Below are 52,028 nucleotides of genomic sequence, written 5' to 3'. Positions count from 1 at the left end.
CAGACCAGGTCTTCGGGGCCGACATGGGCCGCGGACACCGGCTCGGCCTGCACCAGCCGCCCATCGACCCAGGTCCTGATGAGCACCTCGTCTCAATCCTCGGGGTTTTGGGCAGTTTTGCGTCTGCTCGCGCGTTAACGGTTGTCACGGTGCGGCGTGCTGCGCGGCATGGCGCGCCTCGCGCTCCTCGTGGATGCGCACCAGTTCCCGAAATCCCAGCCGGTGATACTTCGGCACCGGCTGAATGCCCCACTCGTCCTGTGCGGTGTCCTTGCCCTCGGCGCCCTCGGGCGGGCCCAACGGCGGGTAGGGCACCTTGCACTCCAGGGTGTCGTCGGAGTACCGCACTTTGAGCAGTTCACTGCAGATCTCGGTCAGGCTGAGCGTCGGATAGCCGTAGTACACCGCCATGAACGGCAGCGTGAACGCGCCCTCGATGACGAGCGCGACCAGACACACCAACACGGCCCGCTTGATGTAGCGGTGCATCCGCGAGTAGTACGGCGTCGTGCCTGGCGGGAGATCCTCGGCCTTCGTTTCCTCTGTGGTTGTCACGGTTCTCCTTCAGTCCGAGAAGATTTCGCGGTTGACGGTGTGTAGGTAGGGGATGGCGAGGAAGGGGGTGATGTAGAAGATGTCGTAGAGCCACCAGCCGATGACGGGGAAGATGACGCCGGCGTAGCGGACGTCGGCGAACATGGTCATGTTGAAGACGTAGACGCACCAGATGAGCACGCCCATCCAGCAGGTGATGATCATCCATTGGTGGCCCCAGCGTTTCATCTGCAGGAACCCGATGCCCGCGGCGATGCGCATGGTGAAGACGGTGAGGATCATCCCGACTTCCATCGCCTTCTCGCCCGGGCCCGCGGCGCCGCCGATCCACAGCTCGTTGTAGTGCCAGAAGTAGCCCGCGTCGAACATTGCTCCCCAGCCGTTCAACAGGATCCGGGCCAGGATGGTGTGGCTGGCGAACAGGTCCAATGCCCAGCCGACGGTGTTGATCGCGGCGTCGATGATGACCAGATAGCCGAGCAGGGTGACCAGCATCGGGCGCACGGTCAGGCCGTTCCGTTGGGCCTTGCGCAGGAGCCAGACGCCGCGCAGGAACAGTGGCAGGCCGAAGATCCCGAGCGCGGCAGTACCGATCAGCAGGCCGCCCGAGATCAGCCATTTGTCGGCCTGGCGTTGCGCGCGCTGCGAGGCCTCCATGTGCTCGTCGAGCCCACTCGCCGATGCTCGCGGCGGCACACTCCTGCTGCCCGAACTGGTCATCCGCAGGTTCATGGACACTGACTATAGTCAGTGATACTCAGTAGTCAATCGGCAACGAAGAACTCTGTAAAGGAAGAGTGACGATGCACAACAGCATATTTCAGGAAGAATGCTCCGATATCTTGCAATAGTTCGTTGATGTAAGTCAGAGTGGGCTATGGCGTTGGAACAGTTCGACCTCACCGGGCAGGTCGCGATCGTGACCGGAGCCGGCAAGGGGGTCGGTCAGGGCATCGCGCGGGTGCTGGCGGAGGCCGGTGCGACCGTAGTCGGCACGGCCCGTACGGAATCCGACATCGTGAACACCATCGAGGGCATCGAACAGTCCGGCGGGAAGGGGATGGCGGTCGTCGCCGACGCGATGAGCCGGTCCGACGGCGAACGTGTGGTGGCCACGGCCATGGAGAACTACGGCCGCATCGACATCCTGGTCAATAATGTCGGTGGCTCGACGTACGCGCGGTTTCTCGACATCACCGAGGAGGACTTCCGGCACACCTTCGACTGGTGCGTCACCTCCGCGTTCACCATGAGTCAGCTCGCCGCGCGACACATGCTCGACGCCGGCCGGGGTTCGATCATCAACATCTCATCGGGGTCGGCCCGGTTCGGCATCCGGGCCCTGACCGCCTACTGCACCGCCAAGGGCGGACTGGAAGCGCTCACTCGCGCGATGGCCCAGGAGTTGGCTCCCAAGATCCGGGTGAATGCGATCGCACTGGGGTCGTTCGCCACCGACGGTCTGCAGGGCAGCCTGGACATGATGCCGGGATCGCTGGAGAAGATGAACGAGGCGACGCCGTTGCACCGGCTCGGCGATGTCGAGGACCTCGGCCGACTCTGCATCTACCTGTCCACCCGAGATTGCTATGCCACCAACGCTGTCTTCCACGTGGACGGTGGTATCGACTCGAACAACTCGCCGCTGCCGATTCCCGATTACTGAGGAGCGCAACGATGCGCAGAGTGGTCCAGTTCTCCACCGGAAATGTCGGCAGGCACTCGCTGGCGGCGATCATCGGCAGGCCCGATCTCGAACTGGTCGGTGTGCACGCCGCGGGCCCGGACAAGATCGGTCGGGACGCGGCGGAGTTGTGCGGGCTCGGCGACCCCACCGGCGTCGTCGCGACCGATGACATCGAGGCATTGATCGCGTTGCGACCGGATTGCGTGGTGTACACCGCACTCGGGGAGACGCGCCCGATGGAGGCGATCGAGCAGATGTCGCGCTTCCTGTCGGCCGGGATCAACGTCGTCGGTACGTCGATGGTCTGGCTGGTGACACCCCGTCAGGCCGAGGACTGGTTGCGGGTGCCGCTGGAACAGGCCTGTGCGGCGGGAAACTCCTCGCTGTATGTGAACGGCATCGACCCGGGCTATTCGGGCGACACCGCGGTACACGCCGCGCTGAGCCTGGTGACTCGGGCGGAGTCGGTCACCGTGCAGGAGATCTTCGACTACGGCAACTATGACGATTACGAATATACCGGAACGGCAATGGGTTTCGGCGCCGCTCCCGGTGACGAGCTGCCGATGGCCTTCCAGCCCGGAGTCATCACGTCGATATTCGGCGGGCTGGTGCGCAATCTCGCTGGCCACCTCGGGGTGGAACTCGACGAGGTCCGGCAACGCTACGAACCGTGGTACGCCACCGACCGCATCGAATGCACCATGATGACCGTGGAGGCCGGACAGCTGGCGGGGGTACGGTTCGCGGCCGAGGGGGTGCGGGGCGGGGTTCCGGTCATCACCGTCGAGCACACCACCCGCCTCACCGCTGCCGCGGCCCCGGACTGGGAATATCCGCCCGACGGCCAGACCGGTGTGCACAAGGTCATCGTGGAGGGCGAGCCGCGCATCGAGGTGAGCACCCAACTGTCGCATCCGGCGCTCGATGTCACCGACGCCGGGTGTCTGTCCACCGCGGCCAGGGCGGTCAACGCCATCGACTGGGTGTGCCGGGCGCCTGCGGGATTGGTCGCGGTCGAGGACATTCCGCCGACGGCGATGATCCGCGGGCTGATGTGGTGACCCTTTCCCTCGGCGAGCAGACGTGCCGGTACCCGTAAACGCGCATTCTCGGGTACCCGCGCGTCTGCTCGCGTTAGGGAGTCAACCCCTCGCGTAACTCCCGTTTCAACACCTTGCCGTAACTGTTCTTCGGCAGCGCGTCGATGAACTCATACCGCTTGGGTCGCTTGAACCGGGCGATGCGTTGCAGCAGATGAGCATCCAGGTCGGCGGGGGACACCTCGCCGGCTCCGTCGGTCACGATGAACGCCACCACGATCTCACCCCACTCATCGTCGGGCGCACCCACCACCCCGGCCTCGACCACGCCCGGATGTTCGAGCAGCACTTCCTCCACCTCGCGCGGATAGATGTTGCTGCCGCCACTGATCACCACATCCTTGGACCGGTCGCGCAGGGTGAGGTAGCCGCACGCATCGAACGACCCCATATCGCCGGTGTGCAGCCAACCGTCCTTGAGCGTTGCGGCCGTGGCCGCCGGGTTGTTCCAGTACCCGGACATGACGACGTCACCGCGGCAGACGATCTCGCCGATCTCGTCGGTGCCCGCCGGCTCCCCGCTCTCGGTGAGGACCGCCACGTCCACCCCGGAGCGCGCGTACCCGACCGAGCCCAGCACCGCATCGGGGGCGTCCACATGGTCGGCCGGGCGCAGGCCGGTGATGGTCATCGGCGCCTCGCCCTGGCCGTAGAGCTGGGCGAAGACCGGACCGTAGGCGGCCAGCGCCTTCTTGAGGCTTTCGACGTACATCGGCCCGCCGCCGTAGATTACGGTCCGTAGCCCGGACGGGCGGGGTCGGCCGGTCTGGAGTAGCCGCGCCACCATGGTGGGAGCGAGGAACGCGCTGCACCCCGGGTGGTGCTCGCAGAGGTCCAGGAACTCGTCGGGTTCGAACGCCCCCGACGACGGCACGACCTGCCGGGCGCCGCGCAGCACGTAGGGCGCCACGTACAGACCCGACCCGTGTGACATCGGGGCACCGTGGACCAGGCTGCAGTTCTCGTCCGGCGAATCGAAATCGGCCAGGTGGGACACCGTCATCGCCATCAGATTGCGGTGGGAGAGCATGGCGCCCTTGGATTTACCGGTGGTGCCGCTGGTGTAGAACAGCCAGGCCAGGGAGTTCGGATCGGTGACGGGCGGGGCGACGGGTTCGGCATCGAACCGCGCGGCGTAGGTTTCGGAGCCGATCACCTCGAGCGGAACGTCGAGCGTCAGCTCGGCGGCGATCTTTGGTGACGCGAAAACCTGTGCCGCACCGCAATCGGTGACGATATCGGCCATCTCTCGCGGGTGAAGCTTGTAGTTGATCGGGACGAACACGCATTCCGCGGCCCAGATCGCGAACATGAGTTCCACGATCTCCGGGCGGTTCTCGCTGGCGACGGCGATGCGGGCACCCCGGTCACCGAGGGTGCGGATCGAGGATGCCAGCGTGAGCACCCGGTCGCGCAGCTGGGCCCAGGTGTAGAGCTGTCGTTCGCCGTGGAATACCGCGCCGCGATCGGCGAATCGGCCTGCCGCCTGATCCAGCACCGCGAAAAGATTCACCGGGCCACCCATTCCGATGTCAGGGCATGCTCGGACAGGTATTTCGTCGAGCTCCAGCCGCCGTCGACGACGATGGTCTGCCCGTTGATAAAGCTGCCACCCTCCGAGCACAGAAACGCCACCGTCGACGCGATATCGTCCACCCGGCCCAGCCGGGTGTGCGGTGTCATCTCGGTCTGCATCTTGCGGAACCCTTCGTTCTCCAGGCGCTGCTCGACCATCGGCGTCACCGTGACACCAGGGGCCACCGCGTTGCAGCGGATGCCCTGGGCCCCGTACTGGCAGGCGATGTGTGTGGTCAGCGCGGTCAGGCCGCCCTTGGCCGCCGAGTACGCGCCGCCGCGCAAACCGCCGACGACCGCGAACGTGGAGGTGACGTTGATGATCGCCGAACCAGGACCCATATGCGGCAGCACATCCCGGGCCAGCCGGAACGGGGCCCGCAGCACGATGCCCAGGAAATGGTCCAGGGTCTCGTCGTCGGTCTCGTGCAGGGGTTTGGGGCTGCCGATACCGGCGTTGTTGATCAGGAAGTCGATGTGGCCCCAGCGCCGCACGGCGGCCTCGACCACCAGGCCAGGGCCGTCGTCGGCAGTCAGGTCGGCCGCGACGGTCTGCACCCGCTCCGGATCGCCGATGGCGTGTTCCAGCTCCGCGAGGCGCCGCTCGTCCCGCCCGGCGCCCAGCACCGCGATGCCCGCCTCGGTCAGCTTGGTCGCGCATCCGAAGCCGATGCCGCTGCTGGCCCCCGTGACGATCGCTACCCGCATTGCCCCTCCATCAACGTCGCCCGGATCCGGTGTTTGAGCACCTTGCCCGCGTCGTTGCGGGGCAGTGCGTCCCAGATCTCCACCTGCTCGGGTGTTTTGAACTTGGCCACCCCGGCCTTGGCCAGTGCCTCACCCAGCGCCGTCACGTCGGGGCGGGCGCCGTCGGCCGATACGATCACGGCGCAGGCCCGTTCCCCGCTGCGGGCATCGGGCAATCCGACGACGGCGATCTCGGTGATCCCCAGTTGCCCGACCAGGATGTCCTCGACTTCCTTGGGCGAGATGTTCTCGCCGTTTCGGATGATCAGGTCCTTGGCCCGGCCGGTCACCGTGAGGTAGTCACCGTCCACCCAGCGGCCGAGGTCGCCGGTGCGGAAGAACCCCTGTGCGTCGAAGGATTCGGTGTTATCCGCGGGGTGCAGATAGCCGAGCAGCATCTGCGGGCCGCGGGTCCGGATCTCACCGGACACCAGCCGGATCTCGGCGATGCCGGGCCGGCCGTCGGTCTCGGACGCATGGTCGACGTCGCCCAACGCGCCGACGGTGGTGACCGGGACTTCGGTCGATCCGTACACCCGGCTGACCACCGCACGTTCGAAGAATTCGGATGCCCGCCGGATCAGCGTGGGCGGCACCGACGCGCCGCCGCAGATGAACACCTTGAGGTCGGGCAGTCGGGTCCCGGCGTGTTCGGCGGCGTCGAGCAGTTGCTCCAGAAACGGTGTCGCGCCGGCCATGTGGGTGCAGCGGTGTCGGGTCATCAACGCCACGCCATCCTCGGCGTCCCACCGCTGCATCAGGACCGCGGTGGTGCCGAGCAGCAGCGGGCATTCGAAGGCGTAGATGGACCCGCCGATGTGGGCGATGGGGGAGGGCACCAGGAAGGTGTCACCGGGCTCCACCATCCAGTGGTCGCGCAGCTGACAGATCAACGCATGGATCGAGCTATGGCTGTGCAGCACCCCTTTGGGCCGTCCCGTGGTACCGGAGGTGTAGAGGATCATCCGGACGGCCTCGGCGTCCAGGGCAGGTAGGTCGCCGGTGGTCGCGGACGGGAGTGGCGATCCGCCGCGCACCACCACCACATCGGGCGGCGAGGACAGCTGGGCGCAGACCCGGGCCAGCATCGCCGCATAGTCGTGGTTGCCGAACCGCTCCGGAATGAAGATCATCCGGCTGTCGGCATCGCCGAGGATGAACCGCAGTTCGCGGTCGCGCAGCGACGGCAGGATCGGATTGACCACCATGCCGGCCAGGGTCGCCGCGAGGTAGACGGAGGCCGCCTCGTGCCAGTTGGGCAGCATGAACGACACCACGCTGCCCGCGGGCATCCGCCGCGACATGTCGTACGCCAGTGCCGTTGCCTCGCGGTGCAGTTCTCGACACGTCACCCGGGTGTCGCCGTCGATCAGCAGTACCCGGTCCGGGGTGTCGTGGGCGGCCTCGGCCAGGGCGTCGGCCAGCGTGGTCGGCATGTACTCAGCCTTTGACCCGGCGCATCGTCATGGTGTGCCGGTACCGGTCCGCGGGATGGGTGTTGACGGTGACCTGCGCGACCTCTCCGTCGGAGGTGGTGTAGGTGCGCTGCATGCGCAGCGCGGCGCTGCCCGCGCTGACCTGGAGCAGGACAGCCAGCTCGGGGGATACGGTGATAGCCGAGATCTGTTGGTGTACCTCGACGATGCTTACCCCGAACAGGTCCTCGACGAGCGGGAAGATCGGCCCGGTGTGGCGTTGCAGCAACCGGCCCACCGCGGCGAACGACCGGTTGATGTAGTACTCGGTGCGGCAGACCGGCGGCGCCCCGCTCTCGGTCTCCCGGTGGCCCCGCACCGCGAGGCACTGTTCGCCGACCGGCAGCCCGGTGCGCTCGGACAGTTCGTCGTCGATGGTGACCATGGCGTTGGATTCGATGATGAACCGGGCGCCCGCGGCGAACGCCAGCAGGTCGTTGATCGACACGACGTCCTGGGCATAGGAATTGGTCGCGGCCCGCGGGATCACGAGCGTGCCGGCCCTGGGGCGCGAGGCCACCAGATTGTCATCGCGCAACCGGCGCAGCGCCTCACGGACGGTGTAGCGGCTGACCTCGAAGCGTTCGCACAGTTCGTGTTCGGTGGGAAGCTGGGAGCCGACCGGGTAGACCCCGTCGACGATCTCTTTCCTGAGGGTGCGGGCCACCTGCAGGTAGCGGTGCACGGGGGGACTTATCGTCATGCGCGGTCCCGGACCCGGCGCAGCGCCAGTATGCTGCCGTCGCCGTCGGCCGAAATATAGAGCGTCCCATCGCCTCCTGCGGCGATTCCGGCGAACGGGCCCTGCGGTCCTGAGAACGGCGGCATCCCCTTGAGCGGTTTGGGGATGACACCGGGCGGCGGGCCGACCGGAAGTCCGGTGGCGATGGTGCTGCGGGCCCCGGTGTTCAGATCGTGGGCGATGAGCTCCTTGCTGCCGGCATCGACGATGTAGAGCAGCCCGTCGTGCACCAGAATGCCCTGCGGCGTGTGCAATCCGTCGACGAGCACGGTGGCGCCCCGACCGTCCACCCGAATGACGGCCCCGGCCACCGACACCAGCGGGGAGCCGTCGGGGCCGAACGTCACCCCGACCGGGGTGTCGAGTCCGGTGGCCAGCACCTTGACCGCGCCGTCGCGCAGCGCGAGCAGCCGTCCGGCGCCCTGCTCGACGATCACCGGCGTACCGTCCGCCGCGGCCGCTACCCCGTAGGGCTGGTCGATCCGGTCGGCGAGTGCCTCGCTCGCGGCGTCCGCCGGCCGGTACCGCAACACCTGGTCACCGGCCGTCGTCACGAGGAAATCCCCTGGGCCGCAGGCGGTCACACCGCGCAGGAAACCCGGATAGCCCGGCGAGAACAGCATGCCCACGGTGTGCAGGGCACCGTCCGGGCCGACCCGGTAGAAGTAGGTGCCGTCGGCCACATAGAGTTCTCCGTCGGTGCCGACCGTGAGATCCAGCGGCCAGTTCAGCCCGCCGGGCAGCAGGGCGCGGGTATCGGCACTCGAGACCTCGGTGATCTCGCCGGTGAAGTTGGAGACGAACAACCGGTCGCCCACGAAGGTGAGGTTGTCCAGGCCCGGCTTGAGCTGGGCCAGCAGCGTCCGGTCACCGGTGCGCGGGTCGATGCGCAACACCTGGCCGCTGGCCACCTGGGTGGACACGATGAAGCCGTCGGCGTCGAACTTGACCGCATCCGGGACTCCGAGGTCGCCGGCCACCACCTGAGCTTCCCCGCCGTCGGGGTGTATCCGCCAGATCTGGTTGGCTCCCATCACCGGGAAGTAGAGCAGCCCGTCCGGGCCGACCTCCATGGCGTTCGGTGAGGGCACGTTCTCCAGGAGCACCCGCGGTGGCCCGCCGGCCAGGTCGAACTCCAGCAACCGCCCGCCCTCGCGGCACTCCCCGATGAACAGCCTGCCCCGATGGAACGTGATGCCGTTGGCCGAGGGCACGTCGTCGCGCAGAACCCGGGTGGCGCCGCCGGTCTCGCGGACGCTGACCCGGCCGTCCATCACCTCGGTCGCGTACAGGTTGCCGTGCGGGTCGAATGCGACATCGTCGGGCGCGATGATGTCGCCGCCCTTGGCGCTCACCGTCTCCACGCGGCCGGTGTCGACGTCGAGCGCGCTGATCTGGCTGCCGGTCACCTGGGCCACGTAGATCCGCCCGTCCGGTCCGGTCCGCAGGCCGTTCGCGCCGAACAGCCAGCTCGGCCCGGCGACCGGCCGCAACTGCCAGCCCGCGGCCACCGACGGGTTTGCGGCTGATCTCATGACCTCGGACGTTAGCAACCCGTTGTAGTCCAGACAATAGGTTCGGGTCATTGCATACTCGCCCTTGACGGTCGAATAGACGCTGCGGAATAGTGTTCTCCAATATGCAGAGCACCATTTATTGTCCGGACAATTAGGACCGGCATGGAGAATCCCCTGAGCCTGGACGGCCGGGCCGTGGTGGTCTCGGGCGCCGGTGGTGGCGGCATCGGGACGACCGTGACCCGGCTGGCTGCCGAGGCGGGCGCGACGGTGATCGCGGTGAGCCGGTCCAAGGACAACCTCGACAGCCACATCGCGCCGCTGGCAGCCGCCGGACTGTCGGTGGTTCCAGTGGCCGCCGACGCCGCCACCGACGACGGCATCGCGACGGTGCTGGACGCGGCGCGCAGCGCCGAGGGCCGGCTGTACGGGCTGGTGAACGTCGCGGGCGGGGCCGCGCCGTCGACGTGGATGCCCTCGACCCGGGTGTCGCGCGCCGACTGGCGCGCCCTGTTCACCGCGAACCTGGAGACCATGTTCTTCATGAGCCAGGCCGTCGCAAGGGAACTGCGGGGGCAGTCCGCCGGTGGCTCGATCGTCTCGGTGTCCTCGATCAGCGGCATGAACACCGCGCCGTACCACGTCGCGTACGGCACCGCGAAGGCCGCGATCGTGGCCGCGACCCGCACCATGGCGGTCGAACTCGCCGCCGACGGCATCCGGGTGAACGCGGTCGCGCCCGGCGTCACCGAAACCGCCGCCTCGGCAAACTATGTCGACGCCGACCCGGACCGGGACCGGCGGGCCATCGCGATGGGCCGCCGGGGCACCCCGGAGGAGCAGGCCGGGGCGATGCTGTTCCTGCTGTCGGACCTGTCGGGCTACATCACCGGCCAGACCCTGCTCGTCGATGGCGGGCTCGACCTGCGCTGGACCCATCTCGGCGCCGACAACACCTCACTGTTCCTCAAGGACGAAGACTTCCGTGAAGCCATCAGGAGGTTCTAATGGCCCATACCGAAACCGATCTCGACGCCGCGATGGACATCGACGCCGAACCGGACGATTCGACCGGTGAGGTCGCCGAGGATCTGTCGCAACCGACCACGATTCCGGTCGAGGCGTATGTCTCCGCGGACTACGCTCGCGCCGAACGGGATCGACTGTGGCGCAAGGTGTGGCAGCAGGTCGGGCGGGTCGAGGAGATTCCCGAGGTCGGCAACTACCTGACCTACGACATTCTGGACGATTCGATCATCGTGGTGCGGACCGGCGCGCACACGTTTGCCGCCCACCACAACGTGTGCATGCACCGCGGACGCAAGCTGATCGACAAACCCGAGGGCGCCAAGAATGCGACCGGCCGGGCCAGGAAATCCTTCGTGTGCGGATTCCACGGGTGGACCTATGGACTCGACGGAGCCTGCACCCACATCCGGGAACAGGACGACTGGCAGGGCACGCTCACACCGCGCAATACCCATCTGGCGCCCGTGCAGGTGGATACCTGGGGCGGATGGTTGTTCATCAACATGGATCCCGATTGCGAGTCGTTGGCCGATTATCTGATGCCTGCCGCCAAGATTCTCGATCCGTTCGGGTTGGAGAACATGCGCTACAAGTGGCGCAAATGGTTGCACTTCGACTGCAATTGGAAGGTCGCGATGGAGGCCTTCAACGAGACCTACCACGTGTTCACCACGCACCCGGAGTTCAACAAGTTCGGCGAGTTCAAGGGCTGGGCGAAGGCGCAGGGCCGCCACAGCAACATCGGCTACGACGCGCCGAAGGGTATGGACGAGACCAAGTCCAAGATCCGGCTGGGAACCGGTGATCCGCGCATCTCCACCGCTGAGATGCAGATCTACACCATGGAGGAGACCAACGCGACGACGACGAACACCCTGGTGAACGCCGCCAAGCGACTCGTCGATGAACTGCCCGAGGGCACCCCGGCCGACGAGGTGCTGCAGTACTGGCTGGCCTCGGCGCGAAGGGATGACGCGGCGCGGGGTGTTGAATGGCCGACCATCCCGCCCGACATCCTCGGCCAGAGCGGTACGGCCTGGCAGATCTTCCCCAATTTTCAGGTAGGGCAGGGCCTGACCAGCGCGCTGTGCTACGCCGCCCGGCCCGATCCGGGCTACGACCCGGATAAGTGCATCTTCGAAGTCGCCGTGTTCGAGCTGTACCCGAAGGGTGAAGAGCCGGACACCGAATGGGCCTACACGCCCAAGGATTCACCGAACTGGCTGTCGGTGCTGCCGCAGGACTTCTCGAATATGGCCGCGGTGCAACAGGGGATGAAATCGGCCGGCTTCCCGGGAACTCTGCCGAATCCCTATCGCGAACGCAGCACGGTCAACCTGCACTACCAACTTTCCAAGTACATGGGCACCGGAGCGCCCACCGACATCCAGTGATTTCGGTGCATCCAGTAACGCTCAGCGTTACCAGATGCACCCAAATCGCCGAGTAAGGAGACAACATGAAGGTCAATCTGGGTACCGGGGCGCAGAACTCCCATGATTGGGAACGCGTGTTGGCCGGCGACTTCAGCAGTCCGCCCGCCACCCCGGACTACAAATGCGTGCAGGCCGCGCTGGCGCTGGGTGATCTCGCCGAACCGCTCGGTTTCGACGGGATCTGGTTCCCGGAACACCAGGGCACGCCGTACGGCATGACGCCCAACCCGATTCAGGCGCTCACCTATTTCGCGGCCCGCACCGAGCGGGTCAGCCTCGGCACCTTCGTCGCGGTGGCCCCGTGGTGGCATCCGGTGCGGCTGGCCCACCAGATCGCCTATCTCGACATCGTCTCGAACGGTCGCTACACCACCATCGGCCTCGGTCGGGGCGTGTCCAAGGGCGAGTTCGCGGCCGTCGGGGTGCCGCGCGAGGAGAGCAGGCAACGGTTCAACGAGACCCTCGACGTGCTCAAGCTCGCGTTCTCCGGCGAGCGGTTCTCCTACGACGGCGAGATCTACTCCTTCCCGGAGATGTCGCTGCGCCCCGAGCCGCTCAGCTCCGACCTGTTCGACCGGATCTACAGCTCCTCCTCGACGCCCGAATCGCTGGAGATCCTGGCCCGGCGCGGCATGGTGCCGCTGTTCGTCGGCAACAAGCCGATCTGGGACGCCGGCGAGGAGGTCAAGAAGGTCAACACATTCCGCGCCGAAGAGGGCCTCGGGCCGTGTCAGCCGAAGAATGTGATGTTCATGTACTGCGTGCAGGACGAAGACGACCTGCCCAAGACCGAGGAGTGGGTGTACACCGCCAACCGCGACGTCACGGTGCACTACGGGTTCGCCGATGCATCGAACTTCAAGGGCATCAAGGGCTATGAGGCGTACGCCAACCGTCAGGGTTCGGCGACCGCGTTGCTCGCCGAATCGGTGCAGGGCGACGGCACCGGCGGCCCCAAGCCGGGGGACAAGAAGGGGCCCCCCGGATACCACGCGTCGAACCTGCTGATCGGCACACCCGAGGAGATCTTCAAGCGCCTCAAGGCCGCCCAGGAGGCATGCTCGTTCTCCGAGGTCACCATCGTGCCGCAGTTCGGCACCATGCCGTATGAGGACGCGTTCGAGAGTGTCAAGCTGTTCGCCGCCGAGGTGCTGCCCGCGGTGCACGATATGGAAGCACCACTGCACCCGGCCGTGCTGCCGGACGGGGCCCCGGCATGACGGCAGCGAAAGAATGTGGGGCGACCGAGACCCCGGACGACATCGACATCGACGCGCTGCGGGAGAAGTACCGCGCGGAGCGCGAGAAGCGGTTGCGCAAGGAGGGTTCCAAGCAGTACGTGCAGACCGGTGAACGGTTCTCGGAGTTCGGCGAGGTCGACCCGCACACCCCCTATGTCGAACGCGATTCGATCGACGTCGACATCGACGTGGCGGTGCTCGGGGGTGGTTTCGCCGGGCTGCTGACCGGTGCCTACCTGAAGAAGGCCGGAGTCGAGGATGTGCACATCATCGAGATGGGCGGCGACTTCGGCGGCGTCTGGTACTGGAACCGCTACCCCGGAATCCAGTGCGACAACGAATCCTACTGCTATATACCGCTGCTCGAAGAACTCGACTTCATGCCGAGCAAGAAGTTCGCCGACGGGGCCGAGATCTGGCAGCACTGCCGCAACATCGGCAAGCACTACGGGCTCTACGACGGTGCCATCTTCTCCACCCAGGTCAAGGACCTCACCTGGGAGGACGACCTCAACCGCTGGCGGATCAGCACCAACCGTGGTGACGATATCCGGGCCAGGTTCGTGGTGATGGCCTCCGGATCGTTCAATCGGCCCAAGCTTCCCGGGATCGCCGGCATCAAAGATTTCGGCGGGCACATCTTCCACTCCTCGCGCTGGGACTACGACTACACCGGCGGGGACAGTTCCGGTGGCATGCACAAGCTCGCCGACAAGAAGGTGGCGCTGATCGGCACCGGGGCCACCGGGGTCCAGCTGGTGCCCTACCTGGGCCGAGATGCCGGGCACCTGTATGTCTTTCAGCGCACACCGTCCACGGTCGACGAACGCAACAACACCCCGACCGATCCGGAATGGGCCGCGTCGCTGCGGCCGGGCTGGCAGAAGGAGCGGCAGCGCAACTTCCACGCCTGGACGTTCGAGGGCATGGCACTGGGCCAGCCGGACTACGTGTGCGATTTCTGGACCGAACTCGGCCGTAACACCGCCGCCCGGGTGCTGGCGCTGCCCGACCCGGCCGCGATGACTCCCGAACAGTTCATGGGGTTGCGCGAGGAAGAGGACTACAAGGTCATGGAGCGGCTGCGGCGCCGGGTCGGGGCCCTGGTCGACGATCCCGACACCGCCGAATCGCTCAAACCGTACTACCGGTTCTTGTGCAAGCGACCCTGCTCCAACGACGACTACCTGCCCACCTTCAACCGGCCCAACGTCACCCTGGTCGACGTGTCGGAAGCCAAAGGCGTGGAACGGATCACCGCGAAAGGCATCGTCGCCAACGGCCAGGAGTACGAGGTCGACTGCATCATCTTCGCCAGCGGCTTCGAGATCACCACCGAGATCAGCAGGCGCTACTCGATCGACGCCATCAAGGGCCGTGACGGACTGTCGCTGTATGACGCCTGGGCCGACGGCTACAAGACCCTGCACGGGATGACCAGCCGCGGATTCCCCAACCAGTTCTTCACCGGCTTCACCCAGGTCGGAATCTCGGCCAATATCGCGGCCAACTACGAACTGCAGGGCGAACACATCGCCTACGTCGTCGCCGAGGCGCTGAACCGGGGCATCGGTGTGGTCGAGCCCAGCCAGGACGCCCAGGATGCCTGGTGCCGGACCATCAAGGAGACATTCGTCGACACCTCGGCCTTCGACGCCCAGTGCACCCCGGGCTATTACAACAACGAGGGCGGAGGCGCCGGGAAGGAAGCCGGCGAAGGGATTCGCGGCCACCTCGGCGAGCCCTACGGGCCCGGCTTCTACGCATTCGGCGATCTGCTGAGCCAGTGGCGTGAGAAGGGTGACCTGGAGGGTCTGGAGACTTCGTGAGCAGGTTCGACGATCGCGTGGCCGTGATCACCGGTGCGGGACGCGGTCTGGGCCGGGAGTACGCCCGGCTGCTGGCGGCCAAGGGTGCGAAGGTCGTCGTCAACGACCCGGGCGGAAGCCTTACCGGCGACGGCGGTGGCGCTGGCCCCGCGCACGCGGTGGTTGACGAGATTGTTTCGGCCGGGGGAGAAGCGGTCGCCAACACCGATACGGTCGCGACCGCGGACGGCGGCCGGGCCATCGTCGACACCGCCATGACGACCTACGGGCGCATCGACATCCTGATCCACAATGCCGGAACGGTGCGGCGCGGATCGCTCAAAGAGATGAGCTACGAGGACTTCGACGCGGTGCTCGACGTCCATCTGCGCGGCGCGTTCCATGTGGTGCGGCCGGCCTTTCCACTCATGTGCGACGCGGGGTACGGCCGGGTCGTGCTGACCTCGTCGATCGGCGGCCTGTACGGCAACCACGATGTGGCCAACTACGCGGCGGCCAAGGCGGGCATCGTCGGGCTGTGCAATGTGGTAGCCCTGGAAGGCGCCGCCGCCGGCGTGTCCTGCAACGTCATCGTGCCCGGTGCGGTGACCAGGATGGCCGAGGGGCTCGACACCTCGGCGTACCCCCCGATGGGCGCCGATCTGGTGGCTCCGGTCGTGGGTTGGCTTGCGCACGAATCCTGCGGTGTCACCGGCGAACTCTATGCGGCGATCGCGGGGCGGGTGGCCCGGATCGCCCTTGCCGAGTCGCCGGGCGTGTACCGGCCGCAATGGACCATCGAGGAGGTCGGGGAGAATATGAAGGCGATTCGCGATCTGAGCAGGACGGTGGTGTTCCCGGTGGTCCCGGACGGGCACGCCGAGCATATTCGCTACTCGTTTGGAGCAGCTCATGCCTGACGGTCCGCTGCACGGCGTGCGGGTGGTGGACCTGACCGCGATGGTGATGGGTCCGTACTGCACGCAGATCATGGCCGATATGGGTGCGGAGGTGATCAAGGTCGAACCGCCGCAGGGGGATAACACCCGCTACATCTCGGTCGGCCCAGCGCCCGGCCTGAGCGGGGTGTTCGTCAACGTGAACCGTGGCAAGCGCAGCGTGGTGCTGGATCTGCGCAGCGAAGAGGGGAAGGCCGGCCTGCGCGATCTGGTGGCGGGCGCCGATGTGTTCATCCACTCGATGCGCGCCAAGGCGGTCGGCAGGCTCGGCTTCGGCTACGACGATGTCGCCGTCCTCAACCCGTCGATCATCTACACCAACTGCTACGGCTACGGCAGGCGCGGACCCGATGCGGACCGGCCGGCCTATGACGACACCATCCAGGCCGAATGCGGATTGCCGGCCGTACAACAACAATTGACCGGCGAGGCCACCTACGTCGGGACGATCATGGCCGACAAGGTCGCCGGACTGACCGCGCTGTACGCCACCATGATGGCGCTGTTCCACCGTGAACGCACCGGCGAGGGGCAGGAGGTCGAGGTCAGCATGTTCGAGACCATGGCCTCATTCATGCTGGTCGAACATGCCAACGGCGCCATGTTCGACCCCCCGCTGGGGCCCGCGGTATATCCGCGCACCGTCGCACCCAACCGCAGGCCGTATGAGACCAAGGACGGTCACATCGCGGCGTTGATCTACAACGACAAACACTGGGATGCGTTCATCGATCGGGTGCGGCCGGTCTGGAACAAGGCCGAGTTCGCCACCCTGGAACTGCGGGCCAAACAGATCGACACGGTGTACGGCCTGGTGGCCCAGACGCTCAAGGAGCGCACCACCGACGAATGGTTGGAGCTGTTCCGGGAGTTGGAGATTCCGGCCGCGGCGATCCACACCCCCGATGCGCTGTTCGACAATGCGCATCTCGACGCCGTCGGGCTGTTCGAGACCGTCGACTCCCCGTACGGGCCGGTGCGCTTCCCCGGGGTGCCGACCTGGTTCTCCAAGACGCCGGGCCGGGTTGGTGGGTTCGCGCCGGAGTTGGGCGCCGATACCGCCGAGGTGCTCGGCCGGCTTCCCACCACGGACAAGACCGCGTAGAGGGGCGAGGAGTGGACTTCGATTTCGGCGAGGCGGCGCAGCGGCTGCGCGGTGAACTGCGCGGGCTGATCGCCGAGGAGATCCCGGCCGATTTTCTCGGTGCCTTCACCGACGACCCGGCTGATCTCGAAGTGGCCCAGCGGTTCTGCCGCACCCTGGCGCGGCGTCAGCTGCTGTGCCTGTCCTGGCCGGGGGAGTTCGGCGGCGGCGACGCGTCGGTCTGGGAGCAGACCGTGGTGCGCGAGGAGATGTGGGCCCATCACGAACCGCGCGGCGCCCAGTACATGGGGGTGAACTGGGTCGGGCCGATCATCATGCGCCACGGCACGCCCGAACAGCAGCGCGAACATCTGCCGCCGATCGCGGCGGGCGAGGTGATCTGGTGTCAGGGGTTCTCCGAACCCGAGGCCGGTTCGGATCTGGCCTCGCTGCGCACGTCGGCGCGTCGCACCGACGACGGCTGGCGGATCAACGGTCAGAAGATCTGGACCTCCTACGCCACCATGGCACAGTGGTGCTTCCTGCTGGTCCGGACTTCCAAGGGCGAGAAGAAACAGCAGGGTCTGACGATTTTCCTGGTGCCCATGGATGATCCGGCGATCACGGTACGGCCGATCCGCACCATGATGGGGCCGCACCACCTCAACGAGGTGTTCTTCGACGAGCTGAGGGTCACCGAGGCCGACGTGCTGGGCGCGGTGGACCAGGGCTGGTCGATCGTGCAGGACGTGATGTCGTTCGAGCGGGTCGGGATCGCCCGCTACGCCCGCTGCGAGCGGCTGTTGCAGGCCGCCCCCGGCGTGCTCGGTGCGGCCTGGGACGAACTTCCCGGCGAATTGCGCGGGCGCTGGGCCCGGATGCTCACGCATTGCCGGCGGGCCCGGTTGATGGCCTACCGGGTGGTGTCGATGCAGGCCACCGGCCGGGTGAAACCCGGTGACGCCGCGGCCTATCGGATCGCGGTGACCCGCCTCGATCAGGAGAGCGCCGAGGTGCTCATGGAGATCCTCGCCGCGGTGCCCCGCGGCGGCGGCGCGGCGATCGAGTACCTGCGGGCCGAGGTGGAGGATCACTGGCGCTACGCGCAGGCGTCCACGGTATCCTCGGGCAGCATCGAGATGCAGCGGATCCTGCTGTCGCGGTCGATGTCGGGAGCCGCACGGTGATTCTCGACCTCAGCGACGACGCCAAAGAATATGGCCACCAGGCTCTTCGAGCCTTCGAGGCGGCGGGCGGCGATCAGCTGCTGCAACAGGCCGAGGCCAAACCCGAGACCAGGCGGGCCCTGGTCGCCCCGGTTCTCGACGGGCTCGGCGTCGGCGAGTTGGAGCCGCGCACCGATCCCGACGCGTTGGAGGCTGCGGCCGCACTGTGCCGCAGCGCGGGCTACTGGGGGTTGCCCTACCCGGTGGCCGAACGGTTGGCCGGGGTGCTCGTGGTATCGGACGCCGCACCGGAAGCCGCGCTCCGCGGGCTCGACACCGATTGGCTCGCGGTGACATTGGACGGCCGGCGCGGCCGGGTCGAGCGCCTCGGCGCGGCAGGCCCGGCGTTCACCACGGCGTTGGACCTCTCGGCGATCGAGGGCGACGGCACCGCCGACGTGGCGCTCGGACTGGTACTGCCATGCTGGACGCTGCTGGGCATGCTGGACCGGGCCATCGAGCTCACCACCGCCCACGTGGGGCTGCGCAAGCAATTCGGGCAACCCCTTTCGACGTTCCAGGGCGTCCAGTTCCAGCTGACCGATGCCGAGGTGGAACGGAGCGGCGTCGACATCCTCGCCAAGTACACGTTGTGGAGCCTGGGCAGCCCAGACGCCATCGACGATGCCCTGGCGCTGCGGCTGGCCGCGATCGAGGCCGCCGAGGTGGTGTTCCGGGTGTGCCACCAGCTGCACGGTGCGGTCGGCTTCTGCGATGAGACCACCCTGTCCTGGCTGTCGCGGCACAGCCAGCCGTTGCGCCGCTTACCGTTCGGGTTGTCGCAGACCCGCGATACCCTGGCGTCGCGGCTCGGCCGTAACGGACTGACCGGATTGTTCTCGTGACCGAGCTCGACGACTTCCGGGCCACCGTCCGGGATTGGTGTGTTGAGCACATCCCCCGGGACTGGCGGGCGGCCCAAACCGGGGTCGGCGACCGGGAATTCGTGACCTTTCAGAAATCGTGGTTCGCCGAACTGCACCGCGCCGGGTATGCGGTGGGACACTGGCCGGCCGAATGGGGCGGTGGTCTCGGGGTTGCCCAGCAGATCGTGCTGTACCAGGAACTCGCCGCGCACGACGCACCGCGGCTGGTGCTGGCGTTCGTCGGGATCCACCATGCCGCATCGACGCTGCTGGCCGCGGGCACCGACGAGCAGCGGCGGCGGCATCTGCCCGCCATCCTCGACGGCGAGATCTGGGTGCAGGGTTTCTCCGAACCCGAGGCGGGCTCGGACCTGGCGGCGCTGCGCACCAGCGCGAAACGTGACGGCGACCGGTTCGTGGTCAACGGCCAGAAGCTCTGGGCCAGCGGTGCGGTGCACGCCGACTGGTGCCTGTTGCTGGCCCGCACCGACCCGGACGCCCCGAAACGGCACGGCATCTCGTATTTCCTGATGGACATGAACACCCCCGGCATCGACGTCCGGCCGATCCGCAACGCGGTCGGCGAGTCGCATTTCTGCGAGATCTTCCTCAACGATGCCGAGATACCCGCCACCAACTTGATCGGCCCGGTCAACGAGGGCTGGCGGGTCGCGCAGGCCACGCTGGGGGCCGAGCGCGGGATGACGATGCTCGAGTTGGCCGAACGGCTCGGCAACGCCGGATTCGGCTGGCTGGTGCGGGCCTGCTCGCCCGTCGATCCGGTGGCCGCGGATCGGTTGGCGCAGTTCGAGATCGAGCTCACTGGGCTGCGCGGCCTGTGCCGCGACCTCGTTGAGCGCACCGAGGCGGGCCGCGCCGGCCCGGCCGACGCCTCGATCGTCAAGCTGTTCTACAGCGAGCTGCTGCAGCGGATGACCGGGTTCGGCGCCGAGGTCAGCGGACTGGCCGCCCAGACCGTGCTGACCAAACCGGCGTCCAGCGGCTGGGAGTCGGGGGCCTGGATGCTCGACTTCATCGGGTCCTGGGAATGGACGATTCCCGGCGGTGCCAGCGAGATCCAGCGCACCATCATCGGGGAGCGGGGACTGGGGTTGCCGCGATGACGGGGGACTACACCGAACTGCACGACGAGCTCCGCTCGGTGGCACAGGATCTGCTGGACAAGGACGCCGAGTGGCCGGTGCTGGTCCGGGCCGGCTGGGTCGGCCTTGACGTGCCCGAGGATCTCGGCGGGGCCGGAGCGACCTTCGCCGAGGTCGCGGTGATCTGCGAGGAGATCGGCCGCGCGGCGGCGCCCACGGCCTATCTCGGCGGCGCCGTCCTCGGCCTGGGCGCCCTGCTTGCGGTGCCACCCAACGAGTTCCGGGACCGGCTCCTGCGGGATGCGACTGCAGGCGACACCACGGTCGCGCTGTGCGTCGACGATTCCTTCGGTCTCGCCGGCACGCGCCTGCACGGGCGCGCCACCTTCGTGCCGGACGCCGCGGTGGCACAACATGTTCTGGTACCGGCCAGCCATCAGGACGGAACACCGGTGCTCGTCGACGTCGCCGCCGACGCGGTGGGTTTGACCATCGAAGATCAACCGGTACTCGACTGCACCCGCAGCCTGGCCACGGTGACCGCGGCGGGTGTCGAGGTCGGCGAGGCCGCGGTGTGGCGCCTCGACGGGGCCCCGGGCGCCTTGACGGATCGCGCCGCCCTGGCCGTCGCCTGCGACAGCCTCGGCATCGCGCAGGCCATGCTCGACACGACGGTGTCCTACGTCGGGGTGCGGCAGCAGTTCGGCCAACCGATCGGCGCGTTCCAGGCCGTCAAGCACGCCTGCGCCGACATGCTGGTGCGCATCTCGGTGGCCCGGCAACTGGTCGAGGCGGCCGTCGACGACCCGACGCCCACGACGACAGCCATGGCCAAGTCCTATGCCTGCGACACCGCCGTCGAGGTGGCGGGCAAGGCCATGCAGTTGCACGGCGGTATCGGGTACACGTGGGAGAGCGGTGTGCACGTCTACCTGAAACGGGCCGCGCTCAACCGCGCGCTGTTCGGGTCGTCGACCGCGCACCGAGCCCGGCTGGCGCAGCGCTACCAGTAATGTGCCGCTTGTGCGAAAGCGACACCCCGGGTTCGCGTCGAAGGTCACCCGTGAGCTGGCCGACGCCAGCCTGCCGGACATCGACGGACTGATCGATCGGCTGCTCGCGGCGATCTTCACCGACAATCCGGACTGGACCGATTACGGCGGCGTTCCGCGCGACGACCTGCGCGAAGGCTGCAGGCATTACCTCACCCGCGTGCTGGAGCTGCTCAGCGGGCGGGTCGCCGGACCGGATGCGGCCGACGAGGTGGTCGGGGCGATCGCGCGGCACCGGGCCGCGCAGGGGGTGCCGCTGGAGGTCATGTTGCGGACATTCCGCCTGGGCGGGCGGATCGTGTGGGAGGCGTTGCTGGAGCGCGCCGACCGGACCGGCGTGGCCCCCGACGACGTCCTCGATGCGGGCACGGCCACCTGGACGGTGATCGACGGGTTGTCCTCGGCGTTGTCGACGTCCTACCGGGACAGCGAACAGGAGCGCGTCCGCTTCGACGAACAGCGCCGCAACGCGCTGATGGAGGATCTACTCGGCGGCCGGGCTGGCGACGTCGGCTTCGCCGCCCGGGTCTCGCGCGAACTGGAGCTGCCCGCCACCGGTGGCTACCTCGTGGTGGTGGCCGATGTCCGGCCGGACGCAACCCCCACGCTGGCCGGTGCGCGCACGGTGCTGGAGGCGGTGGGCTTCCGGTCGGTGTGGCAGACCAAGGTGGACACGCACGTCGGCGTCGTGGCGTTGGACCAGCACGACGCCGGTGATGTCATCGAACGGCTGCGGCCGCTGGCCCGGGGACGGTCCGCGGCCTCACCCGCGGTGCCGGGCCTCGCCGAGGTCGGCACCGGCTACGCGCTGGCGTTGATCGCGCTGAGCACCGCGCCGGTCACCGCGACCGAACTGGTGTCGCTGGACGACCGCTATCCGCAGGCCCTGCTGGTGCGGTCACCGGACCTGGCGCGGGCGCTCGTCGACCGCAGGCTCGGCGGTGTTCTCCGGCGGCCGGAGCGGGAGCGCGACGTTCTGCTGCAGACACTTCTGGTGTGGCTGGAGGAGGACCGGTCGGCCGCGCATGCGGCGGCCCGGTTGCATTGCCACCGCAACACCGTGCTCAACCGGCTGCAACGGATCAGCGCATTGATCGGCAGATCACTGCACGGCAGGTCGGCCTACGTCGAACTTTCCCTGGCGTTGTCGGCGCTCGATCTGCCTCAGATTGGGCAGACCGCCCAATTGGCGTGACCCAACGCTGGGCCGCCGGGCATGGTGGCGGCCCTCACACCGCAGCAGACTCGAGCCCGTGCGTGAGTTTGACCTTCTGGTGATCGGCGGTGGCCCCGGCGGCTACGTGGCGGCCATCCGAGCGGCCCAACACGGGCTGTCGGTGGGCCTGGTGGAAAAGGAGCGCCCCGGCGGCGTGTGCCTGAACTGGGGGTGCATCCCCACCAAGGCCATGTTGCGGTCGGCCGAGGTGCTGGCGACCGTGCGTGACGCCGCCGACTACGGAATACGGGCCGACAACGTCGGATTCGACTACGCCGCGGTGCGCCGCCGGATGACCGACGTGGTCACCGGCCTGACCGACGGCGTCGCCGGGCTGCTGAAAGCCAACGGGGTCACCGTGATCGACGGTCACGCGCGGTTCACCGGGCCGAGGACGGTCGAGGTCTGCGATGTCGCGGCGCCGAACGACGGCCCGCGCTACGCGGCCGCACCGACCCCCGAGGTCGTCGATGCGGCCACCGCACGCGACGTCATCATCGCCACCGGATCAACCCCCATCCCGCTGCCCATTCCCGGGGCCGACCTGCCCGGCGTGATCACCTCCGACGGTGCGTTCGGGCTGACCGAGGTGCCCGGGCGGATCGTCATCGTCGGCGGTAGCGCGGTCGGCGCCGAATGGGCCAGCCTGTTCGCGGCATTCGGCAGCGCCGTCACCGTCGTGGAGATGCGCGACACGCTGGTGCCCGCCGAGGACGCCGACATCGGTGCGGCGCTGGGCCGCTCCTTCCGGCAACGCGGCATCACCGTGCTGACCGGGTCCACGGTCACCTCGATCGCCGGGACCGAGGCGCTGCGGGTGACGGTGGACGGCCCGAAACCCGACGAAATCGAGGCCGACATCGTGCTTTTCGGTGTCGGTCGCAAACCCAACACCGCCGACCTCGGGCTCGCCGCGGCCGGGGTCGCGGTCGACGAGCGTGGTTTCGTCGCGGTTGACGACCAGCTGCGCACCAACGTCGACCACGTTCACGCGATCGGCGACGTCACCGGTAAGGCACTGCTGGCCCACGTCGCCTCGCATCAGGGCCTGACCGCCGCCGACGTGATCGCCGGTCACGACAAGCGCATCGACTACCGGGTGGTACCCGCGGCCACCTTCACCCATCCCGAGATCGCCAGCGTCGGCCGCACCGAGGGCGACGCCAGGGCCGCCGGCCACGACGTCGTCACCGCCAAGTTCCCGTTCGCCGCGCTGGGCCGGGCCAGGACCTTCGGCGACACCGAAGGATTCGTGAAGGTGGTGGCCGGAAAGCAGTACGGCGAAGTGCTCGGCGTGCACATCATCGGACCGTCCGCGAGCGATCTGATCACCGAGGGCGCACTGGCGATCACGCTCGAGGCCACCCTCGACGAACTCGCCGACACCATCCACGCGCACCCGACGCTGGGCGAGATCGGGATGGAAGCCGCACTGGCCGCCCTCGGTCTGCCAGTACACATCTCGCCACCGAAGCGCTGAGGAGATCATCGATGACCGACACGATCGACCGGACCACCGTCGCCGGCGAGGACGCCGACACGCTGCGCGGCTACTACCGCAGGATGGTGCTGATCCGCCGGTTCGAGGAGCGGGCCGCACAGGGCTACACCCAGGCCAAGGTGGGCGGATACTGCCACCTCAACCTCGGCGAGGAGGCCACCGTGGTCGGCTTGATGGCCGCGCTGCGGCCCACCGACTACCTGTTCACCAACTACCGCGAGCACGGCTACGCGATCGGCAAGGGGATCGATCCCAAACACGTGATGGCCGAACTGTTCGGCCGCAGCACCGGCACCTCCAAGGGCTGGGGCGGATCGATGCACATGTACGACACCGATGCCCGGCTGCTCGGCGGTTACGGCATTGTCGGCGGCCAACTTCCGCTCGCCGTCGGCGCCGCCCTCGCGATCGACTACCGCGGTGACGACGATGTGGTGATGTGCCAGATGGGCGACGGCACCACCAATATCGGCGCCTTCCACGAGTCGCTCAACCTCGCCGCGCTGTGGCGGCTGCCCGTGGTGTTCGTGGTGATCAACAACAACCTCGGCATGGGCACCACGGTCGAGAGGGCGTCGGCCGAACCCGAACTGTACAAACGCGCCGCCGCCTACCGGATGACAGGCGAGCGGGTCGACGGCACCGATGTGCTCGCCGTGCGCGACACCGCCCGCCGCCTGGTCGAGGCCGCCCGCACCGAAGGCAAACCCGCACTGCTGGAAGCGGTCAGCCACCGGCTCAAGGGCCACTCCGTGGTCGACCCCGCGAAATACCGTTCCGAGACCGACGTGGCCGCCGCGCACGAGGCGGATCCGCTGCTGCTGTTCAAGCAGACGCTGCTGGGCGCTGACGTGTTGGACGAGGACGGCGCGGCCGAGTTGGAGAAATCCGCGCAGCAGGAGGCCGATGCGGCCGTCGCCTTCGCCGACGCCAGCCCGCATCCCGACCCGTCCAGCCTGTTCGATTACACCTATGCGACGCCGGTCGCCGGCGAGTCCCGCCGGCTGCCCGCCGATCCGCTGTTCTGATCAGAAGGAAAACCGTTGTCTGTCATCAGTTACCGTGAGGCGCTGCGCGAGACCCTGCGCGAGGAAATGCACCAGGACGATTCGGTCTTCCTGATCGGTGAGGAGATCGGCGTCTTCGAAGGGTCCTACAAGATCACCGCGGGGCTGCTCGCGGAGTTCGGTGAGAAGCGGGTGCGCGACACCCCGATCGCCGAGGAGGGCTTCGTCGGCGCCGCGGTCGGCGCCGCGATGCTCGGCTTGCGGCCCGTCGTGGAGATCATGACGATCAACTTCTCGCTGCTGGCGCTCGATCAGATCGTCAACCACGCCGCCAAGATCTACGGCATGTTCGGCGGCCAGACCAGTGTGCCGATGGTGATCCGGACCCCCGGCGGTGGCGGGCAGCAGCTGGGTGCGACGCATTCGCAGAACATCGAGTTGTACTACTCGTTCGTGCCCGGGCTCAAGGTCGTCGCACCGAGCACCCCGGCCGATGCGCGGGCGCTGCTGCGCGCCGCGATCCGCGACAACGACCCGGTGCTGTTCCTGGAGAACCTCGCGCTCTACAACAGCAAGGGTGAGGTGCCCGCCGAGCTGCCGCCCGTCGAGATCGGCAAGGCCGCGGTCCGCCGCGAGGGCACCGACATCACCCTGATCGGATACTCCCGGATGGCCGCGGTGGCAACCCAAGTCGCCCGCCGCCTGCACGATGAGGACGGGATCGACGCCGAGGTCATCGACCTGCGCAGCCTGCGCCCGCTGGACCGGGACACCGTGATCGCCTCGGTGCGCAAAACCGGATGCGCGGTGGTGGCCGAGGACGATTGGCTCACCTACGGCATCGGCGCCGAGGTCGCCGCCTCGATCTCCGACGGCGCCTTCGACTACCTCGACGCCCCGGTGCGACGGGTCGCGGCGGCCGAAGTTCCCCTGCCGTACGCGAAACCGCTCGAGCAGGCCGCCCTGCCCTCGGCCGAATCGCTCTACACCGCGGCGCGCGAAACACTGGCCGCCGTCGGTCGGCTCTGAACCCGAAGGATACCCGTGCCTGAAATCACCATGCCCCGGCTCTCCGACACCATGGAGGAGGGCGTCATCATCGCGTGGCACAAGAAGATCGGCGATCGGGTCGAGCGCGGCGAGATCCTCGCCGAGATCGAAACCGACAAGGCCATCATGGAACTCGAATCCTACGACGACGGGATCCTCGAGCGGATGCTCGCCGGCGAGGGGGACCGGGTGCCGATCGGCGTCCCGATCGCGATCATCGGCGACGGCAGCGGGGCCTCCACCGCGCCGCCCGCCCCGGCTGCACCCGCGGCGCCGGCCCAACCGGCCCCGCCCCCGGACCGGCCCAAGGCATCACCGCTGGCGCGAAAGGTCGCCGCGGACAACGGCGTCGACCTGGCCACCGTGACCGGCAGCGGGCCGGGCGGGCGGATCATCCGCAAGGACATCGACGGTCGGGCGGCCGTCGAGGCTGTCGAAACACCGGCCCCGGCCGCCGCCGAACCCCGCACCGGGGACTTCGACGAGGTGGCGCTGAGCACCCTGCAGCGGGTCGCGGCCAAGCGGCTCACCGAGAGCAAGCAGAACGCCCCGCACTTCTATCTCACGTCCGCGGTGGACGTCACCGCACTGCTGACGTTCCGCGAGACGGTCAACGACAGCCTGCGGGCCGCCGACGGTCCCAAGGTCAGCGTCAACGACTTCCTGGTCCGCGCGGTCGCCTCGGCGCTGCGCGCCAATCCGGGGGTCAACGTGTCGTTCGGCGGGGACGCGCTGTTACGTCACCACGGAGTGCACATCGGTGTCGCGGTGGCCGTGGACGCCGGGTTGGTGGTGCCGGTGATCCGCGACGCCGACCGGAAGGCGGTATCGCAGATCGCCACCGAAACCAGGGAGAAGGCCGAGCGGGCCCGCAGCGGCAAGCTGCGCGCCGACGAGATGACCGGCGGCACCTTCACCATCTCCAACCTCGGGATGTACGGCATCGAGCAGTTCTCCGCGGTGATCAACCCGCCCGAGGCCGCGATCCTCGCGGTCGGTGCGGCCACCGAGGAGTTGCGCCTGGTCGACGGTGAGGTGGCGGCCCGCAAGATCCTGCGCCTGACCCTTTCGGCCGATCACCGGGCGATCGACGGTGCGACCGGGGCGGTCTTCCTTCGGGATCTGTCGGCGCTCCTGGAGGACCCGCTGCGCATCGTCGCTTAGTCTCTGCCGCTTAGTTTCTCCCGCGAGCAGACGTAAACCTGTCTGTTTCTCCCGCGAAATAGGCAGGTTTGCGTCTGCTGGGCCGGGTTGCGATGAGTTTCTCGGACCGCGGCGGTCGGTATGCATGACCGCCAAACGTGAAGGAGACAGCATCGTGGTTACCCGTCAGAGCGCCCCGCTGGGCGCCCCCATCTGGATCGACCTGACCACCTCCGACGTCGAGCGTGCCAAGCAGTTCTACGGTGCGGTGTTCGGCTGGACGTTCGAGACCGGCGGGCCGGAGTACGGCGGCTATGTCACCGCCTTCCAGGGCGAGCGGGTCGTGGCAGGCCTCATGCACAACGATCCGAAATGGAACGCGCCGGATTTCTGGACCACCTACCTGCACACCGCCGACGCCGACGCGACCGTCGCCGCGGCCACCGCGGCGGGCGGCCAGAGCTGCGTGGCGACGATGGACATCCCGGACAAGGGCCGGATGGCGCTGCTGACCGACCCGACCGGCGCTTTCGTCGGGCTGTGGCAGCCGGGCGGACACTCCGGATTCCAGGTTTTCAACGAGACCGGCGCCCCGCTCTACTTCCAGCTCACCACCAGCGACTACACCGCCGCACTGGACTTCTACCGCCAGGTGTTCGGCTGGACCACCCAGGTGGTGGCCGATACCGACGAGTTTCGCTACAGCACTGCGGTGTTCGACGGCGAGGAGCTGCTCGGCGTGATGGACGGCGGCGTCCTGCCTGAAGGGGTCCAGTCCACCTGGACCTGCTTCATGGGCGCCGAAGACGTCGACAAGACCGTGGCGCTGGTCGTCGAGAACGGCGGCTCGGTGGTGCGGGCGGCCGAGGACACGCCCTACGGTCGGCTGGCCGCGGTGGCCGATCCGACCGGGGCCGCGTTCAATCTGTCGTCGCTGCAGGACTGAGCGCGAAGTCGGCGAAGTCGAAGCCCGGCACCACGACGCAGCTGACCAGGGTCGGTTCGTCGTCGCGGGGCCGGGCCCGCTGCCAGTGCCCGGGCGGCACCAGGATCTGCGGCTGCTGGTGGGCGGCGACGTCCGGGCCCAGCAGGTGTGCTGCCGCCGTGTGCTGCTGGGCCCCGATCTCCAGCACCAGCGGGCTGCCGCGGTGGTGAAACCACAGCTCGGCGCTGCGCACGGTATGCCACGCCGACTGTTGGCCCGGCATGAGCAGGAACAGGATCGCGGTGCCCGCGCTGCGGGGGCCGGTATAGCCGGAGGGCAGCGAGGACTGGGTCACGGTCAGCTCGCTGCGCCAGGTTTCGCGGTACCAGCCGCCTTCGGGATGAGGGGTGAGGTCGAGTCGCCTGGCCCAATCGGGTAGTTCGGTCACACCCGATAGTCTCGTCGGTATGGTTCGTCTGCGTCCAGGCTGGGTGGTGGCGCTGCTGGCCGCCGTCCTGGTGGTGGTCGCCTGGCTGCCGTGGTTGACCACGAGCGCCGACGGCGGAGGCCGGGCCAATGCGATCGGCGGGGTGGTCGGCAGTATCGTGCTTCCGGCCGGATTCGGCGCCGGGCAGCTGATCGTGCTGCTCGGGTCCACCCTGATCGTGGCGGGCGCGATGGCCGGGCAGGGATTGTCCGAACGGCTGGCATCGGCTGTGGGGCTGTTGATTTCGCTGCTGCTGGTGGCGCTGACCGCGTGGTACTACACGCTCAACGTCAAACCGCCGGTGGTGGCCGGGTACGGGCTCTACATCGGCGGGAGCCTGGCGGCGGCCGCCGCGGCCTGCTCGATCTGGGCGCTGGTCTCGACGTTGGGGAGGAGATCGTGACCGAGTTCGTCAAGCCCGTGACATTGACCGGGCAGCGGTGGGTGAGTCTGGAACCGCTGAGCCGTGAGCATATCCCGGAGATCGATGCCGCCGCGGCCGACGGTGAGCTGGGCACGCTCTGGTACACCACGACGCCGCGACTCGGCGCCGCCGAGCAGTGGGTCGAGCGGATGCTCGAGCTGCGTGCGGCCGACCACGGGCTGAGCTTCGTGGCCCGCGACCTGGATGGCGGGCTGATCGGCTCGTCGAGTTATCTGCATGTGGACGGGCCCAACCGCAGGCTGGAGATCGGACACACCTGGTACACCGCCGCGGCGCGCGGCACCGGTGTCAACGCCGAGGCCAAAATCCTGTTGCTCGGCCACGCGTTCGACGAGTTGAATTGTGTGGCAGTCGAATTCCGGACCCATTTCTTCAACTTCGCCAGCCGGGCGGCTATCGAGCGGTTGGGCGCCAAACTGGACGGGGTGCTGCGCAGCCATCAACTCGCCGACGACGGCACTCGGCGCGACACCGTCGTCTACTCAATCCTCGACATCGAGTGGCCCGCGGCCCGCAACAACTTGCGGTTTCGGCTGGACCGCAGAGACCGTGGTGCCCGATAGCGGCCGTTCGCACCGGTCGCAGGCCAGCACCGCCTCGAAGGCGGCACCGCACGGGCGATGGGTCAGCAGCACCGCGGGGCCTTCCGGGGAACGGAACCAGTGCTGTGCCCAGCCCAGCGCGGTGACCAGGATCGGCAGCACGGCGCGGCCCTTGCCGGTGAGCCGGTAACGGCCGTCGGTGCTGTCCAGCACGCCGTTGGCGGTGAAGATCCGCAACCGGTCCGACAGCGTGCCCGGCGGGGCGCCGAGTTGTCCGGCGAAATCGGTGAACCGGTCGGTGCCGACGAACGCCGCGACCAGCACCGCGAACGCCCACCGATTGCCGAGGATGCTCATGGTCTGGGGGAAGAGGTCCGGCCCTCCGGTGGCCCGGTCGGTGTGGGTGCGCCTGCGGGTGGATTGGCCTGCCATGGACCGCGGCCATGACCCACTCGGGCCCCATTGTGCGGTCAGGGTTTTCGCGTCGGCGATCCGGCCGCAGGCGCGGCAGGTGAACGTGGGGGAGAACTCGTTGCCGCACGCGGTGTGGTGCATGGCGGGCAGCGTCGCGGTGTGCTCGGGGACCCAGCGGCGTTCCCATTCCCAGATCGACACCAGCACCGGCCACAGGGCACGGGCCCTGGCGGTGGCCAGGTATTCGTCGCGTGGCGGCTTGTCCTGGTAGCGGAACCGGACCAGCAGGCCGTCATCGGTCATGGCGTTCAGCCGCCGGGTCAGCACCGAATTCGAGATCGGCAGCCGGGCGGCGAATTCGGCGTAACGGGTGGCGCCGAGCAACGCCTGCTGGGTGATCAGCAGGGTCCACTCGTCGCCGAGCAGCCCCAGCATCCGTCCGACCGCGTTGGTACCGCCGGCCTCCAGCGGCGTGCTATCCACCCACGGCCCAGCGCCGAAGTTCCTCGCCGGGCGCCCAGGTGCAGTGCGTGCCGCTGGAAATACGTTCCGGCAGAGCGAGTTTGCACACCGGCCCGTCGGTGATCCTGGCCGCATCGAAAACCAGGCAGTAGGACGCGTCGGCGTTCATATCGGTGGTCAGGGTGATCAGATAGCCGTCGTCCTCGTCGCGAGCGCCCACCCGGGGCGCCATCGCGGTCTCGCTGCCGTAGACCCCCGGTTCGAAGGCGACGCGTTCCTCGGATCCGGTGTGCAGGTCGTGGCGGACCAGACCGTCGAACAGGAACCATCCGGGTTTACCGGTCGCGGCGTAGGCGTAGCGGTATCGGCGGCCGGTGTGGTGCGGGTTGATCATGCCGAACTCGGTCAGGCTGTCCGAGAGTTGCTCCTCGCGGGTCTGCCCGGTGACCAGGTTGAACCGCCAGCGGTGCAACCTGGTCTGCATCCCGTCGATGGACAGGTAGCGGAAGAACCGCTGCCATTTCCGGTCCATGCCGTGGTCGACGCTGTCGTCGACCGGTTCCGGCGAGCCCTGGAAGAAACCGTCGAGCACGATCTCGTCGCCGTCCTCGAACGCGTTGGTGAAGTGCAGCACGTAGGTGGGGTCGGCCTCGAACCACCGGACGTCGCCGGGTGCACCGCGGCGGGGCAGCACCGCGAACCGCGACGGCAACTCGCGGTGCAACCGCGGGACGTGCGCGTTGCGTTTGAGTAGGTCGGCGTCCCAGAACAGCGGGAAGTCGTTGAGGATCGCATAGTTCTCGGTGAAGGCCATATCGTGGGGCAGTCTCGGGCCCGGCAGTTCGACGTCGATGTAGTGCACCAGGCGATCGTCTTCGTCCACCACGCCGTAGTGCAGGTACGGCGCCTGCTTGGCGTAGTTGAAGAACAGCATCTCGCCAGTCCTGGCGTCGACCTTGGGGTGCGCCGACACCCCCCAATCCCGCGGGAACTCGCCGTCCCACTCGGCCTTGCCCAGGGTGTCACCGGTGCACGGGTCGATGCGGTACAGATCCCCGCACTGGTAGAAGCTGCTGAGCGCGACGCCGCGGTGCACGGTGATATCGGTGCTCGACGCGTCCTTCATCAGGGTGCGCGCACCCCAGCCATGGTCACGCCGGGCCAGCTCGAGGGGTTCGGCGATGCCCGGCCACAGCGGGCCACCGGCGTCGTTCTCGGCGGTGAAACCGTCGGTGCGGATGAACCTGTTGCGGTAGCACGCCTGGCCGTCCCGGAACCCGACGATGTGGACCATTCCGTCCCCGTCGAACGGATGGTAGGTCTGCAGCGCCGGGTGCAGCGGGTTCTCGGTATTGCGCAGGTACACGCCATCGAGGTCGGCGGGAATCTCGCCGGCCACCACCGACAGGTCGTCGGCGTCGTATTCGCAGGTCTGTGGTCGCCACGCGCCCGTCCGGTACGGGTGGTCGTCGTCCTCGGGCAGGGTGGACAGGTACTTCGCGACGAGGTCGGTGTGCACGATCACGTCTCCGCGAAGTCGATCTGGTGGCCGCCGAGTATCCGGACGTTCTCCATCTATCGCAGGCTACTACAACTAAGAGAGTGACTGCACCGACCAATGAGAAAGGCCGTGGCGAGGATCTTTGCCGATCCCCGCCACGGCCTTATCCGTGATTCGGTCGCTCAGTCGTCCCAGCCGTGGCCGTGACCATGTCCGTGGCCACCGTGCCACCGCGGGCCGTTGTTGTACCAGCCGCCCCAGCCGGGGCCCTCGACGCAAGCCTGAACGTAGCCGTAGGGCCCGGTGGCGCAGAGTTCCGGGCCGGCCGATGCAGGGGCCGCTCCCGCGACTGCCACGCCCACCGGCACGGCCAGCGTGCCGAGGCCGATCGCCGCGACTCGCTTCAGTTTCGAACGGATCATTTCCCCACCTCCGGGTTGTTTGCCATATCTGAGCTCAAGCCCCCGTCTGTGAACAACCTTAGTACATCTCACCATATTCCTGAAACCGGTTTTACCGTTGTGTCGCAGGCGCTTTGCTGTCCCAATGGAGACGCAAGTCACAGCTTTGAATTCATTTGCGGCGGGTTTGGCGGGTTTGATCAGGGCGAGCAGGCCCGCCAGTGATGCACCGCGGCGTCTGAACTACTTATCGAGAGCGCGAACCAGAAGATCCGTGATTTCGGCCTGACCTTCTTCCAGCGAGCGCACTCGAGAGTCGACCTTGGTCTCAAGACGGCCGAGCCGCGCGGTGTGCTCTCGCGCGGTCGTGGCCATTTCCCGTTGGTTGGCGCCCCGGCCTGGAAGATGGTCCGTCAACCGAGTGAGATCAGCGCGATCGATACGGCGGTCAGAGTTAGGCCGAATATCTGTGGCGGGGCCAGCTTCTCGTGCAGAAACACCAAGGCGAGGACGACCGGTATGGCTGGGTACAGCGCCGCCAGCACGGTGGCCAGGGCAAGCAGTTGGTCTTGGGTGGCCAGCAGATAGAGGACGATCGCGACGGAGCCGGCCGCACCCACGGCGCACGACGGCAGCACCAGTCGCCGAGGAAGGCGCAGTTCCCCGTCCGAATGTCGGGTGAGCGGCACGAGGGTGGCTGCCGCCAGGATCCGGGCCGCCAAGATCGGCCACATTCCTCCGTCGAGATCGACCCAGGAGATCGCGATGAACTGGAACGCGAAGCCGGCTCCGGCGATGAGTCCGTCGACCGTGCCGCTGGCCGCCCGAGACGAGGTGGAGGTGCGGGTGCGCGACACCAGCCACAGGGCGGGCAGGGCCGCCGTGACTCCGACCCATGCCACCGCCGAGGGCCGATCGCCGAGCAGGGCGACGCCCACAAGGACGGGCAGGGTCACCGCTCCGACATCGCTGAGCGGGACGACGACACTCATTCGTCCCGTGCTGAGGCCCCGGTACAGGAACCCGACGCCTACGCCGGTGCCGAGCCCCGACAGCGCTCCCCAGCCCATCGACTCGAGGGTGAGGTGCGGTGCGGGCCAGAACACCGCCGCGATCGCCACCAGGACCGTGCCGCCGACCTGCCCGTAGAACGCGACGGCCCAGCTGTCGGCGCGGCGCGCCAGCAGGCCACTCAGGAAATGTACGAGGCCGAACACGACCGCAGCGCTGAGTGCGAAAGTCTCGGACACCGAGATTCGCCCCTACCGGGCGTCCGCGGCCAGGCCACGGACGCACGTAGTCAGCACCCCGAGTGCATTTCCGGTTCGCGGTACTCGGAAACCTGTGGGATCGGGTGCCGGGGGGCGAACCGCGCCCGACGCTGCAAAAAAAGTGCCCCCGGCAGGATTCGAACCTGCGACACCGGCTTTAGGAGAGCCGTGCTCTATCCCCTGAGCTACGGGGGCGGGGGACCTATCGAAATAGGTGTCGAAAACCCATAGGGACGATTCATGCTAGACGCCGAGCGCCGAATCGGTGGCATCGGGGCTTCTGGACGTGGTGCCGATGCGGGTCACGAGGCTGGTGCGCAGGGTGAGATAGGTGTGACTGTCCGGAGGGCAGAGGTGTCCCGTTGGGGGTGCTCAGGCTGCTGCGGGCGGTTGGTTTCGTCGGTGGATAAATGCAGCGATTGCATTGCGGCCCAGGGCAAATCCGATCATCACCCCGTGTTGACGGGTGGAGGTGTGCGCGGTCATGCGTCCCCCGTAGAGGGTGCGGTCAAGGGTGTTGTTGAGGGATTCGGCGTCTTCACGCCAGCCGTAACAGCGGTCGTAGACGCTGTCACCGTCGTCGGTTTTTGTGTGTTGGCGCAGGTGTTCGGCGCAGTTGTAGCCCTTGTCGCGGTCTGAATCGCCCTGGATTCGCCGGAGGCTCGAGCTATTGGATTCCGACCAGGGGTTGGTCGGTCCGTGATGCATCGTAGAACGCGGCTTCGAACTCCGCCGGAGGTAAGTCGCCCGAGGTAGCTGTGGAGGCGGCTGGCGTTGTGCCAGTAGACCCAGCTGAGGGTGGCCAGTTCGACGTCCTCGACGGTCTTCCACGGCCGCCCGGTGCGGGCCGGCCCGTAGATCAGTTCGGCCTTGTAGTAGCCGTTCACTGTCTCGGCGAGGGCGTTATCGAAGCTGTCTCCGACCGTGCCAATTGAGGGCACCGCGCCGATCTCAGCGAGCCGCTCACCGTAGCGGATAGACGTGAACTGCGATCCGGCATCGGAGTGACAAACCAAGTCCGGCAGTTGGTTTCCGCGCGACCATCGCGCCATCTCGATCGCATCGAGCACCATGGTCGTGCGCATGTGCGAGGCCACCCGCCAGCCGACGATCATCCGCGAGTAGGCATCGACGATGAAGCACACGTAAGCCACTCCGGCCCAGGTCGGCACGAACGTCAGGTCGGTCACCCAGAGCTGGTTCGGTGCGGTCGCGGTGAACTTGCGCTTCACCAGATCCGGGTGACGGGCCGCCGCCGGGTCGGGTTTGGTGGTGCGGACACGTTTGCCCCGGCGCACCCCCTGGATACCGGCGGCCCGCATCAGCCGAGCCACCTGATCGCGGCCGACGTCGTGACCGGCACGGCGGGCGGTCTTCCACAGCTTGCGGGCCCCATAGACGCAGTAATTGTCCTCCCAGAGCTGACGCAACGCGGGCCCCAGGACCGCGTCGCGCTGCGCCCGCGCAGACAGCGGGCGGGTTTTGGCGTCGTAGTAGGTGCTCGGGGCCACCTGCAGGCCTGCGCTGCGCAGGACCGTGCAGATGGGCTCGACCCCGAACTCCTCGCGGTTGGCGTCGATGAAATCGACTATTTCTTGTGTTGGCGGTCGAGCTCCGCCCCGAAGAAACTCGCCGCTCGTTTCAGAATCTCGTTGGCCCGCTTCAGTTCTCGGATCTCTTGCTCGAGTTCTTTGACCTTCGCTGACTCCGCGGTCGTCACACCCGGGGCGTGACCGTCGTCGATGTCTGCCTGGCGTACCCAGGAGCGCACCGACTCCACGCCGTAGCCGAGCTGACGGGCCACCCGCGCTACCGTGCCCTGCTCGGTGCCCAGCTCTTCGCGCAGCGTGCGGACCATCCGCACCGCAGCAGCCTTCTCCTCCGAGCTGTAACGGCGCGTCGTGGGCTTCCCAGGCGACTGTTCCTTCGGCATACCTGCATCCTCGTTTCCAAGGTCAGGAGCCTCCAGCATTTCCAGGGCGATTCAGGAGCGCTGCTCGGACGGCATAGCCGATCAGCTGTCCTCAGTCCACCGGTAGCCGATAAGTGCGGCGGCGCCGTCAAGGGAACCGGAACCAGTGAGCTGGGCCGCGGTTTCGATACGACCGGTGTCCTCGAAGACCCGTCGGGCAGCGTGAGCGGTCAACGATGAAGGCTTGACCCCAGCAGACCCGGTCAGCCCCGCGCGGGTCAGGACATCGCGGACAGTCACGCAGACGCGAGCCTGACGCTGGGCATCAGACCCGTCCGAGCCGGTGCAGATGATGGTGTCGGCACCCGCGCCTAGTTCGGTGAGGTGGGTGATGCGTTGGTAGATCACTCGGCGGGCCCAGGTGTCCAAGGGCAGGCTGCGGGCGCGGTGTTTGGTGGAGCCGTGCGCCCACGCGGTATGCGCAGTCGTGTCGATGTCGCCGATGCGGATGTAGCCGAGCTCGCTGGTGTGGGCGCCAGCTAGCAGCAGCGCGGTGGTGGCGGCGTGGCGGGTTGGGGTGGCGTGCTCGGAGAACAGCCGCACTAACGCGGCTTCGTCGTCATGTAGTGGTCGAACGGTGGAGGCTTCGCGCTCCGGCACGGCGATATCGATGGTCGGGTCATCCAGTGTCATGCCAAGTCGTCGAGCTGTGCGAAAGAAGGCTCGCAGCGCTGCACGCCGGTTGTGCATGGTTGCCACTGCGGCCGGGCCGACCTCTCCGTGGCGCGTTCGGCCCTTGGCAGCAACGAATTTGGTGACAAGATCGACGTCGGCGCCGTCCAGGGTGGTCACCTCGTGGGCATCGGCGAACCGGGTGAACCGGCGGGTCAGCAGAGCGAACTTGTCTAGTGTCTGCTCCGACATGGTCCCGTCGACCGCCCACGCGGCGACCACGGTGTCCACGGCCACCGCCAGGCTTCCCTCAGCCATGGCGGGCCCCCACGGCAACGGCAGCGTCAACTGCCCACTCATGGTTGGCGTCCTCGATCAGAGGCTGGCGTGTCATGGCGGCACCCTCCCATGTGGTGCGTATATGCACCAAACTCGTGGAGGTCATACCTGGCGCAGATGCCGACACGGCGCGGTGGCGCTATCGTCGGCTCATGTCGCGCGGTCACGGCGATCTGCCGCCGGTTGCCTACGTGGAGGCCGGGGTGTGGCCTGACGGGGATCTCACTGCCGATGCACCGCCGTCGGCGTCGGCGGCGCTGCATCTGGCCCGCGAACTGCACATGGCGATGGTCGAGACGGGCGCCGGCCAGCGTGCATTGGCTGCGGCCACCGGGGTCGCTCACACCACCATCGGCCGCATCCTGGCCGGCACCGTGTTGTGCGACATCGGGACGCTGGCAAAGTTGGAACACGCCCTCGGGCGACCCCTGTGGCCGCAATCTCCAGCAGGGCGTTAAGGCCGAACTCAGTTTGATGCCGCCTGACACGTGTGTCACGATACAAACCGTGAAAGCGTTTGGGTGCGAAGCTGCGCCGCGTGTTGCTCTTGACTCGTGTTACGCGCGGCAGAACAATGGGAAACGCGTAGACACGCAACTGCGGTTAGAGGTTTAGAGGTAAGGCAGGTGTGGTGGTGTCCAAGACCAGCAGATCGTTGAGGGACCTGATCGAAATCGCGGTCAAACGTCACAACGGTGCCTCCGGGCGGCGTTTGGCCGACATCGCCCAGCAGGCCGGTCACGACATTTCCCATGCCACTCTGAACCGGCTACGGCAGGGCGCCTATGCGTCTCAGCCGACCGATGCATCGATCCGTGCTATCGCCTATCTGGCCGAGGTGCCTGAAACGGTGGCGTTCGCGGCCGTCGGGGTCCGGCCTCCGATGAGTGAGCAATATCAGTTGCCCGCTGAAGCCCAGCGGATGGATACCCGCCAGCGTCGAGCCCTCGATGAATTGCTGCGCGCGTTTGTCGTCCCCCAGGCGCCGGTCGCGATGCCGGGGTTCGGTGCATTGCTGTCGGCGCGCGATCAGCTGGAGGCGGCGATTGCCGGTGTAGGTGCGCAGGACGACTCGGTTGTTGTGGCCGCCCGCGCGGTCATCGCCGCGATCGACAACGCCACCTTGGCGATGTTCGCCGGTAGTCACATCGATACGCAGGATCCGTCCGGCGATCGGGGCTGGCCCCCGGCTGATGGCGCGGCGCCGGAGGTGAGCGTCGCCGGCTGACGAGCACGGCCCGTAGGGGACGGGCGTGTTCGCTAAGGGGGGGTAGATAGTGTTGCCGGAGTTGGGACCTGATGGGGTGTTGCCGCCTGGGCGCTACCAGGTGACACGCGACGAGATACACACCCGGTTCGTTGACGGCCGTGGCGATCGTCGCGCCGCACTGTGGCGGGACTGGGAGGTGACGACCAGAATGCTCGGGCGTCACGTCCCTCTCAACGCCGCCTGGCTGCACGGGCCATTCGTTTCTGACTTCGATGACCCCGCCTCGGTGCAGTGTGTGTACTGGGCAGAAGACCACGAGCTGGGCAAGGCGCGTCTGGATCCGGTTGTGGCGAAAGTGTTACGTGCTTTTGCCTTACCTGGCGAGGTGCGGCGCGTTGTCGGTGTAAAGGTGGACACTGCTTTGGTGGCATGGCACTGCCAGCCGGATATACGCAACCGCGACGAGTACTTCGCGCAGTACACGGCGCGACGCGGCGAAGTCGACGACCTGCTGCAGCGTGTCCCGTCTGGTCCGCGCGGAGCCGCGCCGGTGCGTGAGGACGCCGTGCCGCGACGAGGGTATGTGGAGGTGCTCATCGATGGCTATTGCTGACGACGAACTCGACCGAATGCAAGCAGCGATTGTGGCCGCGATGAGCGATCCCGACATCGATGAGCGGGTGCCGGACTGGAGTACCGCTGATGACCTGTCTCGCATCGGGATTGAGGGGCTGATTGATGCAGACCCGTTAGGGCGCACCCTCGCTTCGCACGGGAATATCCGCATTACCGGTGACGGTGTCACCGGCTCGTCTGCCAAAGTCAACGAGGTCGCGCGCGTCATGACCGGGTTTCAGCGCCTGGCCACCGCCGTCGGCGCAGCACAGGCCGGGGACAAAGCCCTGGGTAAGAAGCCCAACGCCGACGTCAAACGTCGTACCGACCTCCTGTTGACGGCGGCACCCGCCCCAGGATCGATCATCCTGACATTCACCCCAGCGATCGCACCGGCCGATGAGGCGGGCGCACCAGGAATGCTCGCCGAGTTCGAGACCGATGACCAGGTGCTCGATACCGCCGTGGGTGCGGCCATCGACGTGTTCGCGGCCGGCAATGACATCGGTCCGGTGCCAGAGCAGTCGTCTTTCGTTCACCAGCTCGGCCACATGGGGCCCCGCACTGCCTCAGCGGTGCGGGATCTGGCAAAAACGTTGGAGCGCGCCGCATTCGATGTCGACATCGATTGGAAGCAGCCATCACGGTCAACGCGAAGAGTCAGCGTCACCGCCCAGGCCGCCCGGCACATGGCATTCGTCGTCGAACACGCCAATCTCGATGAACAACCCGTGCTCATCATCGGCGAGTACCTCACCGTCTCCGCGGTCAGCGCATGGGTGATCCAACAAGACGACGGAGACGCTGTGACCGTCAAACTCGGGCGCATCGACCCCAGCCAAACCCGCGGCCTGGCCGTCGGCGAACGAATCCGTGTCGAAGCCATCATGAAAACCGAGACCACCCCGGGTGGGAACACGAAAACTACCTACACAGCACAATCTTTCGAACGTATCGACCTTCCGGACTAGTGGACGTCTGCTAGACGGCGCACAGTCACCGTTGGTTCTCGTTATTAGACTCGCTGCAGGTGCCGGCGCGACGACACCGCGGCGCTCCCGCCATTTGCCGCTGGCGGGAGCGCGACCTCAGTCGCTTGCGCCGGGCGCAGTTCCGTCCCGAACGTGAGTGCATGCACATCGCTGACGGGGACATCGAGTGCGATGGCGATCATCCGTGCGTTCACCGACGAATTGCCCGCACTACCGAGGATATGGGTGAACACGCGTGACATCTCGTAAGACGGCATGCCGCCGGGTTCTGCGGTGCGAAAGCCGTTCTGTGAGAGCAGGATGCGCAGATCTGCCTATATGCCCAATCGGTCAGCCGGCCGGAATCGTGTAAGGCATAGGCCAACGCCATCGCAGACACCTTGAATTGGGTCCGGACCGTCAGAAGCTCCTCAAAAGATGGGTTGCACCGCAAATACTCGGAGAGTGACTCAGCATGCAGGAGGAATTCTGAGGCGAACGCGTCCGCGGCGCGCTCTTCGGCCGTGGTCTCGGCGGGCACATCTCTGTGGAGCGCTAGATGCCCAAGCTCGTGGGCCAGATCGAACCGAATCCGTTCAGGAGCTTTGCAGCGAGTCAGGAACACGTAGGGCACTTCGTCGTACCAGATTGAGTACGCATCGACAGCGTCGGCGAACGGCGGCAGGGTGTAGACGCGGACTCCGCGAGATTCGCACAGCTGCACCAGATTTGGTAGAGGTCTTGTCCCCAGGCCCCACATGGCGCGCAACATCTGTGCAGCCTCGCGCGGGTCGCAGCAAGCCAAATCCGGTAGATCCAGAGCCGGCAGGGCGAACCGGCGAGAAATCCACCGGTCGATCTCCACGCCGGCAACTCCAGCGGCCACCGCCGCTTCGCGCGGGCGTGCCGTAGCCCGCCGGGCCGCCCGGAAGCTGACTTGCGCTGCGTTGACCATTGCAGCATCCGCACGTTGGAAGTAACCGACCGGGAACTCCAGCGCCGCCGAGAGCGCGGGAGCGGCAGTCGCGGGTGCAGCTTCTGTTTCGTACTTGGTGATCGTGCGTGCGGTCACGTTGATGCGCTGTGCCAGTTCGAGTTTGGTCAGGCCACGACGCATCCGTGCGATCTGGATCCGCTCGGGGTTCAGATACCCGTCAGCCGACCTCTCGAACCTCGAAGTCGACATCCTGTCCTCCCACATCGAAAGGCCGATTGACCGGCTCAGCAGGCTTCCAGCTATCCAGGATCACCCGCACCCGCCAGCCGGTGAACTGGCCGTCACTGAACCCTAGTGGAAGGGAAATTTCTGTACGAATTTCCTGCGTCATCGCGGTAATACACGAGGAACCAATTGCCCGATGGGGGGTGTTGCTGGCACCGCGGTGATGCCGTCGCCGCTCACGTCGATGATGTAGTGCTCATCGCGAGGATCGCCGCCCCGGGGGCTGCGTCCCTGCGGGTCGGCAGTGCCGGCGAAGTGCTCGTCGATGTCGCCGACCTCCAGCCGCACCTCGACAGGGACCGCGGAGCTGGCGGCGATGCTCACCCCGATCGGGGTGAGCGCGTCGATGCGTTCGATCGCGTCGCGCCGCAGGCGCTGACAGTCTCGAACGCGCCGCCGAACCGCACGTGTGCGGGCAACGTGAAGGTGCCCTCACGGCGCAGTACGCGGGCAGGGCCGGGAATGATGCCTGACATGGGAGTCCTTCCGGGTGGGAGGGTCGAGGACGGCGGTAATGCGGACGGTCGCGGTAACGGCTGCGGGCCTGGCTATTTCGCAATCGCCTGGTAGCGGCGCAGTGCTTCGTTGCGTTCTTGCCGGTGATCGACCATCGGCGGCGGATAGTTGGACGGCCGCCGACCGGTTGCCAGATGGGGGTCATCGGCGTCGGCCAGTTCTGGTACCCAACGCCGGACGTAATCGCCTGCGGGGTCGAACTTTTGGCCTTGGGTCACCGGATTGAACACCCGAAAGTATGGGGCGGCATCGGTTCCGCTGCCCGCGCACCACTGCCATCCGTGCTGATTGTTGGCGATGTCTCCGTCGATGAGTTGGTCGAGAAACCAACGGGCACCCCATTGCCAAGGCAGATGCAAGTCTTTGACCAGAAATGACGCGGTGACCATTCGGATTCGGTTGTGCATGAATCCGGTCTGGCGTAGCTGACGCATGCCGGCGTCGACGATGGGAAAGCCGGTTTCACCGGCCTTCCACACTTCGAATGATTTGTCGGCGTCGGATCCGGAGTCGGTCTCGATCGTGTCGAAGTCGCGGTTCCAGTTGTGCCAGGCGCTGTGCGGCCAGTGGTAGAGGACCGAGGCGTAGAAGTCGCGAAATGCCAGCTGCCGCAGATAGGCAGCGTCACCGGGGCGGCGCAGGTCGAGGTCCGCGGCCATGGTGCGTGGGTGGATGGTGCCGAACTTCAGATGTGCCGACATCTGGCTGGTCCGGGCGGCGTCGGGACGGTCGCGCTGCTGGGCGTAGTGCTCCAGATCGCTTTCGGCGAACTCTTTCCATTGGAGTAGCGCCGCGCTCTCGCCGGCAGCGAACTCAAGATGCGCATCTGGATCGGGAATCTCGACCGGCCTTGCCGCGCCCTCGGACAGTTCGGCCGGATCGAGCCAGTGCACCAACTGAGGCGTGGATCGGGCCGGTGCGCGCCAACCATGTTCGCGCCATCGCCGAAAATACGGTGTGAAGACCCGATAGGGAGCGGCGTCATCCTTCGTGATCCGTCCCGGTGTGACCAGATACGGCGAGCCCGTTGCCACGATCGGCACCTCACCCGACATTGCCTGCACCTGTTGGTCGCGGCGCCGGCCGAATGGGGTGAAGTCGTCGGAAACGTGAACCGACGTGGCGGCGATGGCTGCGGCGACGGCAGGAATGCGCTGATCTGGCCGTCCACGGGTCACCAATAAACGGCCGTCGAGATTGTTGCGGAGTTCGCGGAGGCAATCGCCGAGAAACTGCAGGCGACGCGGACTTGACGTGGCCTCGAGGCGCGGGTCCAACACGAAGCAGCCGAGCACCTCGCCGTCCACGTCGGCGGCAGCCAGCAGCGTGGGCAGGTCGGTCACCCGCAGATCGCGTCGAAACCACAACAGCGCCGGCATCTGTCCATCTTGCCCCCGATTTTCGGTGTGAACCATCCGCCGGTCGGGTAGCTCCGAACTACTGACAGAGCGATCCAACCTGGGGAGGTGTCGTGGGAATCGTGTACACCAGCGTGCTGGACGCGCCTCGCGAGGAAGTGTTCGACTGGCACGCGCGCCCCGGTGCGATACATCGTCTGCTGCCGCCGTGGCAGCCGGTAAACGTCGTGTCCGAGGCGGCCTCATTGGCCGCCGGGCGCGCCGTCCTGGCCTTGCCCGGTGGCCTGCGTTGGACGGCGCAACATCAACCGGGCGCCTACCGTCGGCAGGCAGGCTTCGCCGACGCACTGGTCCATGACGGATTGCGGTCACTTCCGCTGGGGCTGCTCGGGTCGTGGCGACACGAACACCGCTTCGATGTCGTCGACACCGGACGAACGCGGATCACCGATCGTGTCGACACCCGTGTCCCGGCCGGCCTCCTCCGGCAGATGTTTCGGTACCGGCACCGGCAGCTTGCCGAAGACCTCGCCGGCCATCAGTGGTCACGCGAGCACGGTGTCCGACCGGCCACCGTGGCGGTGACCGGGTCGACCGGATTGATCGGCACCGCCCTGAGCGCGTTCTTGTCCACGGGCGACTATCGGGTGATCCGGTTGGTGCGCCACCAACCACAAGGGGAGGGGGAACGCCGGTGGGACCCCGACTCGCCAGATGCCGGCCTGCTCGACGGTGTCGATGCCGTCGTGCACCTGGCCGGCGCGTCCATCGCGGGTCGGTTCACCGCTGCGCACAAGGAGGCGGTGCGCAATAGCCGGATCGAGCCGACCCGGCGCCTCGCTGAGTGTGCGGCAGCCGCCACCGAAGGGCCCTCAACTTTTGTGTGTGCGTCGGCGATCGGGATGTACGGGGACGACCGCGGGGATGTTGAGCTAGACGAATCCGCTTCCAAAGGCGGCGGATTCCTTTCCGACGTGGTCGCCGACTGGGAAGAGGCGACGATGGCAGCAGCGGCCGCCGGATTGCGGGTGGTCAACGTGCGCACCGGCATTGTGCAGACCCCGCGCGGCGCAACCCTGCGGTTGCTGCGCCCGCTGTTTGCCGCCGGGGTCGGCGGGCGACTCGGCAGCGGGCGGCAATGGTTGTCCTGGATTGACATAGATGATCTGATCGATATCTATCACCGCGCGCTCGTCGATCCCACGCTCAGCGGTCCGGTGAATGCGGTTGCACCACATCCGGTCCGCAACGAGCAATACACCCACTGGCTGGCCCGAATTCTGCATCGACCGGCGTTGATACCCGTGCCCGGTTTCGGTCCGGCAATTCTGCTCGGCGAACAGGGGGCCCGCGAGCTGGCTATGGCGAGCCAACGGGTGGTTCCGCGTCGACTGATCGAAGACGGTCACCGGTTTCGCCGCCCCACGCTTGAGCAGTGTCTGCGTCACCAGCTTGGACACCTCCTCGAGGAGGACCCGTGACCGATCCTTCGTTTCGGGTGTTGGTCACGGGCGCCACGGGATACATCGGCGGCCGCCTGGCTCCACGGCTGGTCGAAGCCGGGCACCGGGTGCGGGCGATGGCCCGCAATCCCGACAAGATCAGCGATGTGCCGTGGGCGGCGGATGTGGAGGTTGTCCGCGCAGACCTCACCGACCCGGACTCGCTCGACGACGCCTGCCACGACATCGACGTCGTCTACTACCTCGTGCACTCGATGAACGGCGGCGGAGAATTCATCGAATCGGAGCGTCGCAGCGCAGAAAATCTGGTGGGCGCCGCCCGCCGCGCCGGGGTGGGGCGCATCGTCTACCTCGGCGGCCTACATCCGGAATCGGATCGGCTCTCGACGCATCTCCGGTCCCGCAGCCAAGTCGGAGAAATCTTGTTGAACTCCGGTATCCCGGCTCTGGTGCTACAGGCCGGAGTTGTGATCGGTTCCGGGTCGGCGTCCTTTGAGATGATCCGGCACCTGACCAACCGGTTGCCTGTGATGACGACACCGCGTTGGGTCAACAACCGCATCCAGCCCATCGCTGTACGCGATGTGCTCTACTACCTTCTCGAGGCCGCCACCGCTGATCTGCCGCGCAGCCGCGCCTACGACGTCGGGGGCCCGGATGTCTTGCGCTACGGCGAGATGATGCAGATCTATGCCGACGTCGCCGGCCTGGCCCGGCGCAGGATTCTCGTACTCCCGGTTCTCACACCGAAACTCGCCGGATTGTGGATCGGACTGGTGACCCCCGTGCCGCCGCGGATCGGTCGAGCCCTCATCGAATCCCTGAGCACCGACGCCGTCGCCGCCGAGCACGACATCGACACGATCATTGCGCCGCCACCGGGAGGGGCGACCCGATACCGGGACGCCGTCGCACTCGCACTTCGCCGCATAGAGAATGGTGAAGTCGAAACTACCTGGGCCAACGCATCTCCCACCGGTGCACCCGCCGAACCGCTGCCGTCTGACCCCAGCTGGGCCGGTGACGCCATCTACACAGATAACCGCGCCATCGACTGCGACGCGACAGTTGATCAGGTGTGGCAGGTCGTCGAAGGTGTTGGCGGTGAGAACGGTTGGTACTCCTTTCCGCTTGCCTGGACGCTCCGCGGCTGGCTGGACCGGCTCACCGGGGGAGTCGGCCTGACGCGCGGCCGCCGCCACCCCCACATCTTGCACACCGGAGACGCCCTGGACTTCTGGCGAGTCGAGAGAATCCAGCGACCGCACCTGCTGAGGCTGCGGGCCGAGATGCGCACCCCCGGCGGCGCCTGGCTCGAATGGCGACTCGAATCACGCGGCGCACACCGCACCCGTCTCTATCAGCGTGCGATCTTCTTCCCGAAAGGTATTGCCGGAAGGATCTATTGGTACTCACTGCTGCCGTTCCACGGGATCATCTTCACCGGCATGCTCAACAACATCGCGGTCGCCGCACAAAGAGGGACCCAGGGCCGTCGGCCTCGTTGTGGCGGCCGACGAAACCAGCAGAGACCGGCCGCAACTACCTCCACAAGGAGTGCACGTGATTGAGATGCAGCGTGAGCTGAGCACGGATTCCGCACCGGATGCCGTCTTTGCCTACTTGGCCGATTTCACCACGACCGAGCAATGGGATCCCGGTACGGTCCGGACGGTACGCATAGATGGTGACGGTGGAGTGGGAACCCGATATGCCAACACATCGCGGTTCGCGGGCCGCACCAGCGACCTTGTCTACGAAGTCGTCGACCTGATACCCGGCAAGGCGATAGAGCTCCGCGGCCAGAACGCCTCGCTCATCGCCCATGACCACATCTCCGTCACGGCGTACCCGCCGGGTTGCCTGGTCACCTACCGGGTCCGGTTCGCCTTCCAGGGCTGGCTGCGATGGGCCGAACCGCTGCTGCGGCCCGTGGTCGCAGACCTACTCGACAAGGGTGCGCGAGGACTTTGTCGGGAGCTGGCCCGAATCTGAAACTGTTGTCCTGCTTGGCGTATCAGCCTCGGTTGAGCCACCAGATGTGGGTGGACAGCATAGTGGCGAACGCGCACCAGACGGGATAGGGCGTCAGAGCCGCTGCGCGCTGCGGTCCGACCGCGACCGCGCGGCGAGTCAGGTCGGCGCTGCTGACGGTGAGTGCTCCAGCGGTAAGCGCGGCCAGGCCGAGACGGTGGCGGTTGAAGAATACCCATGACCAGCTTGCGTTGAGCCCAAGATTGATCGCGAGTGCGGCGCAGAATCGTCGAGCCGCATCATCGCGGCGATCCTCGGACAGGCGGTCAATGGTGTCGGCCGCTACAAGTGCGATGTCGCCGTAGAGGGCCGGCCAGACGATCGGAAACACCTGCCGCGGCGGCTGGTAACTCGGTTTGCGCAGTTGGGCGTACCACGGCGAGTCGACGCTTCTCCCGGTTGCCGCACCTCCGACGATAGCGGTGGTCACCACTGCGGCCGCAGTTGCACCAAGAGTCTTGAAACGCATTGTCATTCGCTCCTCTGAGTCGAGAGTTGACGTTCGGATGGGGTTGCATGTGACGCTAGTGATCTTCGAGGAAGATCGCGATCTCGTTGCGACGCCGGAATGGCAGTGTCCAAGGCGGGTCGTAGAACCATGCCGTAGCTTCGCCGGTGGCCTCAAAACCGTAGGCGCACAATATTTCGCGCAGTCGAACAGTGTGGGAAGCCACGCTGCCGGGGCCGCGGTCGCCGCTGAACCGAAGTACCGCGACCGTTTCTGGAGCAACCGCGACCAGCCCAACGCGCTCGTCATCGGGGATCGGCAGCGTCTCCAAGGTCCACCCGGTCGGCATGTAGAACCGAATGATCCAGCCCACACCCGCGTTGACCTGGGCCACCGGCGCTGTCATATCGATCTTTTGGCTCCTGACGGCGGTCGTCTGTTGACTCACCGGCGCGGTCATGATGATTCTGTCGCATCGGTGGTTGGCCCCGAAGATGTAGCCGGCGAGTCGTCGAAAGCCGGCAGAGCGGGCGGCTTCCTCATCGGCCACAACGTGGGTCTGGGCTGCGACGCGCGGACCGTAGTGGCGAATCTCGGCACCGTCAGCCAAAGGCTGCACACTGTACAAGGGCTCCTCGACGCCGATACGAAACCCGACCGTCGACAACGCGGTCCCTAGGAACCGACTCGTATTGGTTCGCACCTGACTCAACACGGCAATGTCCTTCCACTCTCGTCGCCGGATTTGTTCATTGGTAGTTCGAAGCACGTGACGTGTCGGATGGTTCACTGATCCGATTTGACGCGATTCTTCCCCGGGTGTGGCCCATCCAACGACCCGACGGCATCGAATACCGGCTGTACGACTTGTACGACGAAGCTAGTGGAGGCACCACGCCGCCACGAATAGGGAGGAACCGCTATGAACATCGCCACACGGGCCGCCACGTCAGCTGCTGCTGTCGGCATCGCGGCGTCAGGGATGCTGTCGTTCGCTGTAGGCACCGCGGCCGCCGATCCGGTCGGTCCGGGTTGCGCCGACTACGCCAGCCAGGTGCCTGTCGGACCCGGTTCGGTCAAGGGCATGTCTGCCGAACCTGTGTCCGCCGCCGCAGCGAACAATCCGCTGCTCACCACGCTGTCGGCGGCGTTGTCGGGCGGGCTGAATCCGGATGTCAATCTGGTCGACACCCTCAACGGCGGCGAGTTCACCGTGTTCGCGCCGACCGACAACGCATTCGCCAAGCTTCCATCCGCCACGGTCGATTCCCTCAAGACCGATTCGGCTACGTTGACAAAAATCTTGACTTACCACGTGGTCCCGAATCGAGCGGGTCCCGCCGGGGTGGTTGGCACCCACAAGACCGCGCAGGGCGCCACCGTTTCGGTTACCGGCACACCGGAGGCCTTGAAGGTCAACAACGCATCGGTGATCTGCGGAGGAGCCGACACTGCGAACGCGACTGTGTACATGATCGACACAGTTCTCATGCCACCCGCCGGCTGACGTAGCGGGACTCAGAGGAGCTGACTGCGGCCGCGGAGGGGCCGGTTGTTGCGGCAGCGGTTAACGGTGCAGAACGCGGTACATCGCCACGAGCAGGCCAACGATCACCGCCAGGTAGGCGAACCTCAACGCGATGAACGCGACAGCGAAGTCGCTGGAGTGCAAAGTCCAGGCGCCCATGTGTCCAATCTAGCGGCAATTTCGTTCACACCACTGCGGCCGCGGCGGTACGGGGACCTAGTGACTGCGTCGGTGCGCCGAGTACCACTGCGGTGGCTCCAGCGACCGGGATCTTCTCGCCTGGCTCTCCCGTCACCCCAGTGTTGCTTCCGGTGAAGGCGTCGGTGATCCAGCCGGCCGCGATCACTCGAACGGCGGCCACATTCTGCGATAGGGGGAAGCCGCAGGCCAGCTGCGCCAGCAGGCCCGAACTGGCGCCTTCGGCATCAACGTGGGTGCCGCCGATAAGCTTCACCCCGACGAACATCCCAGGGCGCGCATTGACAAGCGCATCGGTGCCTGATCCGAACGCGTTGCAGACCCAACACTCGGCGGCGATCTGATAGATCGGACGCGTGTTGGCGCCGGTCAGCTTGCCTGCGGCAGCTGTGATGGCCCCTTCATTGTCCACGCCATCGAACATCACCACCGCTCGAAGATCGCTGATTGCGCCATTCTCGGTGGTGTAACCGGCAACTGCTGCGGCCATGTTTCCGCCGGCCGAATGGCCTGCCACGACGAACGCTGCCGGCAACGTGACGGGTCTGCCCGCTGCAGCACTGGCGCTGGCCGTCAAAGCGGCTCTGTCGCCGGCGAACAACGACGCCGTCGCGCGGTGTATTTCATCGCCGTTGATCCAACAGCCGTCGGTAACGAAAGGATTCGACGTCACGGTCGGTGCCACGACGATGCTGTTGGTCCGCTCGGCGAGTTGCACGGCAAGCGCTAAAACGTTGCTCTTGGACCGAAAGAAGCCGTGCTGCAAATAGATTAGGCCGGCAGGCTCTTGCTCTTGGTTCGGGAAGTACCAGTCTGCATCCAGCGTCTGTCCACACCCGCATGGCACCTCGAGGCGATCCGCGAGCGTTTCGAACCACTGGTCTCATACCTGTTGATACCGGCGTTCTTCATCTATTCGGGCCTGAATACTCAGCTCACCTTGATACTTGACGCTTCCACCCTTCTCATGGCGAGCATCGTGCTCGTCGTGTCCTTCGCCGCGAAGTTCGGTGCGGTCGGACTGGCAGCGCGTTGGCAGGGCATGAGTTGGTACGAGGCGGGTTCGATGGGAGCACTCGCCAACGCGCGTGGCCTGATGGAACTCATCCTGCTCAACATCGGATTCGAGGGGGGACTCATCTCCGGCAAGCTGTACACCATCCTGGCGCTGATGACGATCCTCACCACTTTTGTCGCCACACCGCTGCAGCGGCTGTTCGAACGCCGCCTGGCGAAGTCCGGATCGAAGTTCGGCCCCGATGGAGAGGAGCCTCATGATGAGGTGCAAACGTGGTTCGCATCTAGCCCATAGCCTCCGGCAGATTGCGTGGCCCCTTCCCGTGGTGCTGGCTACGCTCGCCCTGCGGCGTCGACTCAAGCACTTCGCTGACCTACTGGTGCCGCCCGAAATCGCGATGCTGGATCTGGGCGAGGGCACCGCCGGCGTCCAGATTGCCGCGACAATGGCCGAACTCGGGATCGCCGACTTGCTCGCCGGTGGGCCGATGACTGCGCCGCAGGTCGCTGCCCAGATCGGCTCCGATCCACTGTCGACACATCGCCTTCTGCGCGGGGCTGTCAGTTGCGGCCTCTGCAAAATGGACCAACGAACCGGAGCGGTGCAGCTGGCCCGCACCGGGACGGTCTTGCGCAACGACCATCCCGCATCGCTGCGGGCCTGGGCGCGCTATAAGGGGTTGCGGTCGACGGTCGACTGCACACGCTGACCCAAAGGGACGGCGGCCGACTGCGCTCGGTTCTCGAATTGCAGGCCCTGCTCACCGGCGTCGGCCTGCGGCCCACCGGCCGCATGTTCTCGGTCGTGCCGCACGACCTCGTCGAGGCGGAGAAGACCTGACTGAAACAGTAGTGACGGCGGCCGTCATGACAGGTCGATAGCGCTTGCACAGTACTGCCACACGTGTCCGACTTCGGCTTCGGTGTAGTGGGTCGTAGGCAGGTAGTGCGTGGGTCGGATGCGGCGGTCATGCCAGAAATGCCCCGATGCTGGCGTCGGAGTCGTCGCAGTAAGCCATACTGCGGTGTCGGCGGCCTGCTCGGGGGTCCGCAGGATTGGACGGGTCAGGCGGCGAAACCCGGGTAGTGCCTGCGCGATTCCCGGGGTGTCGGCCCAGCCGGGGTGCATCGCGGCCACCGTTACCGACTGCCTGGCCCAGCGCTGAGCCAACAGCGGTGTCAGGGCCACCTGGATACGTTTGCTGCGGGCGTAGGCGGTGGCGCCACGGTAGGGCTCGGTGCGGTATTCGATGTCATCGGAGTCCAGCGGCTGGGTGTACATGCCACCCGAGGACATCAGCACTATCCGCGGATCGGGGGAGGCGGCCAGCAACGGCAGCAGCAGTTCGGTCAGCAGCAGTGGGCAGAGCACATGGGTGGCAAGGCAAAGTTCGTGTCCGTCAGCGGTTTCGGCCCGCTGCGCCGGCAGCACTCCGGCATTGTGGATCACGGCGTCCAGCCGGGTTCGCCGTTGGCTCAGATCAGCGGCGAATGACCGGACGCCGGCCAGGCTTGACACATCGCACCGCTCCACGTGCAGGTTTGCCTCGGCATTGGCGGCGTGCACGTCGCGGCGAGCCGACTCCCCACGCGCGGTATCGCGGACTGTCATCAGCACGGTCGCGCCCAGGGCCGCGACGGCTGCGGTGATCGCCTTACCGATTCCTGAGTTCGCACCGGTGACCAGAACCGTGGCACCGGTCAGGGCGCCGTGGGCAGGATCGCCGGCCGGCCAGATGTACTGCCGCAAGCCAAAACCCAGCCGTGAGTATCCCGGCGCGATCGTCCGGTCGAGCAGGCCGTCGAGTAGGGAGGTCGCGCTCATCGGGTCATCACCGCAACAGCGGTAGACGAGTAGGTGTCATGTAACAACTCCTGTCGGCATCAAGGTGTTCGACAGTGGTTCGTGGCGACCGGCGTGCCGGATTGGTCCCCGCGGCGATCAACGCGATCAGGTCAGCGGGATGCTGACGACCGGGTTTCCGGTCGGTTGGGTTGATCCGCTTCCGGGTTCGACGGTGACGGTGACGGTGGTGGCCGAATCCAATGCCGGGATCACCGTCCCACCGGGGGGTGGCATCGTGTCGGCGCTCATGGTGCCTGCCGACCTTGCCGGTCCGGCCGTGGAGAAAAACCACATCTGATAGACGTGTCCTTGCGGGGGCGGGGGCACGTCCGACATGGCCACCACCACGGCGTTGGCTTGAGCCGAGGCGCTCAGTGTGATGGTGCCGCCCGCCACCTCGGTAGTCGTCGTGCGGGTGTCGGGGCTGTCGAGCACTTGCGCCACGGACGGCACGGCCGGGGGGCGGTCAAACGATCGCACCACTACGACACTCGCCACACCGATCACGACAGCAGCGGCCGCTGCCAGCGCCGCTCGGGAAATGCGTTGGCGACGTCGGGCACGGTGGTGCGCCAGATCATCAGACGCCACCGGCTCGGGTTGTGCCTGGATCGCGTTCAGCAGAAACTCACGTACCCGGGAGGGCGGAACGAGGGTGTCACCCGCGGTGACCAACGCCATCGTCTCCTGCGTGTCGGTGACGATCCGGGCGAACACATCTGCGGTGGATGCAGCGGCGGTCCGCAGCCGCTCACCGATATCGTCGCGCTCGACCTCGGACACGGCGCCGAGCGCATATGGGTAGGCGAGGTCGAGCAGTTCTCGCTCGTCGTCTGTGTGATTGTCAGGCATCGGTATTCACCCCCAGACAGTTCTTCAGGCGGATCAGACCGTCACGGATGCGGGATTTGATTGTCGGTAGTGCGGCGTTGAGGAGTTCGGCGACCTCGCGGTAGGTGTGACCGCGGTAGTAGGCCATTCCGATCGCTTCGCGCTGGGCGGCTGTCAGGGTGTCGAGACAATCGGCGACCTGCTGTTCGTCAAGCCTCTGGCTGACCGCGTCGGCGACGACATCGTGCTCACGGCCGAGATGGGCGGCACCGTACTCG

General features: G+C 66.8%; 54 protein-coding genes, 1 tRNA gene, 2 pseudogenes and 1 other annotated feature. Of the genes and pseudogenes, 30 read left to right on the top strand and 27 right to left on the bottom strand.

Going from position 1 to position 52,028, the window contains the following annotated elements; translation table 11 throughout:
- Positions 1-144 precede the first annotated feature (144 nt).
- Entirely contained in the window at positions 145-555 is a 411-nt protein-coding gene (locus ACWDTP_RS09940; RefSeq protein ID WP_450019045.1) for a hypothetical protein, read from the bottom strand.
- A gap of 9 nt (positions 556-564) precedes the next feature.
- The gene (locus ACWDTP_RS09935; protein WP_450019043.1) at positions 565-1,287 is read right to left on the bottom strand and encodes a hypothetical protein; all 723 of its coding nucleotides are present in this window, start codon (positions 1,285-1,287) and stop codon (positions 565-567) included.
- Positions 1,288-1,432: 145 nt separating this feature from the next.
- Between ACWDTP_RS09935 and ACWDTP_RS09930 the strand changes: the two genes are divergently transcribed.
- Complete coding sequence (locus ACWDTP_RS09930) at positions 1,433-2,221, top strand: SDR family NAD(P)-dependent oxidoreductase (RefSeq protein ID WP_450019041.1); 789 nt, start codon at positions 1,433-1,435, stop codon at positions 2,219-2,221.
- An 11-nt stretch (positions 2,222-2,232) separates the two neighbouring features.
- On the top strand, positions 2,233-3,306 hold the full coding sequence (locus ACWDTP_RS09925) for an NAD(P)H-dependent amine dehydrogenase family protein (RefSeq protein WP_450019039.1): 1,074 nt from the start codon (positions 2,233-2,235) through the stop codon (positions 3,304-3,306).
- 73 nt (positions 3,307-3,379) lie between these two features.
- Here ACWDTP_RS09925 and ACWDTP_RS09920 read toward each other — a convergent pair whose 3' ends face one another.
- The 5 genes from ACWDTP_RS09920 to ACWDTP_RS09900 are packed head-to-tail and all read right to left on the bottom strand — an operon-like array spanning position 3,380 to position 9,419.
- Positions 3,380-4,858 (bottom strand): acyl-CoA synthetase, encoded by a 1,479-nt coding sequence (locus tag ACWDTP_RS09920; RefSeq protein ID WP_450019037.1) that lies wholly within the window; start codon positions 4,856-4,858, stop codon positions 3,380-3,382.
- Entirely contained in the window at positions 4,855-5,628 is a 774-nt protein-coding gene (locus ACWDTP_RS09915) for an SDR family NAD(P)-dependent oxidoreductase (RefSeq protein ID WP_450019035.1), read from the bottom strand. Before ACWDTP_RS09915 ends, ACWDTP_RS09920 begins: the two co-directional genes overlap by 4 nt.
- Positions 5,619-7,103: an AMP-binding protein gene (locus tag ACWDTP_RS09910; protein ID WP_450019033.1), complete on the bottom strand. Its 1,485-nt coding sequence runs from the start codon at positions 7,101-7,103 to the stop codon at positions 5,619-5,621. The genes ACWDTP_RS09915 and ACWDTP_RS09910 overlap by 10 nt, the downstream gene beginning before the upstream one ends.
- Positions 7,104-7,107: 4 nt before the next feature.
- Positions 7,108-7,845 carry a GntR family transcriptional regulator gene (locus ACWDTP_RS09905; RefSeq protein WP_450019031.1) on the bottom strand — a complete coding sequence of 246 codons (738 nt, stop codon included), beginning with the start codon at positions 7,843-7,845 and terminating at the stop codon, positions 7,108-7,110.
- Positions 7,842-9,419 carry an SMP-30/gluconolactonase/LRE family protein gene (locus ACWDTP_RS09900; RefSeq protein WP_450019029.1) on the bottom strand — a complete coding sequence of 526 codons (1,578 nt, stop codon included), beginning with the start codon at positions 9,417-9,419 and terminating at the stop codon, positions 7,842-7,844. Before ACWDTP_RS09900 ends, ACWDTP_RS09905 begins: the two co-directional genes overlap by 4 nt.
- A 144-nt stretch (positions 9,420-9,563) precedes the next feature.
- Between ACWDTP_RS09900 and ACWDTP_RS09895 the strand changes: the two genes are divergently transcribed.
- The 16 genes from ACWDTP_RS09895 to ACWDTP_RS09820 all read left to right on the top strand — a co-directional run bounded on the left by ACWDTP_RS09895 (position 9,564) and on the right by ACWDTP_RS09820 (position 28,068).
- On the top strand, positions 9,564-10,409 hold the full coding sequence (locus ACWDTP_RS09895; protein WP_450019028.1) for an SDR family NAD(P)-dependent oxidoreductase: 846 nt from the start codon (positions 9,564-9,566) through the stop codon (positions 10,407-10,409).
- A complete protein-coding gene (locus ACWDTP_RS09890; protein WP_450019026.1) occupies positions 10,409-11,824 on the top strand; it encodes an aromatic ring-hydroxylating oxygenase subunit alpha in 1,416 nt (471 codons plus the stop codon). The genes ACWDTP_RS09895 and ACWDTP_RS09890 overlap by 1 nt, the downstream gene beginning before the upstream one ends.
- A 65-nt stretch (positions 11,825-11,889) precedes the next feature.
- A complete protein-coding gene (locus tag ACWDTP_RS09885; RefSeq protein WP_450019024.1) occupies positions 11,890-13,086 on the top strand; it encodes an LLM class flavin-dependent oxidoreductase in 1,197 nt (398 codons plus the stop codon).
- Complete coding sequence (locus ACWDTP_RS09880) at positions 13,083-14,936, top strand: flavin-containing monooxygenase (protein WP_450019022.1); 1,854 nt, start codon at positions 13,083-13,085, stop codon at positions 14,934-14,936. The genes ACWDTP_RS09885 and ACWDTP_RS09880 overlap by 4 nt, the downstream gene beginning before the upstream one ends.
- The gene (locus tag ACWDTP_RS09875) at positions 14,933-15,835 is read left to right on the top strand and encodes an SDR family NAD(P)-dependent oxidoreductase (protein WP_450019020.1); all 903 of its coding nucleotides are present in this window, start codon (positions 14,933-14,935) and stop codon (positions 15,833-15,835) included. The genes ACWDTP_RS09880 and ACWDTP_RS09875 overlap by 4 nt, the downstream gene beginning before the upstream one ends.
- Positions 15,828-16,979 carry a CaiB/BaiF CoA transferase family protein gene (locus ACWDTP_RS09870; RefSeq protein ID WP_450019018.1) on the top strand — a complete coding sequence of 384 codons (1,152 nt, stop codon included), beginning with the start codon at positions 15,828-15,830 and terminating at the stop codon, positions 16,977-16,979. The genes ACWDTP_RS09875 and ACWDTP_RS09870 overlap by 8 nt, the downstream gene beginning before the upstream one ends.
- An 11-nt stretch (positions 16,980-16,990) precedes the next feature.
- Positions 16,991-18,145: an acyl-CoA dehydrogenase family protein gene (locus ACWDTP_RS09865; protein ID WP_450019016.1), complete on the top strand. Its 1,155-nt coding sequence runs from the start codon at positions 16,991-16,993 to the stop codon at positions 18,143-18,145.
- A complete protein-coding gene (locus ACWDTP_RS09860; RefSeq protein ID WP_450019014.1) occupies positions 18,142-19,029 on the top strand; it encodes an acyl-CoA dehydrogenase family protein in 888 nt (295 codons plus the stop codon). The genes ACWDTP_RS09865 and ACWDTP_RS09860 overlap by 4 nt, the downstream gene beginning before the upstream one ends.
- A complete protein-coding gene (locus ACWDTP_RS09855) occupies positions 19,026-20,174 on the top strand; it encodes an acyl-CoA dehydrogenase family protein (protein ID WP_450019012.1) in 1,149 nt (382 codons plus the stop codon). The genes ACWDTP_RS09860 and ACWDTP_RS09855 overlap by 4 nt, the downstream gene beginning before the upstream one ends.
- Positions 20,171-21,166 (top strand): acyl-CoA dehydrogenase family protein, encoded by a 996-nt coding sequence (locus tag ACWDTP_RS09850; protein WP_450019010.1) that lies wholly within the window; start codon positions 20,171-20,173, stop codon positions 21,164-21,166. Before ACWDTP_RS09855 ends, ACWDTP_RS09850 begins: the two co-directional genes overlap by 4 nt.
- 10 nt (positions 21,167-21,176) lie before the next feature.
- On the top strand, positions 21,177-22,400 hold the full coding sequence (locus tag ACWDTP_RS09845; RefSeq protein ID WP_450019008.1) for a PucR family transcriptional regulator: 1,224 nt from the start codon (positions 21,177-21,179) through the stop codon (positions 22,398-22,400).
- Between the two features lie 58 nt (positions 22,401-22,458).
- Complete coding sequence (gene lpdA, locus ACWDTP_RS09840; protein WP_450019006.1) at positions 22,459-23,901, top strand: dihydrolipoyl dehydrogenase; 1,443 nt, start codon at positions 22,459-22,461, stop codon at positions 23,899-23,901.
- A gap of 11 nt (positions 23,902-23,912) precedes the next feature.
- Positions 23,913-24,950: a pyruvate dehydrogenase (acetyl-transferring) E1 component subunit alpha gene (gene pdhA / locus ACWDTP_RS09835; RefSeq protein ID WP_450019004.1), complete on the top strand. Its 1,038-nt coding sequence runs from the start codon at positions 23,913-23,915 to the stop codon at positions 24,948-24,950.
- A gap of 24 nt (positions 24,951-24,974) precedes the next feature.
- Positions 24,975-25,958, top strand: a complete 984-nt coding sequence (locus ACWDTP_RS09830; protein WP_450019053.1) for an alpha-ketoacid dehydrogenase subunit beta — start codon at positions 24,975-24,977, stop codon at positions 25,956-25,958.
- 15 nt (positions 25,959-25,973) lie between these two features.
- Positions 25,974-27,143 carry a dihydrolipoamide acetyltransferase family protein gene (locus tag ACWDTP_RS09825; RefSeq protein ID WP_450019002.1) on the top strand — a complete coding sequence of 390 codons (1,170 nt, stop codon included), beginning with the start codon at positions 25,974-25,976 and terminating at the stop codon, positions 27,141-27,143.
- A 124-nt stretch (positions 27,144-27,267) separates the two neighbouring features.
- A complete protein-coding gene (locus tag ACWDTP_RS09820; protein WP_450019000.1) occupies positions 27,268-28,068 on the top strand; it encodes a VOC family protein in 801 nt (266 codons plus the stop codon).
- Here ACWDTP_RS09820 and ACWDTP_RS09815 read toward each other — a convergent pair.
- Positions 28,043-28,495 carry a cupin domain-containing protein gene (locus ACWDTP_RS09815; RefSeq protein WP_450018998.1) on the bottom strand — a complete coding sequence of 151 codons (453 nt, stop codon included), beginning with the start codon at positions 28,493-28,495 and terminating at the stop codon, positions 28,043-28,045. The genes ACWDTP_RS09820 and ACWDTP_RS09815 overlap by 26 nt on opposite strands.
- 19 nt (positions 28,496-28,514) lie before the next feature.
- On the opposite strand from ACWDTP_RS09815, the gene ACWDTP_RS09810 reads away from it, so the two are divergent.
- On the top strand, positions 28,515-28,937 hold the full coding sequence (locus tag ACWDTP_RS09810; protein WP_450018996.1) for a hypothetical protein: 423 nt from the start codon (positions 28,515-28,517) through the stop codon (positions 28,935-28,937).
- Positions 28,934-29,542: a GNAT family N-acetyltransferase gene (locus ACWDTP_RS09805; protein ID WP_450018994.1), complete on the top strand. Its 609-nt coding sequence runs from the start codon at positions 28,934-28,936 to the stop codon at positions 29,540-29,542. The genes ACWDTP_RS09810 and ACWDTP_RS09805 overlap by 4 nt, the downstream gene beginning before the upstream one ends.
- Here ACWDTP_RS09805 and ACWDTP_RS09800 read toward each other — a convergent pair.
- The 9 genes and pseudogenes from ACWDTP_RS09800 to ACWDTP_RS09760 all read right to left on the bottom strand — a co-directional run bounded on the left by ACWDTP_RS09800 (position 29,462) and on the right by ACWDTP_RS09760 (position 36,445).
- Complete coding sequence (locus ACWDTP_RS09800; RefSeq protein ID WP_450019051.1) at positions 29,462-30,370, bottom strand: winged helix-turn-helix transcriptional regulator; 909 nt, start codon at positions 30,368-30,370, stop codon at positions 29,462-29,464. The genes ACWDTP_RS09805 and ACWDTP_RS09800 overlap by 81 nt on opposite strands.
- A gap of 40 nt (positions 30,371-30,410) precedes the next feature.
- On the bottom strand, positions 30,411-31,916 hold the full coding sequence (locus ACWDTP_RS09795) for a carotenoid oxygenase family protein (protein WP_450018992.1): 1,506 nt from the start codon (positions 31,914-31,916) through the stop codon (positions 30,411-30,413).
- A 164-nt stretch (positions 31,917-32,080) separates the two neighbouring features.
- Entirely contained in the window at positions 32,081-32,320 is a 240-nt protein-coding gene (locus ACWDTP_RS09790) for a hypothetical protein (RefSeq protein WP_450018990.1), read from the bottom strand.
- Positions 32,321-32,542: 222 nt separating this feature from the next.
- Positions 32,543-32,692 (bottom strand): annotated as a pseudogene (locus tag ACWDTP_RS09785) (hypothetical protein); the annotation flags it as partial.
- Positions 32,693-32,712: 20 nt separating this feature from the next.
- On the bottom strand, positions 32,713-33,549 hold the full coding sequence (locus tag ACWDTP_RS09780; RefSeq protein WP_450018988.1) for an EamA family transporter: 837 nt from the start codon (positions 33,547-33,549) through the stop codon (positions 32,713-32,715).
- Positions 33,550-33,692: 143 nt separating this feature from the next.
- A tRNA-Arg gene (locus ACWDTP_RS09775) sits at positions 33,693-33,765 on the bottom strand.
- Between the two features lie 177 nt (positions 33,766-33,942).
- A complete protein-coding gene (locus ACWDTP_RS09770; protein ID WP_450018986.1) occupies positions 33,943-34,278 on the bottom strand; it encodes a hypothetical protein in 336 nt (111 codons plus the stop codon).
- A pseudogene (locus ACWDTP_RS09765) lies at positions 34,238-35,503 on the bottom strand (IS3 family transposase). The gene ACWDTP_RS09770 and the pseudogene ACWDTP_RS09765 overlap by 41 nt, the downstream one beginning before the upstream one ends.
- Positions 35,073-35,204: a sequence feature (AL1L pseudoknot), on the bottom strand. It overlaps the preceding pseudogene by 132 nt.
- Positions 35,504-35,584: 81 nt before the next feature.
- Positions 35,585-36,445, bottom strand: a complete 861-nt coding sequence (locus tag ACWDTP_RS09760) for a site-specific integrase (protein WP_450018984.1) — start codon at positions 36,443-36,445, stop codon at positions 35,585-35,587.
- Between the two features lie 200 nt (positions 36,446-36,645).
- Between ACWDTP_RS09760 and ACWDTP_RS09755 the strand changes: the two genes are divergently transcribed.
- The 4 genes from ACWDTP_RS09755 to ACWDTP_RS09740 all read left to right on the top strand — a co-directional run bounded on the left by ACWDTP_RS09755 (position 36,646) and on the right by ACWDTP_RS09740 (position 39,289).
- On the top strand, positions 36,646-36,951 hold the full coding sequence (locus ACWDTP_RS09755; protein ID WP_450018982.1) for a helix-turn-helix domain-containing protein: 306 nt from the start codon (positions 36,646-36,648) through the stop codon (positions 36,949-36,951).
- A gap of 176 nt (positions 36,952-37,127) precedes the next feature.
- Entirely contained in the window at positions 37,128-37,721 is a 594-nt protein-coding gene (locus ACWDTP_RS09750) for a hypothetical protein (RefSeq protein WP_450018980.1), read from the top strand.
- Positions 37,722-37,770: 49 nt separating this feature from the next.
- The gene (locus tag ACWDTP_RS09745; protein ID WP_450018978.1) at positions 37,771-38,316 is read left to right on the top strand and encodes a DUF6932 family protein; all 546 of its coding nucleotides are present in this window, start codon (positions 37,771-37,773) and stop codon (positions 38,314-38,316) included.
- Positions 38,303-39,289: a hypothetical protein gene (locus ACWDTP_RS09740; protein ID WP_450018976.1), complete on the top strand. Its 987-nt coding sequence runs from the start codon at positions 38,303-38,305 to the stop codon at positions 39,287-39,289. The genes ACWDTP_RS09745 and ACWDTP_RS09740 overlap by 14 nt, the downstream gene beginning before the upstream one ends.
- A 211-nt stretch (positions 39,290-39,500) precedes the next feature.
- On the opposite strand, the gene ACWDTP_RS09735 is transcribed toward ACWDTP_RS09740, so the two are convergent.
- The 4 genes from ACWDTP_RS09735 to ACWDTP_RS09720 form a co-directional block, all read right to left on the bottom strand.
- On the bottom strand, positions 39,501-40,475 hold the full coding sequence (locus ACWDTP_RS09735; protein ID WP_450018974.1) for an ImmA/IrrE family metallo-endopeptidase: 975 nt from the start codon (positions 40,473-40,475) through the stop codon (positions 39,501-39,503).
- On the bottom strand, positions 40,444-40,617 hold the full coding sequence (locus ACWDTP_RS09730) for a hypothetical protein (protein WP_450018972.1): 174 nt from the start codon (positions 40,615-40,617) through the stop codon (positions 40,444-40,446). The genes ACWDTP_RS09735 and ACWDTP_RS09730 overlap by 32 nt, the downstream gene beginning before the upstream one ends.
- Complete coding sequence (locus ACWDTP_RS09725; RefSeq protein ID WP_450018970.1) at positions 40,614-40,835, bottom strand: hypothetical protein; 222 nt, start codon at positions 40,833-40,835, stop codon at positions 40,614-40,616. The genes ACWDTP_RS09730 and ACWDTP_RS09725 overlap by 4 nt, the downstream gene beginning before the upstream one ends.
- Positions 40,836-41,059: 224 nt before the next feature.
- Positions 41,060-42,406 carry a cryptochrome/photolyase family protein gene (locus ACWDTP_RS09720; RefSeq protein WP_450018968.1) on the bottom strand — a complete coding sequence of 449 codons (1,347 nt, stop codon included), beginning with the start codon at positions 42,404-42,406 and terminating at the stop codon, positions 41,060-41,062.
- Positions 42,407-42,498: 92 nt separating this feature from the next.
- Between ACWDTP_RS09720 and ACWDTP_RS09715 the strand changes: the two genes are divergently transcribed.
- Genes ACWDTP_RS09715 through ACWDTP_RS09705 form a run of 3 tightly spaced genes read left to right on the top strand, consistent with a single transcriptional unit; the run spans position 42,499 to position 45,843 of the window.
- Positions 42,499-43,866 carry a TIGR01777 family oxidoreductase gene (locus ACWDTP_RS09715; RefSeq protein WP_450018966.1) on the top strand — a complete coding sequence of 456 codons (1,368 nt, stop codon included), beginning with the start codon at positions 42,499-42,501 and terminating at the stop codon, positions 43,864-43,866.
- Positions 43,863-45,419: an SDR family oxidoreductase gene (locus ACWDTP_RS09710; RefSeq protein WP_450018965.1), complete on the top strand. Its 1,557-nt coding sequence runs from the start codon at positions 43,863-43,865 to the stop codon at positions 45,417-45,419. Before ACWDTP_RS09715 ends, ACWDTP_RS09710 begins: the two co-directional genes overlap by 4 nt.
- 1 nt (position 45,420) lies before the next feature.
- Complete coding sequence (locus ACWDTP_RS09705; RefSeq protein WP_450019049.1) at positions 45,421-45,843, top strand: SRPBCC family protein; 423 nt, start codon at positions 45,421-45,423, stop codon at positions 45,841-45,843.
- A gap of 22 nt (positions 45,844-45,865) precedes the next feature.
- Here ACWDTP_RS09705 and ACWDTP_RS09700 read toward each other — a convergent pair whose 3' ends face one another.
- Complete coding sequence (locus ACWDTP_RS09700; protein WP_450018963.1) at positions 45,866-46,351, bottom strand: TspO/MBR family protein; 486 nt, start codon at positions 46,349-46,351, stop codon at positions 45,866-45,868.
- 55 nt (positions 46,352-46,406) lie between these two features.
- Positions 46,407-47,045, bottom strand: a complete 639-nt coding sequence (locus ACWDTP_RS09695) for an SOUL family heme-binding protein (protein ID WP_450019047.1) — start codon at positions 47,043-47,045, stop codon at positions 46,407-46,409.
- 207 nt (positions 47,046-47,252) lie between these two features.
- Here ACWDTP_RS09695 and ACWDTP_RS09690 point away from each other — a divergent pair, with 207 nt between their 5' ends.
- Positions 47,253-47,837 carry a fasciclin domain-containing protein gene (locus ACWDTP_RS09690; protein ID WP_450018961.1) on the top strand — a complete coding sequence of 195 codons (585 nt, stop codon included), beginning with the start codon at positions 47,253-47,255 and terminating at the stop codon, positions 47,835-47,837.
- Positions 47,838-48,042: 205 nt separating this feature from the next.
- On the opposite strand, the gene ACWDTP_RS09685 is transcribed toward ACWDTP_RS09690, so the two are convergent.
- Complete coding sequence (locus ACWDTP_RS09685) at positions 48,043-48,822, bottom strand: hypothetical protein (protein ID WP_450018959.1); 780 nt, start codon at positions 48,820-48,822, stop codon at positions 48,043-48,045.
- Between the two features lie 27 nt (positions 48,823-48,849).
- Here ACWDTP_RS09685 and ACWDTP_RS09680 point away from each other — a divergent pair, with 27 nt between their 5' ends.
- Together ACWDTP_RS09680 and ACWDTP_RS09675 are read left to right on the top strand one after the other, a co-directional pair.
- Entirely contained in the window at positions 48,850-49,368 is a 519-nt protein-coding gene (locus ACWDTP_RS09680) for a cation:proton antiporter (protein WP_450018957.1), read from the top strand.
- Between the two features lie 31 nt (positions 49,369-49,399).
- Positions 49,400-49,783 carry a methyltransferase family protein gene (locus ACWDTP_RS09675; RefSeq protein WP_450018955.1) on the top strand — a complete coding sequence of 128 codons (384 nt, stop codon included), beginning with the start codon at positions 49,400-49,402 and terminating at the stop codon, positions 49,781-49,783.
- A gap of 155 nt (positions 49,784-49,938) precedes the next feature.
- Here the strand turns inward: ACWDTP_RS09675 and ACWDTP_RS09670 are convergent, their stop codons facing one another.
- The 3 genes from ACWDTP_RS09670 to ACWDTP_RS09660 all read right to left on the bottom strand — a co-directional run.
- A complete protein-coding gene (locus ACWDTP_RS09670; protein ID WP_450018953.1) occupies positions 49,939-50,898 on the bottom strand; it encodes an SDR family NAD(P)-dependent oxidoreductase in 960 nt (319 codons plus the stop codon).
- A gap of 126 nt (positions 50,899-51,024) precedes the next feature.
- Positions 51,025-51,771, bottom strand: coding sequence for an anti-sigma factor (locus ACWDTP_RS09665; RefSeq protein WP_450018951.1), 747 nt, complete (start codon positions 51,769-51,771; stop codon positions 51,025-51,027).
- The coding region (locus tag ACWDTP_RS09660) for a sigma factor-like helix-turn-helix DNA-binding protein (protein WP_450018949.1) at positions 51,764-52,028 on the bottom strand (265 nt) is incomplete at its 5' end. The genes ACWDTP_RS09660 and ACWDTP_RS09665, both read right to left, overlap by 8 nt.

The sequence above is a fragment of the Mycobacterium sp. NPDC003449 genome, assembly GCF_053588415.1.
This window is presented reverse-complemented; position numbering and strand designations above follow the sequence as displayed.

Bases quoted from the DNA above. Each gene is read 5' to 3' on its own strand.
- ACWDTP_RS09935 (WP_450019043.1), bottom strand. From the start codon at position 1,287: ATGAACCTGCGGATGACCAGTTCGGGCAGCAGGAGTGTGCCGCCGCGA.
- ACWDTP_RS09930 (WP_450019041.1), top strand. From the start codon at position 1,433: ATGGCGTTGGAACAGTTCGACCTCACCGGGCAGGTCGCGATCGTGACC.
- ACWDTP_RS09925 (WP_450019039.1), top strand. From the start codon at position 2,233: ATGCGCAGAGTGGTCCAGTTCTCCACCGGAAATGTCGGCAGGCACTCG.
- ACWDTP_RS09915 (WP_450019035.1), bottom strand. From the start codon at position 5,628: ATGCGGGTAGCGATCGTCACGGGGGCCAGCAGCGGCATCGGCTTCGGA.
- ACWDTP_RS09910 (WP_450019033.1), bottom strand. From the start codon at position 7,103: ATGCCGACCACGCTGGCCGACGCCCTGGCCGAGGCCGCCCACGACACC.
- ACWDTP_RS09905 (WP_450019031.1), bottom strand. From the start codon at position 7,845: ATGACGATAAGTCCCCCCGTGCACCGCTACCTGCAGGTGGCCCGCACC.
- ACWDTP_RS09900 (WP_450019029.1), bottom strand. From the start codon at position 9,419: ATGAGATCAGCCGCAAACCCGTCGGTGGCCGCGGGCTGGCAGTTGCGG.
- ACWDTP_RS09895 (WP_450019028.1), top strand. From the start codon at position 9,564: ATGGAGAATCCCCTGAGCCTGGACGGCCGGGCCGTGGTGGTCTCGGGC.
- ACWDTP_RS09890 (WP_450019026.1), top strand. From the start codon at position 10,409: ATGGCCCATACCGAAACCGATCTCGACGCCGCGATGGACATCGACGCC.
- ACWDTP_RS09885 (WP_450019024.1), top strand. From the start codon at position 11,890: ATGAAGGTCAATCTGGGTACCGGGGCGCAGAACTCCCATGATTGGGAA.
- ACWDTP_RS09880 (WP_450019022.1), top strand. From the start codon at position 13,083: ATGACGGCAGCGAAAGAATGTGGGGCGACCGAGACCCCGGACGACATC.
- ACWDTP_RS09870 (WP_450019018.1), top strand. From the start codon at position 15,828: ATGCCTGACGGTCCGCTGCACGGCGTGCGGGTGGTGGACCTGACCGCG.
- ACWDTP_RS09850 (WP_450019010.1), top strand. From the start codon at position 20,171: ATGACGGGGGACTACACCGAACTGCACGACGAGCTCCGCTCGGTGGCA.
- pdhA (WP_450019004.1), top strand. From the start codon at position 23,913: ATGACCGACACGATCGACCGGACCACCGTCGCCGGCGAGGACGCCGAC.
- ACWDTP_RS09820 (WP_450019000.1), top strand. From the start codon at position 27,268: ATGACCGCCAAACGTGAAGGAGACAGCATCGTGGTTACCCGTCAGAGC.
- ACWDTP_RS09810 (WP_450018996.1), top strand. From the start codon at position 28,515: ATGGTTCGTCTGCGTCCAGGCTGGGTGGTGGCGCTGCTGGCCGCCGTC.
- ACWDTP_RS09800 (WP_450019051.1), bottom strand. From the start codon at position 30,370: ATGCTGGGGCTGCTCGGCGACGAGTGGACCCTGCTGATCACCCAGCAG.
- ACWDTP_RS09790 (WP_450018990.1), bottom strand. From the start codon at position 32,320: ATGATCCGTTCGAAACTGAAGCGAGTCGCGGCGATCGGCCTCGGCACG.
- ACWDTP_RS09770 (WP_450018986.1), bottom strand. From the start codon at position 34,278: ATGCATCACGGACCGACCAACCCCTGGTCGGAATCCAATAGCTCGAGC.
- ACWDTP_RS09755 (WP_450018982.1), top strand. From the start codon at position 36,646: ATGTCGCGCGGTCACGGCGATCTGCCGCCGGTTGCCTACGTGGAGGCC.
- ACWDTP_RS09740 (WP_450018976.1), top strand. From the start codon at position 38,303: ATGGCTATTGCTGACGACGAACTCGACCGAATGCAAGCAGCGATTGTG.
- ACWDTP_RS09735 (WP_450018974.1), bottom strand. From the start codon at position 40,475: ATGTCGACTTCGAGGTTCGAGAGGTCGGCTGACGGGTATCTGAACCCC.
- ACWDTP_RS09730 (WP_450018972.1), bottom strand. From the start codon at position 40,617: ATGACGCAGGAAATTCGTACAGAAATTTCCCTTCCACTAGGGTTCAGT.
- ACWDTP_RS09720 (WP_450018968.1), bottom strand. From the start codon at position 42,406: ATGCCGGCGCTGTTGTGGTTTCGACGCGATCTGCGGGTGACCGACCTG.
- ACWDTP_RS09705 (WP_450019049.1), top strand. From the start codon at position 45,421: ATGCAGCGTGAGCTGAGCACGGATTCCGCACCGGATGCCGTCTTTGCC.
- ACWDTP_RS09700 (WP_450018963.1), bottom strand. From the start codon at position 46,351: ATGCGTTTCAAGACTCTTGGTGCAACTGCGGCCGCAGTGGTGACCACC.
- ACWDTP_RS09690 (WP_450018961.1), top strand. From the start codon at position 47,253: ATGAACATCGCCACACGGGCCGCCACGTCAGCTGCTGCTGTCGGCATC.
- ACWDTP_RS09670 (WP_450018953.1), bottom strand. From the start codon at position 50,898: ATGAGCGCGACCTCCCTACTCGACGGCCTGCTCGACCGGACGATCGCG.
- ACWDTP_RS09665 (WP_450018951.1), bottom strand. From the start codon at position 51,771: ATGCCTGACAATCACACAGACGACGAGCGAGAACTGCTCGACCTCGCC.